The 43,860-nt window shown below is 52.0% G+C and carries 40 protein-coding genes (1 of these 40 only partly in view); 17 read left to right on the forward strand and 23 right to left on the reverse strand.

Translation table 11 applies throughout. The annotated features are described in order from the left end of the window. Positions 1-847, reverse strand: the 5' portion of a protein-coding gene (locus FDW96_RS17410; RefSeq protein ID WP_137366031.1) for a sensor histidine kinase. 839 nt of this gene lie to the left of the window's left edge; only the first 847 of its 1,686 coding nucleotides appear in the window; its start codon is at positions 845-847; the stop codon falls past the left edge of the window. 225 nt (positions 848-1,072) lie between these two features. On the opposite strand from FDW96_RS17410, the gene mlrA reads away from it, so the two are divergent. Together mlrA and FDW96_RS17420 are read left to right on the forward strand one after the other, a co-directional pair. Beyond that, positions 1,073-1,804 carry an HTH-type transcriptional regulator MlrA gene (gene mlrA, locus FDW96_RS17415; protein WP_042307362.1) on the forward strand — a complete coding sequence of 244 codons (732 nt, stop codon included), beginning with the start codon at positions 1,073-1,075 and terminating at the stop codon, positions 1,802-1,804. 51 nt (positions 1,805-1,855) lie between these two features. Then, positions 1,856-1,963 carry a protein YohO gene (locus FDW96_RS17420; RefSeq protein ID WP_003027354.1) on the forward strand — a complete coding sequence of 36 codons (108 nt, stop codon included), beginning with the start codon at positions 1,856-1,858 and terminating at the stop codon, positions 1,961-1,963. Here the strand turns inward: FDW96_RS17420 and FDW96_RS17425 are convergent. The 5 genes from FDW96_RS17425 to bglX all read right to left on the reverse strand — a co-directional run bounded on the left by FDW96_RS17425 (position 1,944) and on the right by bglX (position 8,219). Then, entirely contained in the window at positions 1,944-2,675 is a 732-nt protein-coding gene (locus FDW96_RS17425; protein WP_137366032.1) for an ABC transporter permease, read from the reverse strand. The genes FDW96_RS17420 and FDW96_RS17425 overlap by 20 nt on opposite strands. Further along, a complete protein-coding gene (locus tag FDW96_RS17430; RefSeq protein WP_137366033.1) occupies positions 2,659-3,606 on the reverse strand; it encodes an ABC transporter ATP-binding protein in 948 nt (315 codons plus the stop codon). The genes FDW96_RS17425 and FDW96_RS17430 overlap by 17 nt, the downstream gene beginning before the upstream one ends. Continuing rightward, a complete protein-coding gene (locus tag FDW96_RS17435) occupies positions 3,599-4,765 on the reverse strand; it encodes an ABC transporter permease (protein ID WP_042307355.1) in 1,167 nt (388 codons plus the stop codon). The genes FDW96_RS17430 and FDW96_RS17435 overlap by 8 nt, the downstream gene beginning before the upstream one ends. Before the next feature lie 15 nt (positions 4,766-4,780). Continuing rightward, positions 4,781-5,698: an ABC transporter substrate-binding protein gene (locus tag FDW96_RS17440; protein ID WP_079223473.1), complete on the reverse strand. Its 918-nt coding sequence runs from the start codon at positions 5,696-5,698 to the stop codon at positions 4,781-4,783. A 223-nt stretch (positions 5,699-5,921) separates the two neighbouring features. Next, positions 5,922-8,219, reverse strand: coding sequence for a beta-glucosidase BglX (gene bglX / locus FDW96_RS17445; protein ID WP_137366035.1), 2,298 nt, complete (start codon positions 8,217-8,219; stop codon positions 5,922-5,924). A gap of 232 nt (positions 8,220-8,451) precedes the next feature. Here bglX and dld point away from each other — a divergent pair, with 232 nt between their 5' ends. Next, on the forward strand, positions 8,452-10,161 hold the full coding sequence (gene dld, locus FDW96_RS17450; RefSeq protein ID WP_137366036.1) for a D-lactate dehydrogenase: 1,710 nt from the start codon (positions 8,452-8,454) through the stop codon (positions 10,159-10,161). 64 nt (positions 10,162-10,225) lie between these two features. On the opposite strand, the gene pbpG is transcribed toward dld, so the two are convergent. Next, on the reverse strand, positions 10,226-11,173 hold the full coding sequence (gene pbpG / locus FDW96_RS17455; RefSeq protein ID WP_038641951.1) for a D-alanyl-D-alanine endopeptidase: 948 nt from the start codon (positions 11,171-11,173) through the stop codon (positions 10,226-10,228). Positions 11,174-11,354: 181 nt separating this feature from the next. After that, a complete protein-coding gene (locus tag FDW96_RS17460) occupies positions 11,355-11,942 on the reverse strand; it encodes a Yip1 family protein (RefSeq protein ID WP_038641953.1) in 588 nt (195 codons plus the stop codon). 815 nt (positions 11,943-12,757) lie between these two features. Here FDW96_RS17460 and FDW96_RS17470 point away from each other — a divergent pair. Beyond that, positions 12,758-13,330 (forward strand): DedA family protein, encoded by a 573-nt coding sequence (locus tag FDW96_RS17470; RefSeq protein WP_042307347.1) that lies wholly within the window; start codon positions 12,758-12,760, stop codon positions 13,328-13,330. Between the two features lie 24 nt (positions 13,331-13,354). On the opposite strand, the gene mdtQ is transcribed toward FDW96_RS17470, so the two are convergent. Continuing rightward, positions 13,355-14,794 (reverse strand): multidrug resistance outer membrane protein MdtQ, encoded by a 1,440-nt coding sequence (gene mdtQ, locus FDW96_RS17475; RefSeq protein ID WP_042307344.1) that lies wholly within the window; start codon positions 14,792-14,794, stop codon positions 13,355-13,357. Positions 14,795-14,963: 169 nt separating this feature from the next. On the opposite strand from mdtQ, the gene FDW96_RS17480 reads away from it, so the two are divergent. Beyond that, positions 14,964-15,698 (forward strand): class I SAM-dependent methyltransferase, encoded by a 735-nt coding sequence (locus FDW96_RS17480; protein WP_137366037.1) that lies wholly within the window; start codon positions 14,964-14,966, stop codon positions 15,696-15,698. Positions 15,699-15,955: 257 nt separating this feature from the next. On the opposite strand, the gene dusC is transcribed toward FDW96_RS17480, so the two are convergent. From dusC to FDW96_RS17515, 6 genes are all read right to left on the reverse strand, one after another. Then, the gene (gene dusC, locus FDW96_RS17490) at positions 15,956-16,900 is read right to left on the reverse strand and encodes a tRNA dihydrouridine(16) synthase DusC (protein WP_061382059.1); all 945 of its coding nucleotides are present in this window, start codon (positions 16,898-16,900) and stop codon (positions 15,956-15,958) included. Positions 16,901-16,961: 61 nt separating this feature from the next. Further along, a complete protein-coding gene (locus tag FDW96_RS17495) occupies positions 16,962-18,155 on the reverse strand; it encodes a 3-hydroxybenzoate 6-monooxygenase (protein ID WP_061382060.1) in 1,194 nt (397 codons plus the stop codon). 14 nt (positions 18,156-18,169) lie between these two features. After that, positions 18,170-18,814: a maleylacetoacetate isomerase gene (gene maiA / locus FDW96_RS17500; RefSeq protein ID WP_137366047.1), complete on the reverse strand. Its 645-nt coding sequence runs from the start codon at positions 18,812-18,814 to the stop codon at positions 18,170-18,172. Between the two features lie 8 nt (positions 18,815-18,822). Continuing rightward, positions 18,823-19,524 (reverse strand): fumarylacetoacetate hydrolase family protein, encoded by a 702-nt coding sequence (locus FDW96_RS17505; protein ID WP_042307334.1) that lies wholly within the window; start codon positions 19,522-19,524, stop codon positions 18,823-18,825. A gap of 15 nt (positions 19,525-19,539) precedes the next feature. Continuing rightward, entirely contained in the window at positions 19,540-20,577 is a 1,038-nt protein-coding gene (gene gtdA / locus FDW96_RS17510; protein WP_079223456.1) for a gentisate 1,2-dioxygenase, read from the reverse strand. Between the two features lie 11 nt (positions 20,578-20,588). Continuing rightward, entirely contained in the window at positions 20,589-21,947 is a 1,359-nt protein-coding gene (locus tag FDW96_RS17515) for an aromatic acid/H+ symport family MFS transporter (RefSeq protein WP_079223452.1), read from the reverse strand. A 126-nt stretch (positions 21,948-22,073) separates the two neighbouring features. On the opposite strand from FDW96_RS17515, the gene FDW96_RS17520 reads away from it, so the two are divergent. From FDW96_RS17520 to preA, 8 genes are all read left to right on the forward strand, one after another. Further along, positions 22,074-22,982: a LysR substrate-binding domain-containing protein gene (locus tag FDW96_RS17520; RefSeq protein WP_061382064.1), complete on the forward strand. Its 909-nt coding sequence runs from the start codon at positions 22,074-22,076 to the stop codon at positions 22,980-22,982. A 122-nt stretch (positions 22,983-23,104) separates the two neighbouring features. Next, the gene (locus FDW96_RS17525) at positions 23,105-23,503 is read left to right on the forward strand and encodes a CidA/LrgA family protein (RefSeq protein ID WP_038641975.1); all 399 of its coding nucleotides are present in this window, start codon (positions 23,105-23,107) and stop codon (positions 23,501-23,503) included. Continuing rightward, the gene (locus FDW96_RS17530) at positions 23,500-24,195 is read left to right on the forward strand and encodes a CidB/LrgB family autolysis modulator (protein WP_137366038.1); all 696 of its coding nucleotides are present in this window, start codon (positions 23,500-23,502) and stop codon (positions 24,193-24,195) included. Before FDW96_RS17525 ends, FDW96_RS17530 begins: the two co-directional genes overlap by 4 nt. A gap of 148 nt (positions 24,196-24,343) precedes the next feature. After that, positions 24,344-25,228 (forward strand): cytidine deaminase, encoded by an 885-nt coding sequence (cdd, locus tag FDW96_RS17535; protein WP_042307327.1) that lies wholly within the window; start codon positions 24,344-24,346, stop codon positions 25,226-25,228. A 135-nt stretch (positions 25,229-25,363) separates the two neighbouring features. Next, positions 25,364-26,083 (forward strand): outer membrane permeability protein SanA, encoded by a 720-nt coding sequence (gene sanA / locus FDW96_RS17540; protein WP_038641981.1) that lies wholly within the window; start codon positions 25,364-25,366, stop codon positions 26,081-26,083. A gap of 2 nt (positions 26,084-26,085) precedes the next feature. Next, positions 26,086-26,325, forward strand: a complete 240-nt coding sequence (locus FDW96_RS17545) for a DUF2542 family protein (RefSeq protein WP_042307325.1) — start codon at positions 26,086-26,088, stop codon at positions 26,323-26,325. A 233-nt stretch (positions 26,326-26,558) separates the two neighbouring features. After that, a complete protein-coding gene (locus FDW96_RS17550; RefSeq protein WP_042307323.1) occupies positions 26,559-27,800 on the forward strand; it encodes an NAD(P)-dependent oxidoreductase in 1,242 nt (413 codons plus the stop codon). Continuing rightward, entirely contained in the window at positions 27,794-29,029 is a 1,236-nt protein-coding gene (gene preA, locus FDW96_RS17555) for an NAD-dependent dihydropyrimidine dehydrogenase subunit PreA (protein WP_137366039.1), read from the forward strand. Before FDW96_RS17550 ends, preA begins: the two co-directional genes overlap by 7 nt. A gap of 57 nt (positions 29,030-29,086) precedes the next feature. Here the strand turns inward: preA and mglC are convergent, their stop codons facing one another. The 6 genes from mglC to folE form a co-directional block, all read right to left on the reverse strand. Next, positions 29,087-30,097, reverse strand: coding sequence for a galactose/methyl galactoside ABC transporter permease MglC (gene mglC, locus FDW96_RS17560; RefSeq protein ID WP_003027393.1), 1,011 nt, complete (start codon positions 30,095-30,097; stop codon positions 29,087-29,089). 15 nt (positions 30,098-30,112) lie between these two features. Further along, positions 30,113-31,633, reverse strand: coding sequence for a galactose/methyl galactoside ABC transporter ATP-binding protein MglA (gene mglA, locus FDW96_RS17565; RefSeq protein WP_005129207.1), 1,521 nt, complete (start codon positions 31,631-31,633; stop codon positions 30,113-30,115). Positions 31,634-31,703: 70 nt separating this feature from the next. Then, on the reverse strand, positions 31,704-32,702 hold the full coding sequence (mglB, locus tag FDW96_RS17570; protein ID WP_042307319.1) for a galactose/glucose ABC transporter substrate-binding protein MglB: 999 nt from the start codon (positions 32,700-32,702) through the stop codon (positions 31,704-31,706). A 292-nt stretch (positions 32,703-32,994) separates the two neighbouring features. Next, positions 32,995-34,020: an HTH-type transcriptional regulator GalS gene (gene galS, locus FDW96_RS17575; RefSeq protein WP_038641992.1), complete on the reverse strand. Its 1,026-nt coding sequence runs from the start codon at positions 34,018-34,020 to the stop codon at positions 32,995-32,997. A 144-nt stretch (positions 34,021-34,164) separates the two neighbouring features. Further along, positions 34,165-35,322 carry a DUF418 domain-containing protein YeiB gene (gene yeiB, locus FDW96_RS17580; RefSeq protein ID WP_137366040.1) on the reverse strand — a complete coding sequence of 386 codons (1,158 nt, stop codon included), beginning with the start codon at positions 35,320-35,322 and terminating at the stop codon, positions 34,165-34,167. Positions 35,323-35,336: 14 nt separating this feature from the next. Beyond that, positions 35,337-36,005 carry a GTP cyclohydrolase I FolE gene (gene folE, locus FDW96_RS17585; protein WP_003027410.1) on the reverse strand — a complete coding sequence of 223 codons (669 nt, stop codon included), beginning with the start codon at positions 36,003-36,005 and terminating at the stop codon, positions 35,337-35,339. Between the two features lie 319 nt (positions 36,006-36,324). On the opposite strand from folE, the gene fghA reads away from it, so the two are divergent. Continuing rightward, the gene (fghA, locus tag FDW96_RS17590; RefSeq protein WP_137366041.1) at positions 36,325-37,161 is read left to right on the forward strand and encodes an S-formylglutathione hydrolase; all 837 of its coding nucleotides are present in this window, start codon (positions 36,325-36,327) and stop codon (positions 37,159-37,161) included. Here fghA and FDW96_RS17595 read toward each other — a convergent pair whose 3' ends face one another. Together FDW96_RS17595 and FDW96_RS17600 are read right to left on the reverse strand one after the other, a co-directional pair. Continuing rightward, on the reverse strand, positions 37,162-37,551 hold the full coding sequence (locus FDW96_RS17595) for a helix-turn-helix domain-containing protein (protein ID WP_061382069.1): 390 nt from the start codon (positions 37,549-37,551) through the stop codon (positions 37,162-37,164). It lies immediately after the preceding gene. Further along, a complete protein-coding gene (locus FDW96_RS17600) occupies positions 37,529-38,911 on the reverse strand; it encodes an L-serine ammonia-lyase (RefSeq protein ID WP_137366042.1) in 1,383 nt (460 codons plus the stop codon). Before FDW96_RS17600 ends, FDW96_RS17595 begins: the two co-directional genes overlap by 23 nt. A gap of 215 nt (positions 38,912-39,126) precedes the next feature. Between FDW96_RS17600 and serB the strand changes: the two genes are divergently transcribed. The 3 genes from serB (at position 39,127) to FDW96_RS17615 (ending at position 43,692) form a co-directional block, all read left to right on the forward strand. Further along, a complete protein-coding gene (gene serB, locus FDW96_RS17605; RefSeq protein ID WP_137366043.1) occupies positions 39,127-40,014 on the forward strand; it encodes a phosphoserine phosphatase SerB in 888 nt (295 codons plus the stop codon). Positions 40,015-40,044: 30 nt separating this feature from the next. Beyond that, complete coding sequence (locus tag FDW96_RS17610; protein WP_079223432.1) at positions 40,045-41,367, forward strand: MFS transporter; 1,323 nt, start codon at positions 40,045-40,047, stop codon at positions 41,365-41,367. Positions 41,368-41,706: 339 nt separating this feature from the next. Beyond that, positions 41,707-43,692 carry a ligand-gated channel protein gene (locus FDW96_RS17615; protein ID WP_137366044.1) on the forward strand — a complete coding sequence of 662 codons (1,986 nt, stop codon included), beginning with the start codon at positions 41,707-41,709 and terminating at the stop codon, positions 43,690-43,692. Positions 43,693-43,860: the final 168 nt, after the last annotated feature.

Genomic DNA, 43,860 nt, shown 5'->3' on the forward strand with positions numbered 1-43,860 from the left:
CTATTGCCCGTAGAGTGTACGACGACGAAATCGGTTTACCAGGCAGGTGGTGATCGTCACCAATGCCGGTAAATGCCAGCAGCTTCTCACGATCGGTAATCGCCACCGCGCCGATATCCAGCTCTTCGTACAGCACCTGAGCCACCTTCATGCTGTTAACCTCGTTGAACCCCTGACGCAAAATACCTTCCGTAGAGGCGGCAACTTTGAGCGCAGTAGCGGAAAAAGCGGAGGTGTATTTTTCAAACATCGCTCGTTTATCGAGCAAAATACGCATAAACAGGGCTGCGCCCACGGTATTGGTGACCATCATCGGCGCGGCAATATTGCTGACCAACCGAAACGCATCATCAAACGGACGAGCAATTAATAAGATAATCAGCATCTGTACCAGTTCAGCCACAAAGGTGATGGCACCCGCCGTCAGTGGGCTAAAGACTTTATCGGTACGACCACGACGGGTGAGCACGCTGTGCACCAGCCCGCCGAGTAAACCTTCCACAATGGTCGAAATCATGCAGCTTAGCGCCGTCATACCGCCCATTGAATAACGGTGCAAGCCACCGGTAAGACCGACTAAACCACCGACTACGGGACCGCCGAGCAGTCCGCCCATCACCGCGCCGATAGCACGCGTATTAGCAATAGAGTCATCAATGTGCAGCCCGAAATAGGTGCCCAAAATGCAGAAAATGGAAAAGGTGACATAGCAAAGCAGTTTGTGCGGGAGACGGATAGTGACCTGCATCAGCGGGATAAACAAACGCGTTTTGCTCATCAGCCACGCGATAACGAGAAACACGCACATCTGCTGAAGCAGCAGCAACACCAGATTAAACTCGTACATACGCGCCAACCACACATCACTTAAAAGCGCGTAACATACATGGGCTGCGCGTAACTTTCTTTGAAGTGTTGCAAAAAAACAGGAATTTGTGAGAACGATCACTCGAAAGCGCGAGCATGACGACAAACCCAACCATTCATTGATCAAAAAACAGACAAAACTACCTGGTTCGCAAAAGAGCGTCTAAAGTAAAACTGGGACCTCGCGAGCAAGAGTGAGACGACGATGGCGCTTTACACAATCGGTGAAGTGGCTTTGCTTTGTGATATCAACCCTGTCACTTTACGCGCGTGGCAGAGGCGTTACGGATTACTCAAACCGCAGCGGACAGACGGCGGTCATCGTCTGTTTAACGACGCGGATATCGACAGGATCCGTGAGATAAAACGCTGGATAAACAACGGCGTTCAGGTCAGTAAGGTGAAAATGTTGCTCAGCAATGAGAACATTGATGTGCATAACGGCTGGCGTGAACAGCAAGAGACGCTATTAAGCTATTTGCAAAGCAATAATTTGCATAGTCTGAGAATGTGGATCAAAGAGCGTGGCCAGGATTATCCTGCGCAAACGCTCAACACCCATTTGTTCACACCGTTACGCCGCCGTCTGCAGTGTCAGCAGCCGATCCTCCAGGCGTTACTCGGGATCCTCGACGGCGTCCTCATCAACTACATCGCAATTTGTCTGGCCTCAGCACGCAAGAAACAGGGTAAAGATGCGCTGGTTGTCGGCTGGAATATTCACGATACCACCCGCTTATGGCTGGAGGGTTGGGTTGCCAGTCAGCAGGGATGGCGCGTTGACGTTCTGGCCCATTCACTGAACCAACTACGACCGGAAATGTTCGAAGGGCGAACCTTACTTGTCTGGTGCGGCGAGAACCAAACACCCGCTCAGCAACAGCAGTTGAGTGAATGGCGCGCGTTAGGTCACGATATTTATCCACTCGGTATTTAATATTCTATTAACAAAAGTGTACAATCCTTAGATTCACATAAGGAGTGCACAATGAGCGCAGCTAAAATCGGTGTAATAACCCTCTTCCTGCTGATGGCTATCGGCGGTATCGGCGGCGTCATGCTGGCAGGCTACACATTCATTTTACGTGCCGGGTAAGGTAGCTCGCTAATCGCTCAAATCCGCGATCGACAATCACTGCCGCCAACGCGACCAGCAACGCCCCCTGAATCACATACGCGGTATTGAATCCGCTAAGTCCGATAATTATCGGCGTACCCAGCGTATTCGCCCCGACGGTTGAGGCTATCGTTGCGGTGCCGATATTAATGATCACCGACGTGCGGATCCCCGCCAGAATAATCGGTGCCGCCAGCGGCAACTCCACTTTACGCAGGCGCTGCCAGCGACTCATCCCCATCCCGCTGGCGATATCCATCACGCTGGCAGAGATGCCTCCCAGCCCCGCCAGGGTTGCCTGTAGGATCGGTAACACGCCATACAGGATCAGCGCGATAACCGCCGGCTCAAGACCAAATCCCATCACCGGTACGGCAATCGCCAGCACCGCGACCGGGGGAAAAGTCTGCCCCACGGCGGCGATAGTTTCCACCATCGGCCTGAACTCTGCCCCCCAGGGCCGGGTTACCGCAATTCCGGCCCCGGTGCCGATGAGTACGGCGATAAGACTCGATATTCCTACCAGCGCAAAATGACTCAGCGCCAGCGCCGTAAAACTTTCCTGCTGATACACGGGGCGCGGCAACTCAGGAAACAGCGAACTAAACAGGGCCTGACTGTGCGGTAACCCGACCAACAGGATCAGGAACAGGACAACCAGCCACAGCAGTGGATCAGCAAGACGTTTCACGGGGCGGCATCTCCGAAAGCAGATCGCGAAAGTGAAGCGTACCGCAGGACACGCCCTGCGGCGTCACAACCGGCAGGACATCGCACCCCCGCGCCACAAACATCGACAGCGCATCACGCAGCGTCATTTCAGCCACCAGCGGCTCACCGTCTGAATGTTCGCCGCGACGGATAAAATCACCCACCGTACGCAGCGACAGTAACCGCACGCCCAGTTCGCTGCGGCCAAAGAACGTTTGTACGAAATCGTTCGCTGGCGCAGTCAGCATCGATAGCGGCGTCCCTTGCTGCACGACCTTCCCCGCGTCCATCAGGACCAGATGTTCCGCCAACCTCAGCGCCTCGTCGATATCATGCGTCACTAATACGATGGTACGCCCCAGCAGACGATGAATACGGGTCATCTCCTGCTGCAACGCACCGCGGGTGACAGGATCCAGCGCGCCAAAAGGCTCATCCATCAATAGCACCTGTGGATCTGCCGCCAGGGCGCGCGCAACCCCAACCCGCTGCTGCTGCCCACCGGAAAGCTGATGTGGGTAACGGTGACGCAAACTCGCCTCCAGCCCCAACAGCGCCATAAGTTCATCTGTTCGATCATCAATACGCGAGCGCGACCACTTTTGTAATTGCAGCACGGTGGCGATGTTCTGCGCGACGGTCCAGTGCGGGAACAAACCGATAGACTGGATCGCGTACCCCATACGCCGCCTTAACTCCAGTACCGGCAGACTGCGGATCTCCTCCCCCGCAAAACGAATCTGCCCGCTGTCATGCTCGACCAGTCGGTTGATCATCTTCAGTGTGGTGGATTTTCCGGAACCCGACGTGCCAATCAGCACCGAAAAGCTCCCCTCCGCCAAATGCAGATTAAGGTCGTCGACGGCTTTTTGCTGACCGTAGGTTTTACTGACATGACTAAATTCAATCATTATTCGTTCCCTTCAGCAGCGCTAGCCCTAAATCAAACAGCGCATCAATCAACACTGCCAGCACAACTACCGGGATCACGCCCAGCAGCACTAAATCAACGGCGCTACTAAGCAATCCCTGAAAGACCAGCGCGCCAAAGCCCCCGGCGCCGATCAGCGCGGCAATCACCGCCATCCCTACCGTCTGGATCATCACCACCCGCAGACTGCGCAAGAAGACAGGCAGCGCCAGCGGCAACTGCACCGAGATAAACCGTTGACGCGCGCTCATCCCCATCGCCCGGGCGCTTTCCAGTACATCCACTGGAACCTGATTCAGTCCAGCCACGACGCCACGTACCAACGGTAAGAGCGCGTACAGTACCAACGCAATAAGCGCGGGTGTCAGGCCGGTTCCCGCAACGCCGAGTGAGCTTAACGAGGGAAAATGCTTAACCAGCCCAGCAAGTGGCGCAATCAACAGGCCAAACAAGGCCACCGAGGGGATGGTCTGGATAATGTTCAGTACGGCGAAAACCGGTCCCTGACGCGAGTCAGAAAAAGAGCACCAAACGCCCAGCGGCACACCAAGGAATAGCGCGGGTATGACGGTGCCGAACAGAATAGTCAGATGCTGCGCCAGTGCGTCGTTAAAGACATCCTGGCGGTTGGCATACTCTTTCAGCAGGGAAAGATCGTTAAACGTGCCGGACAGTAATAACACTATCGGCATAACAAAAAGTTGCGCATGCAGCACCCATCGCCACAACATCTGACGGGTGATGCGCCGAATGGCGTCACTGGCAGCCAGCAACATGAATCCGAGACCCAGCCAGAACCCGGAGCCAAGACTGGTTCTGGCCAGCGTACTGCCCGTCTGCGCCAGATACGTTGCCGTTGTACCTGCAGTTACCAGCGCCGCAATCACCAACAGCTGGCTGATAACAAGCGTCAATATATTGCCGGATTTGCCCGACACAAAGCACAGAAGAAACAGTAGCAAACATGCCACCGCCAGTCCCCACGCCATGTCGGGCCTGATATCCCAGAGTTGACGACCTTCGCCGGAAACCAGGCGATTGGGGGCATAACTAATGAAAGGAAGCGCAGCTGCTGCGAAGGTAAGAAGAACCAGCAGCAACAGCACCCGATTAACCGAGATATTGGACAAAACACCCACCCGCCGTAAATTCCGTTACTTAACCCATCCTTTTTGCTTCAGATAATCTGCTGCAACTTTTTTTGCATCCAGACCCTCTACGGCAATACTGGCGTTAAGCTGCTGGAGCGTTTTTTCATCCAGACTGGCAAAAACAGGCTGCAGCCATTCTTCCATTTTCGGATAGGCCTTGAGTACCGACTCACGTACCACTGGCGCAGGCGCATAAATCGGCTGAACGCCTTGCGGATCGCTTAACGTTTGCAGCCCCAGCGCGGCGACCGGACCATCGGTACCGTAGGCCATCGCGGCATTGACGCCGGAGGTTTGCTGCGCTGCAGCTTTAATCGTCACGGCGGTATCCCCCCCGGCCAGTGATAAAAGCTGATTCTGATTCAGTTTAAAATCATAGGCTTTTTCAAACGCGGGCAGCGCGTCCGCACGTTCGATAAACTCCGCAGAGGCGGCCAGTTTGAAGGTGCCCCCCTCTTTCAGGTAGCGCCCTAAATCTGCAAGCGAAACCAGTTTATTCTTTTCGGCGACATCCTGGCGGACCGCAATGGTCCAGGTATTGTTGGCGGGCGCAGGCGTTAACCAGACCAGTTTATTTTTCTCTGCGTCCAGCTTTTTCACTTTGTCGAAACCAGCCTGCGCATTTTTCCACGCCGGATCATTCTCATCTTTAAAGAAGAAGGCGCCATTGCCGGTATATTCCGGGTAGATATCCAGCTCGCCGGATGTAATCGCGCCACGCACCACTGGCGTAGTCCCCAGTTGCACTTTATTGACGGTTTTCACACCATGGCTTTCGAGCACTTGCAAAATAATGTTACCGAGCAGCGCCCCTTCGGTATCAATTTTTGACCCAACCGTAACGGGTGACGCGGCCTGTAAGGGCATACTTATCGCGGCTAACAATGCCAACGACCCTACCCCAAACTTTGAGATTATCATGCTGTGCTCCTCATCCTTTTGCGGCCCTTTTCAGAGACTTGAGGAAAAAGCATAGTCGAAAAATCAGGCCTTAACCTGGCAATTGGGTAGTAACACTGAGAGTAATTAGCAGTAAGGCGATAAAAAAATCCGGCAAACCCAAGGTGAATTTGCCGGATAGCGTTATTTCATAGACCAGATAAGCATTGCGCCATCAGGCATGATGCGTGGCTTTCTTCATCAACTACAGCAGTTCAAATTCACCCTGCTTCACTCTGGCGGAATCCACGCCGATAAAGACGTTAAATTTACCCGGTTCAGCATCGTATTTCATACGCTGGTTCCAGAATTTCAGCGCTTCGATATCAATCGGGAAGCTGACAGTCTGCGTTTCACCCGGTTTAAGATTCACTTTCTCAAAGCCTTTCAGCTGTTTTACCGGACGGCTCATTGAAGCGGTCACATCCTGCAAATACATCTGAATCACCGTCGCACCTTCGCGCTTGCCGGTGTTGGTCACCTGGACGCTGGCCGTCACTGTCCCGTCACGTTTCATCGTCGGTGCAGAGAGTTTCACATCCGAAACGGTAAAGGTGGTGTAGCTCAGGCCATAGCCAAAGGGATACAACGGACCGTTTGCTTCGTCAAAATAACGCGAGGTGTACTTATTCGGCTTATCGGCGTTATACGGACGACCGGTATTGAGATGGCTGTAATAGACCGGGATCTGTCCGACAGAGCGTGGGAAAGACATCGGCAGCTTGCCTGATGGGTTGTAATCGCCAAACAAAACATCGGCGATGGCGTTACCGCCTTCCGTCCCGGCAAACCAGGTTTCGAGGATCGCATCAGCTTGTTGATCTTCCTTAACCAGCGCCAGCGGACGTCCGTTCATCAGCACCAGCACCAGCGGTTTACCCGTTGCTTTCAGCGCGGCAATCAGGTCACGTTGGCTCTGCGGAATAGTAATGTCCGTACGGCTGGAGGCTTCATGTGCCATTCCCTGTGCCTCACCGACCACCGCAATCACCACATCAGACTGTTTCGCCGCATTAACGGCTTCATCAATCATCGCCTGCGGCGAGCGCGGGTCAACTTTCACCGCCTCTTCATACAGGTTCAGGAAGTCGACAATGCCTTTATCGTTGGTGATATTCGCCCCTTTGGCGTATACCACTTTACCCTGCTCGCCAATGGCATTTTTAATCCCTGTCAGCACCGTGACCGACTGATCGGCAACCCCGGCTGCGGACCAACTGCCCATCACATCACGCTTGCTGTCGGCCAGTGGCCCGACAACCGCCACGGTGGCGGATTTTTTCAGCGGCAGCGTGTCGAGGCGGTTTTTCAGCAGCACCAGGCTTTCACGCGCCACTTCACGCGCTTCTTTACGGTGCAGGCGGCTTTCGGCGTTGGTATCCACCGGATCAGATTCTTTGGCTCCCAGATGGCTGTACGGATCGTTAAACAGCCCCATATCATATTTCACGTTCAGCACGTGACGAGCAGCGTCGTCAAGCTCCGCCATTGTCACTTTGCCTGATTTAATCAGCCCCGGCAGGTATTTGCTGTAATACTCATCGCTCATACTCATGTTGATACCGGACTTGATAGCCACGCGTACCGCATCCTCAGGATCGGAGGCGGTGCCGTGCTTAATCAGTTCCTTAATCGCGCCGTGATCGGAAACGGTGATGCCTTTAAAGCCCCACTCATCGCGCAGCACGTCTTTCAACAGCCAGGCATCCGACGTCGCCGGCGTACCGTTAAGCGAATTAAGTCCTACCATCACCGCGCCGCTACCGGCATCCAGCCCGGCTTTGTACGGCGGCATGTAGTCATTAAACAGACGCTGCGGGCTCATATCGACGGTGTTGTACTCTTTCCCGCCCTCTACCGCGCCATAAGCGGCGAAGTGCTTGACGCTGGTCATTACCGAATAGCGATCGGCAGGGCTTTTCCCCTGCATCGCTTCCACCATGGTTTTACCCATCGTGGCGGTCAAATACGTGTCTTCGCCAAACCCTTCCGATGCCCGGCCCCAGCGCGGATCGCGGGAGACATCAACCATCGGCGCCCAGGTCATGTTCAGGCCATCATCGGCAGCTTCATACGCTGAAACGCGACCGACGGTTCTGACCGCATCGAGATTAAAGGAGGACGCCAGACCGAGGCTTATCGGGAACACGGTACGCTGGCCGTGCAATACGTCGTAGGCAAAAAAGAGAGGAATTTTCAGGCGGCTGAGTTCCATCACCTGATCCTGCATTTTGCGGATATCCTGGCGTGTTACGGTGTTAAAAATTGCCCCAACCTGCCCGTCTTTGATCATCTCGCGGATGGCTTCCTTCGGATTATCAGGCCCGACGCTGATTAAGCGTAATTGACCAATTTTCTCATCCACGGTCATCTGTTTGAGTAAATCGGTAACAAATGCATCCCGCGCTTCTGGCGTTAGCGGATGGTTACCAAACAGAGTGTCCGCCAGCGCGGGTTGCACCGCCAGACTCACCGCAACACCTACAGAACATAGCCATTTCATGTTGATTCTCTCTTTATTTTTTCCTGACGCATCAGCGAAAATATAACAAAAACCGCAATTTGCCGTAAGACTAAACGGGAGCGCTAAAGAAAGCTAAGGTTATTCTCCTAATTTTCAAAACCAGCGTGAATCAATGAAAGACAAGCCAGAGACAATATGAATGAGAAAGCGTATTGTCATACAAAGCGCTATGCTTGTTCCTGATATTGAGTCCCACCACAAGGAGTGGAGAATGTCTTCCATTACAACAGATAATAAAGCTTTCCTGAATGAACTGACCCGCCTGGTGGGTCATTCGCACCTGCTCACTGAACCCGCTAAAACCGCCCGCTATCGCAAGGGATTTCGCTCCGGCCAGGGCGATGCACTCGCCGTCGTTTTTCCGGGCTCGCTTTTAGAATTGTGGCGCGTCCTGAACGCCTGCGTCGCCGCAGACAAAATCATTCTGATGCAGGCCGCCAATACCGGCCTGACCGAAGGCTCTACGCCAAGCGGCAATGATTACGACCGTGAAATTGTTATTATCAGCACCCTGCGTCTTGATAAACTGCACGTCATCGGCAAAGGCGAACAGGTGCTGGCCTGGCCAGGAACAACGCTTTATTCGCTGGAAAAAGCGCTCAAACCTTTTGGTCGTGAACCGCATTCAGTGATCGGCTCCTCCTGTATCGGCGCTTCCGTGATTGGCGGCATTTGTAACAACTCCGGCGGCTCGCTGGTGCAACGAGGCCCGGCCTACACGGAGATGTCGCTGTTTGCGCGTATTGATGAACAGGGCAAATTACAGCTGGTTAACCATCTGGGCATCGAGCTTGGCCAAACCCCAGAACAGATCCTCAGCAAACTCGATGACGAGCGCATCAAAGATGACGATGTTCGCCACGACGGACGTCATGCGCACGATCACGACTACGTGACCCGCGTCAGAGATATTGAGGCGGATACGCCCGCACGCTATAACGCCGACCCGGACCGCTTGTTTGAATCGTCCGGTTGTGCCGGAAAGCTCGCAGTTTTCGCCGTGCGTCTGGACACTTTCGAAGCCGAAAAAAATCAGCAGGTCTTTTATATCGGCACCAACCAGCCTGAGGTGCTGACGGAGATCCGCCGTCATATTCTGGCGAAGTTTGAACATCTGCCGGTTGCCGGTGAATATATGCATCGCGACATTTACGACATCGCTGAGCAGTACGGCAAAGATACGTTCCTGATGATCGACAAACTCGGCACCGACAAAATGCCGTTTTTCTTCACCCTGAAAGGCCGCACCGATGCGATGCTGGAAAAAGTGAAATTTTTCCGTCCGCACTTCACCGACCGGGCGATGCAGAAGTTTGGCCATTTATTCCCCAGCCACTTACCAGCGCGTATGAAAAGCTGGCGCGACAAATACGAGCATCACCTGCTGTTAAAAATGGCCGGTGGCGGCGTGGCTGAAGCGCAAAACTGGCTAAATGAGTTTTTCAAAACGGCAGAGGGCGACTTCTTTGCCTGTACGCCGGAAGAAGGCAGTAAGGCGTTCCTGCACCGCTTTGCGGCGGCTGGCGCGGCTATTCGTTACCAGGCCGTTCATGCGGATGAAGTAGAAGATATTCTGGCGCTGGATATCGCGCTGCGTCGTAACGACACCGAATGGTATGAACATCTGCCGCAAGAAATCGACAGTCAGTTGGTGCATAAGCTCTATTACGGGCACTTTATGTGCTATGTATTCCATCAGGATTACATCGTTAAAAAAGGCGTGGATGCTCATGCGCTAAAAGAGCAGATGCTGAAGTTACTGCGCGAGCGTGGGGCACAGTATCCGGCGGAGCATAACGTCGGGCATCTGTACCAGGCGCCAGAAACCTTGACCCGCTTTTACCGCGAGAATGACCCAACCAACAGTATGAACCCGGGTATTGGGAAAACGAGTAAGCAGAAGTTCTGGAAAGAGTCGTAGGCCCGATAAGCGTAAGCGCCATCGGGCACGTTGCCGGGGGCGCTTCGCTTGCCCGGCCTACGGTTTAATCGTTCTGCGCGGTTTGTTCACCCGTAGCTGAACCTGCCGCCGCCATCTGCGCCGCTTTTTGCTTTTTGTAGCTCAGCGCTGCCGCCGGAACCGGCATCACCTTGCCGGTTTCAATCCAGGTGCGTAAACGGCTGGCATCGGCAAAGTGGGTATATTTCCCAAAAGCATCCATCACCACCAGCGCCACCGGTTTGTTATTAATCACCGTGCGCATCACCAGACAGTGGCCCGCCGCATTGGTAAACCCGGTTTTAGTTAACTGAATATTCCAGTTATCGCGATACACCAGATGGTTGGTATTACGGAACGGCAATGTATACGCCGGATTGGCAAACGTCGCCATATCTTCACGCGTAGTACTTAGCTGACCAATCAGCGGATACTGTTTGCTGGCAATCAGTAACTTCGTTAAATCACGCGCGGTTGAGACGTTATGAATCGATAACCCGGTCGGCTCCACAAAACGGGTATGGGTCATGCCCAGCGCTTTCGCTTTCGCATTCATCGCCTTGATAAACGCGTTATAGCCGCCAGGGTAATGATGTGCCAGACTGGCTGCCGCACGGTTTTCAGATGACATCAGCGCCAGTAACAGCATGTCTTTACGGCTGATTACACTGTTCAGCCGTACGCGAGAGTAAATTCCTTTCATCTCAGGCGTCTGACTGATATCAACTTTCAGTTTTTCATCCAGCGGCAGTCGCGCATCAAGCACCACCATCGCCGTCATTAATTTGGTAATCGACGCAATCGGACGCACCAGATCCGGGTGGTTCGAATAGATAACCTTGTTGGTATTCAGATCAACAATCATCGCGCTACCGGACGCTATCTCAGGTTGAGAAGCCGCTACGGTAGGTGCCGTTTTCGCCACGGCTTGGGGTGCAAAAGGAACGGCCAGCACCAGGGCAAGGCTTAATAATGAAACTCGGAATTTCAGCATGATGAGATTTCTGATAAGGGTTCACGCACGTCACAACGCACACCGCCCGAGATTAAGTATTTTCTCAGGCTAGCTCAGGCATCATAGCGATCCGGCAGGTTTGCCGCTACAGGAGAATCGTCTCGAAATGCTGCGTTGCTGACTTTTACGTCAACAACGCAGCGCAGAGGAGTTTTACAGATCAGAATAAGCGATAGCCGTAACCCCACAGGATTACCGTAATCGCCAGCAGAACTTCAAGTACCAGCACACCAATAGCCAGCGTGGAACTGGAAAAACTTAACCCTTCCTCGCGAGTGATATTCAGGAATGTCGGAATACCGAGATAGAGTAAATAACCTGTGTAAAACAGCGCGATAGTTCCCACCAACGCACACAGCCAGACCAGCGGATAAAGTGCGACCAGACCGCTTAAAAACAGCGGAGTCGCGACATATCCGGCAAAGACCATACAGTGCGCCAACGACGGACGCTGCGGGTAATTACGCGCCATCCACCAGATAACCCGGCCCATGACAGCCACGCCCGCCAGCATCACGCCGTAAAACAGAATGGCCAGCGCCAGTCCGGTCAATAGGGATAACTGCAGTATGTTGCCATCGCCAAAATTCCAGCCGATTTGTGTGGTACCGATAAACGCGCAAACCACCGGGATTGCCGCCATCAGCAGTACATGATGGGTATAGTGATGCGAAACGCTTTCGTTTTCGCTGTTGATAACGTGCATTTCACGATCGGGATGGGAAAACAGCCCCCAGACATGGTTCATACCGCCCCCTTCTTGTCAGCTCCGGACCTCAACACTACAAGTATAATTCAGCTTTTGATTATTTTATGTACACAGAGAAAATACCGGATCGCTACGGCGTATTGTTACGTTCACCCAATGTTTATCACTTCTCTGAAACGATACTGCCTGTGAACGTGTTAAGGGTACTATCGCCGTACCCTTAACAATCCCGGCTCCCGGCGGGAAAATTGTTGCTGCGCAATACCCTCCGCTTATTCCTTCAGGCTACCGGGCCGGGCGCGAGGTAGCGTCCTTGCAAAGCACGCCCTGAGCCAGCATCCATGCTGGCTCTCCCGGCCTTACGGAAACACGTCGGCAATTTTCAGCCGGACCAGCCCACACCTGACCATTTGCGTTTTTTGTTTAAACAGCAAAACAGATTTAACTGGAATTCAGAGCGTTGAAGCGATGACTCCGGTCCGGCTGAAAATCGATGAAGCGTTGACGGCTGACCGGGTCTGCCCGCAGGGATGCGGGCAGAGGGGACGGCCTGCATGGACGCAGGCTCGGCCCCGACCCGACAGGCAGGCGGAATAAGACGAATAGCTCGCGCAGCGACGATTTTCCCGCCGCGAGCCTGGGATGCAAGGGAGGCGGCGGTGAGCCTCCCTTGCACGTTCACGAGTAACGGCGTTTCAGAGAAATGACACCGCGGAGGTGAACGGAACCCTGAGCCAGAATCACATATCCTTCATAATACTTAACTGACAAGCATTAGAACGCTACGGCGCGGCTTTTCCGGCATCAAATATTCATAGGGTGTATGCTATAAGCGGTGGAGGTCATACAATCGTATGGATATAAATCATTATGTTGCGCAATACGGCTATGCCGCATTAGTGATTGGCAGTCTGGCTGAAGGGGAAACCATTACCCTGTTAGGCGGCGTCGCGGCCCATCAGGGAGTACTTAAATTTCCGCTGGTGGTGCTCTCCGTCGCGCTGGGCGGGATGATTGGCGATCAGTTGCTCTATTTACTCGGACGTCGTTTTGGCGGCAAAATTCTGCGGCGTTTTTCGCGTCATCAGGCAAAAATTGATTACGCGCAGAAGATGATCCAACGGCGTCCTTATCTGTTTGTGGTCGGCACGCGTTTTATGTACGGTTTTCGCGTTATTGGCCCTTTGCTGATTGGTGCCAGTCACCTGCCACCGAAGATCTTTTTACCGCTCAATATTCTCGGGGCGCTGGTGTGGGCGCTGATATTTACCACCCTGGGTTATGTGGGGGGAGAAGTCATCGCGCCGTGGCTGCACAATCTCGACCAGCACATTAAGCACTGGATATGGCTGGTTCTGGTGATTGTACTGGTGGTAGGCGCACGCTGGTGGTTGAAAAAACGCAGCGGCAAGAAGACGGCCCGGTAGAGCGGTATCTACCGGGCAGGTGTATTACGACGCGTGGTAGCCGCCGCCCAGCGCGCTGGTCAACTGAATGGAAGCATCCAGCCACTGGCCTTGCAGTACCAGACCGTTGCACTGCTCACGTAACGCCGGGATCTTTGCTTCGCTAACCCGCGAACCCGCAATAATACCGGCGTTAAATCGCGCCTGCGCAAGTCCCACCACACGCTGTGCATCATGTTCAATCTGCTGCTGATGCTGATTCTTCTGCGCCAGTGTTTCCACCTGCGAAGCTGCTCGCGCCACGTCATTCACCGCATCTACCACGGCTTTGTTGTAATTCGCCACCGTCAGGTTGCTTTGCGCTTTGGTGATATCGAGATTGGCATTCAATCTGCCGCTGTCGAAAATAGGCAGCGTGAGTCCGGCTGTGACCCCCATCTGCTGCGCGGAATGGCGGAACAGATCGCTCAGATGTAACGCATCCTGTTGTAAAAATGCCATCAAATTCACGTCAGGATAAAACGCAGCTTTCGCCGCATCAATGCTGCTCAGGGATGATTCAATATACCAGTGCGCGGCCTGTAAATCCGGTCGACGGGCCAGCAGCGAATAGCCTAACTGGGACGGGAGCTGGCTTTCTACGGTAGGTAACTTACTGGTATGCAGTTTCAGAACGGTAGACTGTGAATTAGTCAGGGCGCTCAGCCGCGCCTCAATCACTTTCATTTTGCCGTTAACATCGTTCAGTTGCTGATCCGTTTTACTGGAATCGATATCGGTCTCAACGCCTTCCACCGATGAGGTAATGCCGTTTTGATACAGTTGACGATCGACGTTAATAACGTTCTGTTGCTCATTTTTAATCTGCGTCAGCACGCTTTTCAGCGCCGCCTGCGTCTGCCATTCCCAGTACAGACGTGAAACGCCGCTCGCCAGCAGCTGGCGGGTTTGTTCACGCTCTGCTTCTCGCGCTTTAACGGCCCCAATACGCGCCGTCACTTCGGCCCGATTTTTCCCCCACAGATCCAGATTCCAACCGGCGGTTAAACCAAAGGTCCCGTTGGTGTACCACGGGCCTGTCGTTCCGGCGGCAGGATCGGTAATGGCAAACGGTCCCATCAACCCTTCAGCTGACATTCGCTGACGCTCAACGTCCGCAGAGAAATCGATCTCCGGGCCATCCTGCGCCTCAACGGCCTTCGCCTGCGCCTCCGCCAGTTGAATGCGCTGTTCCGCTACCTGCATATCAGGAGAGTTTCGCAACGTGCTGTCAATCAGCGCATTAAGCTGAGGATCGTGGTATGCCTTCCACCATTGGCTGTCCGGCCAGCCATTTTTTAATGCCGCAGGTAATGCGGAATCGACGTTCACAGCAGGGGTCTGCTGTGACAGAGACTGACGGTCATCATGCATAGGCGCACAGCCTGCCATCAGAATAAAAAGAGGCAACAATGCCGTCGCGGCAAAAACAGAATTACGATTCATGGAGATATACAGGTAAGAAAAGATGCGCAGAGAGTACGACTTGTCGCTGTTACTTTTTTAGTTACGCGTGGCAATACATCTTTGGCAATAAAAATATATAATCAGAAAAATATACACCACACAAATAATATAGATTAAATAATTTTAATAATTTATAGATGGAAACCTTATGTCACAGAATATTTATGACGACCCGGAATTCTTTGCCGGATATGCCACACTGGATCGTTCAGTAAAAGGGCTTGATGGCGCACCGGAATGGCCAGCAATACAAGCTATGCTCCCCGCTCTGCAGGGTAAAAACATTCTCGATTTGGGCTGCGGATATGGCTGGTTTTGCCGCTACGCGCGCGATAATCATGCCGCCAGCGTCGTGGGGCTGGATATCTCACAAAAGATGTTAACCCAGGCGCACAATATGACTCACGGCAATGGCATCGTCTATCGCCGTGAAGATCTCGAAACGCTTACTCTCTCACCGGCTTCTTTCGACCTGGCTTATAGCTCCCTTGCCCTGCATTATCTACACGATATTGAACGATTATTCGTAACGATTTACCAGGCATTAACACCGGGAGGTATGTTAGTTTTCTCTGCCGAGCACCCGATTTATACCGCACCGCTTAATCAGGGCTGGATAAAAGACAAAGCCGGGCAGCTGTCCTGGCCGGTTAATCATTATCAACAAGAAGGCGAGCGTATCAGTAACTGGTTTGCTGAAGGCGTTAAAAAACAGCACCGTAAGCTGGCGACCTGGATTAACGCGCTCATTGCCGCCGGATTCGAAATAGTGTGTGTTGATGAATGGGGCCCTTCTGCTCAACAGATTGCTGAAAACCCGGCGTTGGATGAAGAAAAAGAGCGGCCAATGGTGTTTTTACTGAGCGCACGTAAACCAGCATAACAGCACCGCCAGGCAGAATAGTTGATACTTTCCTATACTCATTCTGAACTTACCAAAAAAAGGAAAGTTAATGAAAATTCTGCTGTGGATTATTCTAATTATTTTTCTGATTGGGCTGTTGGTGGTAACGGGCGTGTTTAAGATGATTTTCTGATGTCGTTATTTCGCCCTGGCCTGATAGCAGAAATGTCAGGCTATCATTCTCTCTGATGCCGGATGGCGGCGTAAACGCCTTATCCGGCCTACCGGAACTGATGTCAGGCGGTAATCTCGATGGCCTGAATTGCCCGAGCGATATCCGGTGAATTGTTTAACGCGCGAATCTCCTGAAACAGTGCTGTTGCCTCTGAATATTCTTTACGCAAATACCCTAACCACTGCTTAATACGCGCCACATGATACAACCCTGTGTCACCCTGCTTTTCGAGACGGGTATATTTTTGCAACAACCTCACCACATCAGGCCACGGCATTCGCGGCTCGTTGTACTTCACCACGCGGCTCAGGTTCGGGATATTTAACGCGCCACGGCCGATCATCACCGCATCGCATCCGCTGATGGCCATACAATCCTGGGCGCTCTGCCAGTCCCAGATTTCGCCATTCGCGATAACCGGAATGGTAAGTCGCTGGCGAATTTCACCAATCGCCTGCCAGTTAATATGCTCGGCCTTATAGCCCTGCTCTTTGGTACGACCATGCACCGCCAGTTCGCTGGCGCCAGCCTGCTGGACGGCATCGGCAATTTCAAACTGCCGATCGCTGTTGTCCCAGCCCAGGCGCACTTTCACCGTCACTGGGAGATGGTCCGGAACCGCCTCGCGCATGGCTTTTGCGCCGCGGTAGATAAGTTCTGGATCTTTCAATAACGTCGCGCCACCGCCGCTGCCGTTGACCAGCTTCGACGGGCAACCGCAGTTCAGATCGACACCGTACGATCCCAGTTCTACCGCGCGGGCCGCGTTCTCCGCCAGCCACTGCGGGTACTGGCCCAACAGCTGTATGCGCACCTGCGTACCGGATGGCGTGCGGCTGTTGTTATGCAGTTCCGGGCAGAGCCGGTGAAATACTTTTGCCGGCAGGAGCTGATCCACCACGCGCACAAACTCCGTGATGCACAGATCGTAATCATTCACTTCAGTCAGCAGTTCGCGCACCAGGGAATCGAGCACGCCTTCCATCGGCGCCAGTAAAACACGCATATCGTCACCCGCAAAAAAAGAGGCGCTATGGTAGCGCCTCCGTTCGGGAGATTAAAGAGGCTCAGCGCGGCAACAGACAGTTATCTTCTTTCCAGCCGTACAGCCACTCCATACCGCGATAAAACTCCGCCTGTGATTTGCCTTGCCACAGCAGATTACGCACCTGGCGCTCGACGCCCGCAGCGTGATAAACGCGGCCCATTTCGCGCGTCGACCAGACAATCCGCGCCGTACGCGGAATGCGTACCGACTCATACAGGGCAAAGGCATCAGCCGCATCGCCGTCACACTGCTGTAACGCCTTACCGAGCGTGACAGCATCTTCCAGCGCCATACAGGCTCCCTGCGCCATATATTGCGCCACCGGGTGCGCGGCATCGCCCACCAGCGTAATGCGGTCGGTGCCCCATTTCTCTACCGGCTCGCGGTCAGCAGTGGCCCAGCGCCGCCATGATGTCGGTTTATCCAGCATCTGCCGTGGACGTGGATGAATACCGGCAAAATAGGAAAGTACCTCCTCTTTACTGCCATCCTTCACGCCCCACTCTTCCTGCTGACGACTATGAAAGGTCACCACCAGATTGTATTGTTTGCCGCCGCGCAGCGGATAGTGCACCAGGTGACAGTGCGGTCCGGCCCACAACACCGGCGCGTTAATGCGCAAATCTTCCGGCATATCATCGCAATCAATCACCGCGCGATAGACCACGTGCCCGGTCACGCGTGGCGCATCGCCAATCAGAGACTGACGGACAACCGACTTCACCCCGTCACAGCCGACCAAAATATCCGCCGTCCAGCTGTTGCCATGCTCGTCAAATACCGTCACGTCATCCTCGGTCTGGCGAATATCAACCACGTTAGTTGAAGTGCGATACTCAACGTTGGGATGAACCAGCGCCGCTTCCCACACAGAAGCATGAATATCCACCCGATGGATAACCGCATAAGGACCGCCAAAGTGATCGCGGAACGCCTGTCCGGTTTCAATACGCACGACTTCCTGCGCATTTACCGCATCCATCATGGTGATATGATCGGTAAAAACGGCGCGCTGGCGGGCAACCTCTCCCACACCAAGGCTGTCGAGCGCAGAGAACGCGTTTGGTCCGAGCTGAATGCCCGCGCCAATTTCACCAATCTCATGCGCTTTCTCCAGCAACATCACTTTGATTCCCTGACGGGCCAGCGATAACGCGGTCGCCGCGCCGCCAATCCCACCACCCACGATAATTGCGCGTGTCACTTTAGCCATTGTCGTTCTCCTTATCAGGCTGGAATTTTGTCTTGTTGGTTCTCGGGCGCGGCGGCGATAAACGCCGGAAGCTGGGTACAGGCATCATAGACCGCCTTGCACCGTGGATATGCGCTCAAATCGCAGCCCATACGTAGCGCGTTCGCCCATTGCGGGATCAGGCAGCAATCCGCCAACGTCGGCGCATCACCCACACAGAACGCCCCCGAATGACTCTGGCGCAGCATCTGTTCCACTGCGCTTAACCCTTGCTGGATCCAGTGCGCATACCAGCGTTTTTTATCCTCTTCACTGATCTTTAACTCGTCGCTCAGGTAGCGCAGTACCCGCATGTTATTCACTGGATGGATATCACAGGCGATGGCATAGACAATTTCCAGCACCCGACTGCGCATCGGGAAGTCAGCAGGCAGCAGCGGCGACTGCGGAAAGTGGCCATCCAGCCAGTCGGTTATCGCCAGCGATTGTCCAAGCGATTCTCCGTCATCGGTCACCAGCGTCGGCACCAGCCCCAGCGGATTCATCCGCCGATAGGCCAGTTCGTTCTGCTGACCGATGCGAATGTTGACGCCTACCGTCCGGTAATCGAGCCCCTTCAGCGCCAGCGCGATACGCACGCGATATGACGCGGAGCTATTAAAGAAACTGTACAGCTTCATCATCCACCTCAGACAATCTTCACGGCGATGGGGGTTAAACCGTCTACGTTGCCGGTGATCACATCACCTTTCACTACCGCCCCCACGCCTTCCGGCGTACCGGTGTAGATCAGATCGCCCGGCTGAAGTTCGAAAAATCCGGACAGATAGCTAATTGTTTCATTCACAGACCAGATGAGGTGGCGAATATCGCTCCGCTGATGATCGTCGCCGTTAACCTGCAGCCAGATAGGCGCATTGTTAACATCTACGCTTTCACTGGCTTTATGCAGCGGCGCGATGGGCGCAGAGAGATCAAACGCTTTGCCGATTTCCCACGGACGCCCCATCTGGCGCATCTCCATCTGCCTGTCGCGACGGGTCATATCCAGACCGGTGGCATAGCCCCAGATATATTCGTGCGCTTTTTCCAGCGGTATATCGCTGCCCTTTTTACCAATCGCCACCACCAGCTCTATCTCATAGTGATAATTATCGGTCTGCGACGGGTACGGCAGTTCAAGGGTTTGACCAGCCGCCACCGGAACCACCGCGTCGGCAGGTTTACAGAAGAAGAACGGCGGTTCGCGATCCGGGTCGAAGCCCATTTCACGCGCGTGTGCGGCATAGTTTCGGCCCACGCAGTAAACGCGGCGCACGGGAAATTGTTCATCACTACCAACCACCGGAACGGTAACCGGCGCTTGTGGTTCGAATACGTATTGCGTCATTTTCTCTCTCCCAAATTAATAGCGTGCTTCACGGAACAACCCCAGCGCTTCCTGAACCGGTCTGTCCGAAAAACTGAATAAGACGGCATCTTCGCTGGCCTGGAACGACACACCGTGCCAGGTCGGCACCACGAAGATATCTTTTGGCGAAAAATTGAAGGTTTCGTTGCCGATGGTGACCTGTCCGCTTCCTTCCACCACATGGTAGATAGTGCTGTCAGTGGTACGCGCCATCCGTGAAGAAAAGCCCTTCGGCAACAATTGCAGAAAGGTCCCCATTGACGGCATGGGATAACCGCCAGTTACCGGGTTCACGTAGCGCATCTTGTAACCATCCCACTCATCGGCCTCGCCCAGGCGGGTCAGGTCATGCAGTGCTTCACGGCTACGATCGTAGCGATAGTTGAAAATGGGCGATGAATTACCCTTTTGATGACGCAGCGGCAGCATATTGGCCGCATAGCGCGGTAAATAATCCCCTTCCTTGCGCGTGACCGGCTGCTGATCTTCTGGGTAGTCTTCCGCAAAGCCGCAGCCCAACAGATTCACCAGCGGCAGATCCAGACCGTCCAGCCACACTACCGGTTCGCTGCCTGGGTTGCCGTGATCGTGCCAGCGCCATTGCGGCGTCAGAATAAAATCGCCTTCATGCATTTGGGTGCGCTCGCCATCGACGGCGGTAAATGCCCCTTTCCCTTCGACAATAAAGCGCAACGCAGACTGATTATGACGGTGGCTCGGCGCAACCTCGCCCGGCATAATCAGCTGTAACCCGGCATACAGCGTTGGCGTGATTGATGACTGTCCGCGCAGCGTTGGGTTTTCCAGCACCAGCACGCGGCGAATCGCCTCTTTCGCGCCAATCAGATCGCCGCTTTCCAGCAGCAGCGGGCGGATCTCCTGATAGTTCCAGTACGCAGGCGCGCAATGCGCGTTCGGCGTTGACGGCACCAGACGATGCAGCGACTCCCACAGCGGGGTCAGATTCTGCCCGGAAATATGCTGGTAAAACTGCTGGCGGCTGTTCTTAACATCCTGATTCAGTTCAGACATAGGGATTCTCCTTATTCGTTCACGATGCCTGCGCGTGGCAAGGCGTCAGGGACAGAGGCCGACTGGCGAACAACAACCGTCAGCAGCGTAAGCATCACCGCGCTGATGGCCGCCGGAACGGCAATAATGAAAAACAGGTTATCGAATGAGAAATTCATCGCCATCATCACGCCGCCGGAAAGCGAACCGACAATCGCGCCGCAGCGGCCAATGGCATTAGACCAACTGACGCCCGTCGCCCGGCTTTGCGTCGGATAAAGGGTAGCGGTTAAAGCATTGAGACCCACCTGAGAACCGCTAATCCCGATGCCGGTGCCAAAAATCGCCAACGCCATCAGCCACAGACCGTTTTCGCTCAGGCCAATCATGACGATACACACCGCCCCCAGTGCATAGCTCACCGCCAGCACGCGGAAAGGATTGTATTTATCCATCAGTACGCCCAGCGCCAGCGCGCCTAACGTACCGCCAATCTGGAAGGCCGCGGTTACCCAGGAGGCATGTTGCAGGTCGATTCCGCGATGGTTAAGCAGCGTTGGCATCCAACTGGAGAGCAAATAAATAATCAGCAGGCTCATAAAGAACACCACCCATAACATCAGGGTAATGGGCAACTGTCGCCCGACGAACAGCTGGCGGATACTGCCTTTGGCAATCGCTGAACTCTCGTTGAGATAAAAATGGGTATCGTCATAACGCTCCCGGGTAATAGCGCTGACAGTTCTGGCAATCACGTTTTGCGGTAGCTGGCGACGAACCTGCCAGCGCGGGGATTCCGGTAACGCAAACAGCAGGGCGACAAACAGCATGAGCGGCAAAACGCCTCCCAGCACCAGAATGCCGTGCCAACCAATAACCGGCACCAGTTGAGCGCTGACGATGCCGCCCATAGCCGATCCGAGCGTAAAGCCGCAGAACATCATGGTGACCAAGGCGCCACGTCGACGGGCTGGCAGGTATTCCGACGTCATGGTGATGGTATTAGGCATCGCGCCGCCCAGACCTAACCCGGTAAGGAAACGCAAAATAACCAGCGTTTGCAGATCGGGCGAAAAAGCAGAGATCAGACTCAGCGCGCCAAACAGCGCCACGCAAAGCTCAATCACCCGTTTACGGCCAAAGCGATCGGACAACGGGCCGCAGAGCAACGCGCCAGCAGTTAGCCCCAGCAGTCCTGCGCCAAAAAGCGGCGCCAGATCTCCGGCAGTCAATTGCCAGTGGGTGCGTATATCGGGTGCGATAAAACCAATAGCCGCGGTATCAAAACCGTCGAGCATGACAACCAGGAAACAGCAAATAATCACGCGCCACTGCGTCTTACCGACGGGGGCAGAATCGATCAGTGCTTGTAGATCACGTTGTTGAGTCATAGTGAATGCCTCAGTGCAGGTAGAGTAGATGTCTGTTTTGTTTTAGGTATGTTGCGACTTTGTATGTTTGGAGATGAAATGTACAATGGCTTTTCATGCAGAGGCATAACCTGGAGGTTATAGCAAATGGCTAACTGGGCACAGAAACTAAAGTTGCAACACCTGCAAACGCTGGTCGCGCTAGGGGAACAGGGAAATTTGACTCACGTCGCCCGGATGATGAATATCACCCAGCCTGCATTGTCCAAATGGTTATCACAGCTCGAAGATGAGATTGGCATCACGCTCTTTGAACGTCACAGCAAAGGCTTGCGTCCTTCCGAAGGCGGCAAGCTGTTACTGCAGCATGCTCAGCGCCTGATCAATGATATGGAGCGTTCGCAGTATGAAATTGCCCGTTTCAAGCAAGGCGGTCTGGTGGGAAGCCTGAAGATTGGCTGCTCGCCGGTGGCGACCGACTGCGTTTCACAAGCAATACTGGGTTTGCTTACGGAGCTACCCACTTTGCATCTCAATATTGAAGAGAAAGTGATGACCCCGTTACTGCACGATCTTCTGGCGGGTTCAGTGGATGTCGTCGTCGGTCGCGTTGGCGGCCGGGCGCTCCAGTTGCCGCTCAATTACCAGGTGCTGTATACCGAGCCGGTCTGTTTTGTCGCCCGCCCCGACCATCCGCTGGCAAAATATCCCCTGCTCACCTGGAACGATCTGGCTAACTGGCGCTGGATTGTCTGGCCGACAGGCACCCCCATTCGGATTAGCATTGACAACGCGCTGGTCGATAATGGCGTAATGCTGCCAGAAAACACCATTGAATCAGCGTCGATAAACGTCAGTACCAACCTGCTGCAAAGTAGCGACATGGTTTCTATTCTTTCTCTGCGTCTGGCACAGCGTTATGCCGCTCAGGGACAGCTGGCTATCCTGAATCTGCCGAAGATTGAACAAAAAGGCAGCGTAGGCGTATTCTGGCGCAACAATGAAACGCCCACCACCGCCCTGAATCGCTTTTTGTATTACCTGGCGCAGGTTTAGCGCAGTCATTTGCGCAATGTTCCAGATGTCTATTTCCTCTATGCTTAGAATTCATGATGTGATCGGTAGCACGTTTTGAAGTTTAATTGTATGATGAATCAGTCTCGTCAAGGGTTTCAATTATGAGCAAATCACTGAACATTATCTGGCAATATTTGCGCGCATTCGTCCTAATCTATGCCTGCCTCTATGCAGGTATTTTTATCGCTTCGCTGCTGCCGATCACGATTCCGGGCAGCATCATCGGCATGCTGATTCTGTTTGTCTTACTGGCATTGCAGGTATTACCGGCAAAATGGGTTAATCCCGGCTGTTATGTCCTGATTCGCTATATGGCCCTGTTATTTGTCCCGATTGGCGTGGGGATCATGCAGTACTTTGATTTGCTCCGCGCACAATTTGGCCCGGTGGTGGTGTCATGCACCATCAGTACGCTGGTTGTTTTCCTCGTGGTGAGCTGGAGCTCACACCTTGTACACGGTGAACGCAAAATTGTTGGCCAAAAAGGTTCGAAAGAATGATGACGTATATCTGGTGGTCGTTACCCCTTACTCTCGCAGTATTCTTTGGCGCACGTAAGCTGGCAGCACGCTTTAAAATGCCGCTGCTGAATCCGCTGCTGGTCGCGATGGTGGTGATTATTCCCATTCTGATGCTGACCGGAATTCCCTACGATCACTATTTCAAAGGCAGCAAGGTGCTGAACGATTTACTGCAACCTGCCGTGGTCGCGCTGGCCTATCCGTTATACGAACAGCTGCACCAAATTCGCGCGCGCTGGAAATCAATAATCGCTATCTGCTTTGCCGGGAGCGTCGTGGCGATGGTTACCGGCACAACAATCGCCCTGTTGATGGGCGCATCACCGGAAATTGCTGCGTCAATCATGCCGAAATCGGTCACCACACCTATCGCTATGGCGGTGGGAGGCAGTATTGGTGGCATTCCGGCCATCAGCGCGGTGTGCGTCATTTTCGTCGGCATTCTCGGGGCGGTATTTGGTCATACTTTACTGAATGCGATGCGCATTCGCACGAAGGCCGCGCGAGGACTGGCAATGGGTACCGCTTCGCACGCCCTGGGAACCGCGCGTTGCGCAGAACTGGATTATCAGGAAGGCGCGTTTAGCTCTCTGGCGCTGGTCATTTGCGGCATTATCACCTCGTTGGTCGCCCCGTTCCTGTTCCCGGTTATTCTGGCAGTGGTCGGCTAACCTTCACTTTTTGGTTATTTATTTGCGATGCGTTGCACATTTTTCATTTAAGTTTCATAAGTTGCACACACAATGAGATTTGGATCACATATAAAGCCGTAACAGGCCCGTAAACTACGATTCCATTACATTGTTATGAGGCATCGCCATGCATCCACGTTTTCAAACTGCTTTTGCCCAACTCGCGGATAACTTGCAATCAGCCCTGGCCCCTGTTCTGGCGGATACGCATTTCCCCGCCATGCTGACTGCTGAGCAGGTCTCTTTGCTGAAACGCGAATCGGGACTGGACGAAGACGCGCTGGCATTCGCTCTGCTGCCGCTGGCTGCGGCCTGCGCACGTACTCCGCTTTCCAACTTCAACGTGGGTGCGATCTCTCGCGGCATTAGCGGCACCTGGTACTTCGGTGGCAACATGGAGTTCCTGGGCGCAACAATGCAGCAAACCGTTCATGCCGAGCAAAGTGCCATCAGCCACGCCTGGCTGCGCGGTGAAAAAGGCCTCGCCGCCATCACCGTTAACTACACCCCTTGCGGCCACTGCCGCCAGTTTATGAATGAACTGAACAGCGGGTTGGATTTACGCATTCATCTGCCGGGGCGCGAACCACACGCACTGCGCGACTACCTCCCGGACGCGTTCGGGCCAAAAGATCTCGACATCAAAACGTTACTGATGGACGACCAGGATCACGGCTTTGCGCTGCAGGGCGACGCGCTGACCCAGGCGGCAATTACCGCCGCCAACAGATGCCATATGCCGTACAGCAAATCGCCAAGCGGCGTGGCGCTCGAGTGTAAAGACGGGCGAATTTTCAGTGGCAGCTATGCAGAAAACGCCGCCTTTAACCCCACCCTCCCACCGCTGCAAGGCGCGTTAAACCTGTTGAGTCTGAACGGTTACGACTATCCGGACATTCAGCGCGCAGTGCTGGCTGAAAAAGCCGATGCGCCGTTGATCCAGTGGGATGCGACCTCCGCTACCCTGAACGCGCTGGGCTGCAACAATATTGAGCGCGTGCTGCTCAGTTAAATCATAAAGCCCGGTGGCGCTGCGCTAACCGGGTTACAGTGACTAAAATCCCCTCAATCAGACTGCTGTTTCTTGCGCTACGTCTTCCGGTACAGTAGCCTGATTGAAATTCCACCCAAATAACGAGTTTTCTGCATGTTAAAGCGCGTGTTTTACAGCCTGTTAGTCCTGTCAGGCCTGCTGCTGTTGACTGTGCTTGGACTCGACAGATGGATGAGCTGGAAGACTGCCCCCTATATCTACGACGAATTACAGGATTTACCCTACCGCCAGGTCGGTGTGGTCCTGGGTACGGCAAAATACTATCGAACCGGCGTTATCAACCAGTATTACCGCTACCGTATTCAGGGCGCATTGAACGCCTATAACAGCGGCAAGGTTAACTATCTGCTGCTGAGCGGCGACAACGCGCAGCAAAGCTATAACGAGCCCATGACGATGCGTAAGGATCTGATTGCCGCAGGCGTCGATCCGGCTGACATTGTGCTTGATTACGCCGGGTTCCGTACGCTCGACTCCATCGTGCGTACCCGTAAGGTATTCGATACCAACGATTTCATCATTATTACTCAGCGATTCCACTGTGAACGCGCCTTGTTTATTGCGCTGCATATGGGCATTCAGGCCCAGTGCTATGCGGTACCTTCACCAAAAGATATGCTTACCGTGCGGGTACGCGAATTTGGTGCGCGTTTTGGCGCACTCGCCGATCTCTATATTTTTAAACGTGAACCCCGTTTTTTAGGCCCACTGGTGCCCATCCCTACCATGCATCAGGTACCGGACGATGCGCAGGGGTATCCGGCGGTTACGCCTGAACAATTACTCGAATTACAAAAGAAACAAGGAAAATAAGCATGGATGTACAAACCCTCTTCGTCGTGTTGGCCTTTCTGCTCATTCCTGTGTTTTGTTTCCGTGAGGCCTGGAAAGGTTGGCGCACCGGGGCCGTAGATAAAATTAAGAAGAATACGCGCGAACCGGTATACGCTTATCGCAATCAAGAGCCCCTGCAATTTTGGTCCTATGTGTTGGTTTATGCCGGATGCGGATGTTTATCCTTCGGTATGGTTATTTACTTAATTTTTTATCGATAAAGATATTATCTTTATATTAGCGTTTGAGAATAGCTAATATTATGATAACGGTTACCATTTCAAATTAAGGGATTAATGCTGCCCGTCAGCATTTCCCGCCAACACTCTTCTATTTGTGAATCCTTTCACAGAATACTCTTCCTGCAGTGCTTAGCCTTAAGAATAGCCTTTCGATTTTTATATTTTGTTATTAACGGTTTGCCTTAATTTACTCACGCATTAAGGAAGAAAATATGCCACAACAAAATTATCTGGATGAGCTCACGCCTGCTTTTACTCCATTATTAGCCATTAAAGAGGCTTCCCGCTGTTTATTATGTCACGACGCCCCCTGTAGCCAGGATTGTCCGGCGCAAACTGACCCCGGAAAATTTATTCGCTCCATTTATTTTCGTAATTTTAAGGGTGCAGCCGAAACTATTCGTGAAAATAATGCCCTTGGGGCAGTATGCGCCCGGGTATGCCCAACCGAAAAGTTGTGCCAACGCGGGTGTACACGCTCAGGCATTGATAAGCCGATTGATATTGCACGTCTGCAACGCTTTATTACCGACTTTGAGCAGCAGACCGCAATGAAAATTTACCAACCCGCCACAAAAACACAGGGCAAGATCGCCATCATTGGCGCAGGCCCTGCAGGATTACAAGCCAGCGTAACGCTGAGCAATCTGGGCTATGACGTCACTATCTATGAAAAGCAGGCCCAACCTGGCGGCTGGTTACGCTATGGCATTCCAGAGTTTCGTCTGCCACATGCTGTTTTAGATAACGAAATTGCTCGTATCGTTGAGATGGGCGTAACCATCAAATGCAATTGTGAAGTCGGCCATGCCCTTTCCGTTGAGCAACTCAAAACAGAATACCGCGCCGTACTGGTTACCGTAGGGATGTCTTACGGCTCCATGTTACCCCTGTTTGACCAGGCAGAAAACGTCGAAATAGCCGTCGACTTCCTGCAGCGGGCCAGGCACTCCAAAGGCGATATTACCGTCGCGCAAAGCGCATTGATCATCGGCGGCGGCGATGTCGCGATGGATGTCGCCAGCACGTTGAAACTACTGGGCTGTCCGTCAGTTACCTGTGTCGCCCGTGAAGAACTGGCCGATTTCCCAGCCAGCGATAAAGAGTTCAGCAGCACACAAGCGTTAGGGGTATCGATTATTGACGGTTTCACGCCTGTGGCGGTTAGCGGAAAGCGGGTTACTTTTAAACACGTTCGCCTGCCGGGAGAACTGACGCTTGAAGCCGAACATATTATTCTCGCCGTTGGTCAACATGCTCAACTTGAAAATTTCACCGCGTTAAAACCACAGCGCAATCTTATCGATACGGATAATTATCAAACCGCCGATCCCGCTTTGTTTGCCGCGGGCGATATTGTAAAAGGCGATAAAACGGTGGTTTACGCCGTGAAAACCGGAAAAGAAGCCGCTCAGGCCATTCATCACTACTTAGAGGGAGCTTGCTCATGTTAACGAAAGATCTTTCTATTACTTTTTGCGGCGTCAAATTCCCCAACCCGTTCTGCCTCTCTTCTTCTCCGGTGGGCAACTGCTATGACATGTGCGCCAAAGCCTATGATACCGGCTGGGGCGGGATTGTTTTTAAAACCATCGGTTTCTTTATTGCGAATGAAGTCTCCCCACGTTTTGACCATCTGACCAAAGAAGATACCGGCTTTGTTGGCTTCAAAAATATGGAGCAAATTGCCGAGCATCCGCTGGAGGAGAATCTGGCCGCGATCCGCCGACTGAAGCAGGACTACCCTGACAAGGTCCTGATTGCATCGATCATGGGCGAAAATGAACAGCAGTGGCAGGAGCTGGCCCGTCTGGTTGAAGAAGCGGGTGCAGATATGATCGAGTGTAACTTCTCTTGCCCGCAAATGACCTCACATGCCATGGGGAGCGATGTTGGGCAAAGCCCTGAGCTGGTCGAAAAATATTGTCGGGCAGTTAAACGCGGCTCTTCCCTGCCGATGCTGGCTAAAATGACACCGAATATCGGTGATATGTGTGAGGTCGCGCTGGCGGCAAAACGCGGTGGCGCCGACGGTATCGCGACCATCAATACGGTTAAATCCATCACCAATATCGATCTGAACCGGAAAATTGGGATGCCCGTCGTCAACGGTAAATCCAGTATTTCCGGCTACTCCGGCAAGGCCGTTAAACCTATCGCCTTGCGATTTATTCAGCAACTACGCATGCACCCTGAACTGCGCGATTTCCCTATTAGCGGCATCGGGGGTATAGAAACCTGGGAAGATGCCGCCGAGTTTTTACTGTTAGGCGCGGCCACGCTGCAGGTGACTACCGGGATAATGCAGTATGGTTATCGGATAGTGGAGGACATGACCAGCGGGCTGTCACATTACCTCGCCGATCAAGGATTTGACTCACTGGAGGAGATGGTGGGCCTTGCCAATGCCAATATCATCCCCGCTGAAGATCTTGACCGTAGCTACATCGTCTACCCAAACATCCATCTCGATAAATGCGTGGGCTGTGGTCGCTGCTACATTTCCTGTTATGACGGCGGGCATCAGGCGATGGAATGGAATGAGCAAACCCGAACCCCACACTGCGACACGGAAAAATGTGTGGGATGCTTGCTGTGCGGCCACGTTTGCCCGGTCGCCTGTATCGACCTGGGTGAAGTAAAATTTAAACCCGGAGAGAAAGAGCACGCGTTAACATTATAACGCTGACAAAAAAGGCCGGTGCAGATTGCGCTGCACCGGCCTTTTAGCGTTTTATCGTTACTTCTTACGCGCGTACTTCAGTGAGTCCAGCGCCACCGCGAAGATGATGATGCCGCCCTTAATAATATACTGCCAGTATGGGTTAACGCCGATGTAAGTCAGACCGTAGTTGATGACGGTAAAGATAATCACACCGGTCACCACGCCGAAGACGGTCCCTACCCCACCGCTAAACGACACGCCGCCAACCACACACGCCGCAATCGCATCCAGCTCATACATAAAACCGAGGTTATTGGTCGCCGAGCCGATACGTCCCGCTTCCAGCAAACCACCGAAGGCATAGAACACACCAGACAACGCATAGATAATCAGCAGGTTCAGCGCGACGTTCACGCCAGACACTTTCGCCGCCTCTGGGTTACCGCCGATAGCAAAAATGTTTTTACCGAAGCGGGTCTTGTTCCACAGCACCCACACAAAGGCCACGGCAATCAGCGCATAGAAAGTGATATAAGAGAGTCGGAAGCTGCCCAGCGCGATAAAGCCCTGCGCAAAGGTTGAGAATCCGCTGTCAAAGCCAGAAATTGGCGATGCGCCGACAAAATCGTAGTACAGGGAGTTGATCCCGTAGACGATGATCATCGTACCCAACGTGGTAATAAACGGCGTCACGTTCAGATACGCGATGATGATACCGTTCACCAGACCGATAATCGCACCGATGACGCAGACAATCAGCACCACCACGATGATCGGCATCGTCGCCATTTCCGGGAATACCTTGTTGGCGTTCTCCATCGACTGCAGTAAGGTTGCCGCCACCACTGCCGCCAGACCGACCTGACGCCCTGCCGACAGGTCTGTCCCTTGCGTCACAATCAGTCCCGCAACACCCAATGCGATAATAATACGCACCGAGGACTGAGTCAGAATATTACTCAGGTTGAGTAAACTTAAGAAAGTGGGATCCTGGAAAATAATAATTGCCAGCAAAACCAAAAGAACAACGTAAATTCCGCCTTCTTTCAGGTAAGTAAGAAAACTTTTCTTATTTAACGCACTCATGAGGAGCCCCTAATCTTAAAGGTGCAAAGACGCAAGACGGAGGATTTCGTTTTGCGTTGTCGTTTTAGTGTCAACAATTCCGGCAACGAGACCATTGCTCATTACCAGAATACGATCGGTAATACCCAGCAGCTCCGGCATTTCAGAGGAAATAATAATAATCCCCTTATCTTTTTTCGCGAGTTCGGCAATCAACTGATAAATTTCAAATTTTGCGCCGACATCGATTCCACGGGTAGGTTCATCCAGCATCAGGATTTCTGGCTGTGTTAATAGCCAGCGGCCAATAACCACCTTTTGCTGATTCCCCCCGGAAAGTGAACCGATTTGCGTACGATGGCCCGGCGTTTTCACCCTCATGGAGTCAATCACCCATTGGGTATCGCTCTTCATGCGGGAATTATCCAGCAGGCCGACTTTATTTTTATAGTTTTGGATATTGGAGATTAACGAGTTAAAACCAATGTCCAGATACGCATAAATACCGGTTGAGCGGCGCTCTTCCGTGACCAGTGCAAAGCCATGGTTGATGGCTTCATTGGCGCTGTGGTTATTAATTTTTTTGCCGTGTAACGTAATCGTACCCGATGATTTCTCACGAATACCAAAAAGCGTTTCAACGATATCAGTGCGTTTTGCGCCTACCAGACCGGCAATCCCGAGGATTTCCCCTTTGTGCAAATCAAACGAGACATCACGAATCGACGGTTGACGCAGCGAGGTCAGGTTACGCACTTGCAGAATCACTTCACCAGGTTTGTTTTCTTTATCAGGAAAACGTTGGTTCAGCGAACGTCCAACCATCATGGCGATGATCTTGTCCATATCCAGCCCTTCCAGCGGCTGGGTTGCGATCCACTGCCCGTCGCGCAGCACGGTAATTTCATCACACAGTTGGAAGATTTCTTCCATTTTGTGAGAAATATAAACGATACCGCATCCACGCTCTTTCAGCTTACGAATAATGGTGAACAGATGATTAACTTCTTTCTCGGTTAACGATGAAGTCGGCTCATCCATAATGACAATTTTGGCATCATAGGAGAAGGCTTTGGCAATTTCGATCATCTGCATTTGTGAAACGGATAATGTACCGACGCGCGCCCGCGGATCGATATCAATATCCAGCTCATCAAATATCGCTTTGGTATCACGGTACATTTTTTCCTGATCGACAAACATACCTTTAGTGGGATAGCGCCCCAGCCACATGTTGTCCATCACGGAACGTTGTAATACCAGGTTTAATTCCTGGTGGACCATCGAAATACCATTTTCAAGCGCTTCTTTCGCCGAATGAAAATCGATTTCTTTACCCTGAAATAAAATACTACCGGAATCTTTTTGATAGATGCCGAAAAGACATTTCAATAATGTGGATTTCCCCGCGCCGTTCTCGCCCATTAAGGCGTGAATCGAATGTGGACGGACTTTTAAATTAACATTATCAAGAGCCTTAACGCCGGGAAAAGACTTGTTGATGCCGGTCATTTCCAACAAGTATTCGCCTGACGACTGAGTATGTGTGCTGACCATAAATATACCTTGTTGGCCTTGCAAAGCGCGTTATTAAGGGCGCAATGAAATTGCGCCCACAGACGGAGATTTATTTATTAGTGAACTCAGCCAGATTATCTTTATCGACACCGACGTACGGAACGCGAACAATTTTGTTGTCAATTTTCCAGTTAGTGCCGTCTGCTGCGCCTTTGCCATCAGCCAGGTTTTTCGCCAAATCGAAAGTCGCTTTCGCCTGGTTGTTGGCATCGTTCAGCACGGTACCGGCCATGGCACCGGATTTCACCAGGGCCAGCGCTTCAGGCAGCGCATCCACGCCAAATACCGGTACGCTGGTTTTGTTGTGCGCTTTCAGTGCTTCAACTCCGCCCATCGCCATCGCATCGTTGTTGGCGATAACCACTTCAATTTTGTTAGCGTTCGGACCGGACATCCACGCATCCATCTTATCTTTCGCCTGAGCGGTATCCCACATCGCGGTATCCAACTGCAGTTGCTCAGTTTTAATGCCCTTGTCGTTCAGCTCTTTGATCACGTAAGTGGTACGTGCTTCAGCATCCGGGTGTCCCGGTTCGCCTTTCAGCAGAACAAACTGAATTTTACCGTCTTTATTCAGATCCCAGTTCGGGTTAGCAGCCCAGTGTTTTGCAATCAAATCACCCTGAATAATGCCAGACTCTTTAGAGTCAGTACCGACGTAATACGCTTTGTCATAGCTGTCCAGCGCTTTACGAGAAGGTTCCTTGTTGAAGAACACGATCGGCACGTTCTGACCGCGTGCTTTTTCAATTACCGTGCCTGCAGCTGCCGGGTCAACCAGGTTAATCGCCAGTGCTTTAACGCCTTTTGCCAGCAATACGTCGATCTGGTCGTTTTGTTTGGACTGGTCGTTCTGCGAGTCATTCATCAGCAATTGTACGTCAGGCGCCGCTTTGGCATCTTTTTCAATAGCCTTACGTACCACAGACATAAAGTTATCGTCGTACTTATAAATCGTCACACCAATGCGGGTATCAGCAGCGTGCGCAGCCGCGCCGAATAACATGCTTGCCATTACAGCAGACAGGGTCAACACCTTCTTATTCATGGTATCTCCGGTTTTATTATGCAGGGTAGTACTTGAGATAAATGCTCGGCAGGCAGAACGTTACTGAAGTGTTACTGAACGCCGAAGCTCACTTTTAAAAATAATTCTTCCGTGCCTGGCAACGCTCCAAAAACTGGCTTTAATTTTTGTTTAAGGCACCAATACCTCGATGAAAGTGATTATTCACCGTTACATAGTAGTTACAGCGCAACAAACAGTGTCATCATAGCTATCGCATTGTTAATATACTGTGAATTTACTCACATATTGAAAACGGTTACATGGCTCAACTTTATGAGTTAGTGATCGGTGCCGCATTCTGCCGCAATGCCACAGAATGACGACGCACCAGCGTCGGCATAAAGCAATGCGACGCCGCAGGATCTAACGTGCCCGCCGCGCCTTGCAGCGCAAGCTCCGTCGCCATTTTTGCCATTGAGGCGATGGGATAGCGCACGGTTGTCAGTTGTGGATCGGTGTAACGCGCAATGGGAATATCATCAAAGCCAATGATAGAAAGATGTAATGGGATGGCGATGCCATTGTCTTTTAACGCAGTCAGTGCGCCAGCTGCCATGTTGTCGTTGTAGGCGAAGACCGCCGTCAGTTGCAAATTGCGCCCCAGCAGCTCCACCATGGCAGACTCTCCGCCCTGCATATCTGGCGAACCGGTACCGATCCAGCTTTCCGCCGCATCAATCCCTTGTTCTTTCAGGGCCGATAACCACCCTTCTTTGCGCATCGCATCATCTTCAATACGATGGCTTGATGCCAGGTAACCAATGCGTTGATGACCATTATTCAGCAGCATGCGGGTCGCCATTTTGGCGCCGCTGATATTATCCAGGCAGACGCAACGGTGGGCGTAACCCGGAACAAGGCGATTGATCAGCACCATGCCAGGGATCTGATCCATAAACTCTGCCAGTTCCCGATCGCTGAGCGCTTTAGAGTGAACAATCAGAGCGTTACAGCGTTGGCGAATCAAAACCTCAATAGCATGACGTTCTTTTTCAGCCTCATGATAGCTATTGCCAATCAGGACATATTTCTGATGCTGCTGGGCAACCATATCGACAGCTTTAACCAGCGCGCCAAAAAACGCATCTGACACATCCATCACCACCACACCAATGGTGTCACTTACCTGTGTCGCCAGCGCCTGCGCATTGGCGTTAGGTCGATAGCCTAACTGAGTGACTGCTTTCATCACCGCTTCACGCGTGTCGGGACTCACCAGCGCACTGTTGTTCAGTACGCGGGAAACGGTCGCTACAGATACGCCAGACTGTCGTGCCACATCACGGATGGTTACCATATTCACTGCCCTGTTTTAGATTGCGGTTAGCCACAGACACCCCAGGCTGGGTATTTTGTCAGCACAATGAAACGGACTGCGTGAGTGATGTCACAGGAATGAAAGCGCTTACATCCATTTTGTTAATGAATGTGATCCAGATCGTTATCTGGATGTACGTGGTAATGATGTCCCTGAAGCACGCAGGGTTAATTGACGCCATAGCCACTCTACCGGGCCCTGCCGGTAAAAACGCAGCCAAATGACGGAGAACAGAAGATTAACGGCCCAGACAGGAATGACGAAACAGAGCAGCTCCAGCCGATCAAATTTCATAAACAAGCCGAATTGATAAAACAGCGTGGTGCAAATTAAGGTTTGCAACAGATAGTTGGTTAATGCCATACGCCCCACGCAGGCGATGGCAATCACCCACTTTAACCGGCTCAGCTGCGGCCAGAAGCCAAACATCAGCGCGGCATAGCCGATAGTCTGCAACGGCGCACCCAGCTCGCGCGGGGCTTGTAACAGGAAAGCACACCAGCGGTAGGCCCAGTCCAGATGCCACTGAATGATAATAGCAGGCAGGTTAATCGCCATCCCAACAATGACCAACAGTACGCCGGTACGTCGATAATGCTGCAAACTGTACTGTCCTTTCAGCCAACCGCTGCGCATTAATGCTGCGCCAAGCAGCATCATCCCAGCCAGTTGCCAGCCGTACTGTGCGCCCAGTGCCAACAAGCTATTGGACATCATATCTACACGATTGCTGACCGCTTCCAGACCGCCATTCACTTTCCAGTATTTTTCATACAGCAAAGCTGAGGTATCCGGCGTCCAGGCCCGACTGGTTTCCCCCCCGGAGATAACGCCCAGCAGCAGCAGCACGCCAATCCCCACCAGATAAAGCAGGACGCCGGTGTTAAACAGGCTTTTTACCGAAGGGGCATCGCGAATCAACCGCCAGCAAATCAGACCAATTAAGCCATACGCCAACAGGATATCGCCGTCCCAGAAGAGTAACCCGTGAATAAACCCCAACAGCACCAGCAGCGTTAGCCGCGACTGGATCCAGCGTTTGCCGCGGGGGAGCAGCATTTGCAGCCCTGCCCCAAACAGCAATGCAAACAGCGTAAGAAACTTGACCTGGGCGAAGAGATCAAGCACCGCCCAGCTCCAGGCATCGGTTAAGGTGATATTGCCATACCAGGCGGGATTGAGGTATGCCGCCTTTGGCAGACCAAAGGCGTTAATATTGAGAAGCAGGATGCCAAGAATGGCGACGCCACGAATAAAATCCAGCGTGACATTACGCTCCATGGCCCCTGCCCTAATCAGTTGTGATGACGTACTGCGCGCAGGAATTCCTGACGCGTGTTCTGGCTGGACTTAAACAATCCGCCCAGAGAAGTGGTGGTGGTCGCACTGGTCGCATCACGAATGCCGCGCGCTTTTACGCAGTAATGCACCGCATCAATCGACACCGCAACATTATTCGTCCCGAGCAGCGTTTGCAGCGCGGTGAGAATTTGCTGGGTCAGACGCTCCTGCACCTGAGGACGCTGCGCAAAGAACTGCACAATGCGGTTGATCTTCGACAGGCCAATGACTGAATCTTTCGGGATATACGCCACCGTCGCTTTACCATCGATAGTGACAAAGTGGTGCTCGCAGGTGCTGGTCAGCGTGATATCGCGGACCGTAACCATCTCGTCCACCTTCATTTTGTTTTCAATGACGGTGATTTTCGGGAAGTTGGCGTAATCGAGACCGGAGAAAATCTCATCGACATACATTTTCGCAATGCGATGCGGAGTTTCCATCAAACTGTCATCGCTCAAATCGAGATTGAGCAATTGCATAATCTCGGTCATATGGCCTGAGATAAGACGTTTGCGCGTTTCGTTATCCATCTCCTGCACGGGCGGGCGTAGTGGTGTTTCGAGACCACGCGCGACCAGCGCTTCATGAACCAAAGCCGCTTCTTTACTGAGTGATGACATTTCTTTTTCTCCTGCAGGTGTGGCGCCTCTGCCCTGCATGGGGCAAAGTTTTTAGGCTGTGTCAGCCAGAACATTGTGCGTGAGGCGGCGCACATAATCCAGTATTCACCGCGATAATTATTGAAATTGGCACAGCCTTTCAGCGTACCAAATTCACGTAGCGTTCAGCCCGACGATCTGGAGTGTTAATGTAAAGTTATATAGATGATGGAGTATGTTTGCCCAATGCGGAAGTGAAAGTTACTCACAGTGCAATGAATAATCTGTATTATGGTGAATTCGCAAACATATTCAGGTTCAACACAACAAGGAGCCACGCATGGAAATGCTTGAAGAGCACCGCTGTTTTGAAGGCTGGCAGCAACGCTGGCGTCACAACTCCGCCACGTTAAATTGCGCTATGACCTTCAGCATCTTTCTTCCCCCATCTCGTGAGAATACCCCGCCTCCGGTGCTGTACTGGTTGTCGGGCCTGACCTGCAATGACGAAAACTTTACCACCAAAGCGGGCGCGCAACGTGTCGCGGCTGAGCTGGGTATTGTGCTGGTGATGCCAGATACCAGTCCGCGCGGCGATCACGTTGCCAACGATGATGGCTACGATTTGGGTCAGGGTGCTGGATTTTACCTCAATGCCACCCAGCAGCCGTGGGCAACTCATTTTCGCATGTATGACTATCTGCGTGATGAGCTTCCGGCCCTGATTCAGTCGCAGTTTAACGTCAGCGATCGTTGCGCCATCAGCGGACACTCCATGGGTGGCCACGGGGCGTTGATTATGGCGCTGAAAAATCCGGGGAAATACACCAGCATCTCCGCTTTTGCCCCCATCGTTAATCCTTGCCGCGTTCCGTGGGGCGAGAAGGCTTTTAGCGCTTATCTGGGTGAAGATAAATCGCAGTGGACCGAGTGGGATAGCTGCGCGTTAATGTTGGCCAGCAGACCCGAAGATGCGATTCCGACGCTTATCGATCAAGGAGACAGCGATCAGTTTCTTGCCGATCAGCTACAGCCCGCGGTACTGGCCGAAACGGCACGTCAGACCGCATGGCCAATGACGTTACGCATCCAGCCGGGTTACGATCACAGCTATTACTTTATTGCGTCGTTTATTGAGGATCACCTGCGCTTCCATGCTCAGTATTTGCTGAAGTGATCACCAATACAGAGTGTTTTCTATTGCCGCGCTGTAGCTTATCTCTTCTGACTGCGGCGCGGACGCTTTGCGATTTAAATCGGCTGCCTGTTGGCGTACCTGTAATCGCGACGTACTCTCACTTCCCTCATGTCCTTCACTAAAATTCCGTACTTCAGACTCGAATAAGATTGCATCCAGATGATGCAGTTTATTCAGCGCCCGCAGCAGGGAGATAAGCGTATCGAGATTCAATCCCCCACCTTTCTCAATACGTTTAATGGTGGCAATCCCCACCTGAGCGCTGTCGGCAAACTGCTGCTGGGTCAGCGCCAGAGTAATCCGCGTTTCCCGAATACGCGCGCATAATGACAAGATGATTTCATCATTATTCATGGTGTGATATTTCATGCCACCCTCCCCTTTTTCTGGGCTGAATTTTTCCCAGGCAGCCATGATACGTTTCACGGTATTTCGCGCTCATGTCTTTACCCGTTTCATACATGGCTGCAATCACCTCATCGAGCGAAACGCATGGCTCACTGATGCGGCTTATCGCCATCGTTGCGGCGTTAATCGCTTTTACTGACGAAATCGCGTTGCGTTCGACACAAGGAATTTGTACCTGCCCGCCGACCGGATCGCAGGTCAGACCTAAATGGTGTTCCATGGCGATTTCTGCAGCGCTCAGCACCTGACCGACTGAGGCCCCCATCAGTTCTGCTAATCCGGCTGCCGCCATCGAACTTGCCACGCCGATCTCCCCCTGACACCCGACCTCAGAACCTAAAATAGATGCATTTTGTTTGAACAGTAACGCGATGGCGCCAGCGGTTAGAAAAAAGCGGGTAAGCGACGCATTATCCAGTTCACAGACAAACTTATCATACCAACTAAGGACCGCCGGGATGATACCGCTCGCGCCATTGGTCGGCGCGGTCACCACCCGCCCACCGGCGGCATTCTCCTCACTGACGGCAATCGCAAAGGCATTGACCCAGTTGAGGTTGGTGAGAAAGTCGTTAGCAGAGGGTCTCATTGCCAGTGATTTATGCAGCGCGCAGGCTCTGCGCGGTACCTGATACGGCCCCGGCAACAGCCCCTCAGTATGTAGACCGCGATGGACGGCCTGCTGCATAATCGCCCAAACGTGCGAAAAATAGTCATGCAACGCCGCCTGGGAATGCACCTGTAACTCATTTTTCATCATTAATGCCGCAACGGATAAACCATTGCGCTGACACAGATCCTGCAGCTGCGCCGCATGCTGAAAAGCAAAAGGAGATACGTTTTCTTGCGCCGCTGTCTCGGGCGTCGACGCGCCGGGTTTACGAACCTGTCCGGCGCCGGTTGAAAACCATGTTTCTTCATACAACGTAAAATAATCATCCCGGGCGCGAAACGTCATCGCATAGGGATGACCGGCATGCGGTTGCTGATTAGCCAGAATCGTCACCGTCACGGCAACTGAAGGAGAGAGCAGCAAAATACCGTTTTGTTCAGCACGTTTAATGGCCTCCATTTGCTGACGTAAATCAACATCATCCGGCTGGTTACCCAACAAGCCCAGGTAAAGCGCTATATCAACGTTATGGCACTTGCGACTTAACGAGAGCGCACCATATAGCTCAACCTCAATTTTTCGCGTCAGCGGCAAAATCTCCTGCTGCTTTAATTGAGAAATAAAGTTAAACGCAGCACGCATTGGCCCTACCGTTCTTGAACTCGAAGGTCCAATAGCGACTTTAAAAATATCAACACAACTTTCCATTTTAGCCTCATCCTGTTGGTCACAATAGAATATGCCGCCAGTAGAAACAGACCGTGAGTGATATATCAAAAACGATACTTTTCAGATTTTGTATATTTGCTGGTATAAAAAACAATACTATTTTATCTTTTTTTTAACATTCACATCTGTGATAAAGCAGGATTCACTCGTCGCGACCATCTCTTACAATAACTGCAGCTTACAGGAGTGATTTTATGGCAATTATTTATTTTATTAGCGCAAAAGAACCTGAAAAACTTCAGGTATGGTTACATGAAACGTTTATAAATCGCGACACAAAACAAAATCAGTGCACACTGGAACAATTACATATAACACACATCAATAAATCATATTTTAAATTATCAATACCAGATGAATCATTCACAAATGAAATACATAAAAAACTGCGGATCACGTCATACACTCAGCGGTTTGATTTTTTCATTAAACCACAAATCATTCCAGCAAAAGGAATTATTGCATTCGACATGGACTCGACATTTATCGAAGAAGAAGGTGTCGATGAAATTTCGCATGTGCTGGGCATCTCAGCACAGATAGCAGAACTGACTAAGCAGGCGATGGAAGGAAAGCTGGATTTCAATAGCAGCTTTACCCGGCGCATCGGGATGTTAAAAGGAACCCATATCGATGTGATTAATGCCGTATGCGATCAAATGACCGCTTCTCCCGGCATTACCACTATTTTGCCAACTCTCAAACAGAAAGGATTTAAAACGGCGATTATTTCTGGTGGTTTAGACATTTTTACTCGCAGATTACAGGAAAAATATCAACTGGATTATGTTTTTTCTAATACCGTTGAAATCAGGGACGGTAAACTGACAGATAATATCGCTGCGCCCATCATGAATGCAGATAATAAACAGAAAACATTGGAGCGACTCGCCGAAACGTTGCAGATACCGCAGCATAATATTATCGCCTGCGGTGATGGCGCTAACGATATTCCCATGCTGACATATGCAGGCACGGGTATTGCCTGGAAAGCTAAACCGGCGGTCAGAGAGTTAATAACAAATCAAATTAATTTTCACGGATTCGAGTCGCTTTTGTTCTTCATCGAAGATGGATTATAACCCACGAGCACTGCCTGAAGGGAAACTCATATGAGCTTGAAATCGTTTATATTCAGCCAGGCTGATAAGCCGGTTGTAAAAGAAAAACAAGAGATTGACCATACTTACAAAAAATTCAGGATAGAGATCATTACCTCGGTTTTTATCTCTTACGCTGTCTTTTATTTAACGCGTAAAAACTTCTCAGCGGCCATGCCGGCAATGTTGTCTGATACCGCTCTGACCGCAGAAGATTTTGCCATCATGTCTTCACTGTTTTACATCCTGTATGGGTCAATGAAGTTTGTTGGCGGCATGCTGGTTGATAAAATCAATCCGAAAGCCATGACCGGCCCGGTGCTCATTGGCGTTGGGATCGTCAATATTCTGTTTGGTTTTTCCGACAGCGTTGCCGCGTTTTATGTATTGTACAGCCTCAACGCCATTCTCCAGGGCACCAGTTTTCCGCCAATGGCAAAGATCATGGCATCCTGGTTTTCCAAAAATGAACGCGGGCGTTGGTGGGCGGTCGTCGAAGCTGCGCATAATATCGGCGGCAGTCTCGCCCCACTGTTGACCAGTTTTGCGATTGTCTGGAGCGGCAGTTGGAAAATGGGTTTTTATGTACCGGGCGCGATCTCCCTGCTGATGGGGATCATTGCGCTCTTTACGATTAAAGACCGTCCCGGGACCTTAGGTTTGCCTAACGTTGGCGAATGGCGCAAGGATCCGACAGAACTTGCCCAGGTTAAGGCCAGTCCGGTCAACCTCTCCTTTTGGCAGATTTTCGTTAAATATATCCTGATTAACCCACTGGTGTGGATTATTATCATTGGCGATATGTCTGTTTATATTGCCCGCACCATTCTCAACGACTGGCCGCAAATTTACTATTCGCAGGTACATGGCTGGAGCCTGATTAAGGCCAACTCCATTATCTCGTGGTTTGAAGCAGGCGGACTTGCCGGAGGACTACTGGCGGGTTACTTATCGGACTTTATGTTTAAAAGTAATCGCTGGATGACAGGACTAATATTCGCCTTAATGCTGTGCGTGTGTATTATCTTAATCCCAGTGGTACAGGATACTTCATATACCATTACGGCCATACTTTTCACCATCATGGGGTTCGCCCTGTACGGCCCGCATATGCTTTTTGCCGTCGGTTGTCTGGATGTTACTCATAAAGACGCAGCGGGATCGATAACCGGCTTCCGGGGATTATTTAGCTATGTCGGCGCGGCATTAGCGGGCGTACCGGTGATATTAGTGAAGAACAACTGGGAGTGGTCTGGTGTTTATCTGTATGCCGTGATCGCCATCCTGTTAACCACCCTGTCACTGGCCTTACTCGCCAAATTCCATCGGCTATAAGCCAGCCATAACAGGACAGCGGGGTTATAGCCGCTGTCCTTAAGTCAAAAACGTAAGCCATTCTTAAGCATCAAAAACATTTCCGCTCTTCATTCTTCTCGCTTTCTTCACTTTTTCTCCATTTTTCTTTTTAACTTATCTTATTGATTTAAAACAATTCCCATCCAACCAACATCAAACACAAATGATTTCTATTATCATTTGTGTTTACAAAAATTCTCACTTTTGTACAATTCCACCGCTTCTTTACTGAAAAGAGTCCTTAAAAGACAAATACATACAATTGTCATGGCCTTTCACATGACGCGCAGTTTGATTCATTTAAATGGAATGATACAAATGACTATACCTCACGTTAAGGCTGTAGCTGCCGCAGTATGCGTCGCCAGTCTCCCATCACTCGGCCATGCCGCTGAACAGGACACCGTCGTCGTCACCGCTACCGGCTTCGAGCAGAAAATTCAGGACGCCCCCGCGTCGATATCTGTTATTACCAAGCAGCAGATTGAAGATAAAGCCTATCGCGATGTCACCGATGCGCTAAAAGATGTCCCTGGCGTCGTTGTCACCGGTGGCGGTAGCAGCAGCGATATCAGTATTCGCGGTATGGCTTCGCAATACACGCTGTTCCTGGTCAATGGTAAACGCATCAGCACACGCGGCACACGACCTAACAGCGATAACTCAGGTATTGAACAAGGCTGGTTGCCGCCGCTGGAATCCATTGAACGCATCGAAGTCATCCGTGGCCCAATGTCATCGCTTTACGGCTCCGATGCGATGGGTGGCGTTATCAACGTCATCACCAAAAAAGTGTCGAATACCAAAGCCTGGACCGGATCCTTACACGGCGATGCCACTTTCCAGGAAGACAGAGATTCCGGTGATATTTACCAGACCAATGCCTATGCGTCCGGGCCGCTGATTGACGGGTTACTCGGCGCGAAGGTGACCGGATTATTCTCTCATCGTGCCGAAGATGAAATCCTCAATGGCTACAATGAACAGCGTATGCGTAACGGGGGTTTAACCCTGAACTTCACGCCGGATGATAAAAACGACATCGACTTCGATTACGCACGTGAACTGCAGGATCGTGACAGTACGCCGGGCAAATCCAAGGCACAAGAAAACTGCCGCAACGGAAGCTGTAAGCCCAACAGTAAAAGCGAAAGCAAGTATGTGCACACCACATATTCACTCACCCATAGCGGCTATTACGACGACTTCAACTCCACCAGCTATGTCCAGCAGGAAGAGACCGACAACCCTGGTCGCCAGATGAAGTCCTACAACACCATCTTTAACAATCAGAACCAGATTTTCCTCGGGGCGCACACCCTGACAGTGGGTGGACAGTACCGTTATGAGAAACTGCGCGATAATGGCAACCAGTTGCAAGCTGCTGATGGACTGAACAAACTGACCCGCTGGAGCTGGGCGCTGTTTGCTGAAGACGAATGGGCTATTACCGATACCTTCGCGCTGACCGGCGGTCTGCGTATGGATAAAGATGAAAACTACGGTGACAACTGGACACCGCGCGGTTACGGTGTCTGGCATCTGAGCGATCAGTGGACGTTAAAAGGTGGCGTATCTGCGGGCTATCGCGCTCCGGATCTGCGTCAGTCTTCTGCCAGTTGGGGACAGGTCACCGGCGGCGGTCGTCTGAACGGGATCATTGTTGGCAACCCGGATCTGAAGCCCGAGAAAAGCCTGAGCGAAGAGATCGGTTTACTGTGGGATAACGGCAACGATCTCAACGCGGGCGTGACCCTGTTCAATACCGACTTCAAAAACAAAATTACCGAAGTACGCCGCTGTAACAGCAGTTCTGACCCGGCCTGCACCATCGGTGGCATCCATTATGATTTCGTCAGCGATCGCGTGAACGTCGATAAAGCCAATATGCGCGGCGTAGAATCCACCTTCGGCTGGAAAATCACCGCCGACGTCAACTGGACGGCGAACTACACCTACACGGAATCTGAACAGAAGAGCGGACAGTTCTCCGGCCAGCCATTAAACAAAATGCCAAAGCATATGTTTAACACCACCCTGGACTGGCAGGCCACGCAGGATCTTGGTTTCTGGAGCCGTCTGAATCTGCGCGGGAAAACGTCTGAGTACCTGAGCCGTACCTCTATGGCACAGGGAACGCCATCCTATACGCAGGTCGATGTCGGTTTACGTTACTATGCTACCAGGGACCTGTTGATGACCGCTGGCGTATACAACGTGCTGGATAAGCAAATCGATTATGATACCTACGACACCGTTCTCGATGGTCGTCGTTACACGGTTGGCATGACTTACAGCTTCTAAGTCTGGCGCAATAAAAAAACCCCGGCAAGGTGAATGCCTAATGCCTGTTAGTTAAGCATGTATGGAGAACATTTTATTCCGCTACGGGGTTCCGTTCACCTCAGCGGTATCACTTCTCTGAATCACAGATACCCGTGAACGTGCAAGGGAGGCTCACCGCCGCCTCCC

The sequence above is a fragment of the Citrobacter sp. TBCS-15 genome (genome assembly GCF_005280815.1).
GTDB lineage: Bacteria > Pseudomonadota > Gammaproteobacteria > Enterobacterales > Enterobacteriaceae > Citrobacter > Citrobacter werkmanii.

Bases quoted from the DNA above. Each gene is read 5' to 3' on its own strand.
- mlrA (WP_042307362.1), top strand. From the start codon at position 1,073: ATGGCGCTTTACACAATCGGTGAAGTGGCTTTGCTTTGTGATATCAAC.
- FDW96_RS17420 (WP_003027354.1), top strand. From the start codon at position 1,856: ATGAGCGCAGCTAAAATCGGTGTAATAACCCTCTTCCTGCTGATGGCT.
- FDW96_RS17430 (WP_137366033.1), bottom strand. From the start codon at position 3,606: ATGATTGAATTTAGTCATGTCAGTAAAACCTACGGTCAGCAAAAAGCC.
- FDW96_RS17440 (WP_079223473.1), bottom strand. From the start codon at position 5,698: ATGATAATCTCAAAGTTTGGGGTAGGGTCGTTGGCATTGTTAGCCGCG.
- bglX (WP_137366035.1), bottom strand. From the start codon at position 8,219: ATGAAATGGCTATGTTCTGTAGGTGTTGCGGTGAGTCTGGCGGTGCAA.
- dld (WP_137366036.1), top strand. From the start codon at position 8,452: ATGTCTTCCATTACAACAGATAATAAAGCTTTCCTGAATGAACTGACC.
- pbpG (WP_038641951.1), bottom strand. From the start codon at position 11,173: ATGCTGAAATTCCGAGTTTCATTATTAAGCCTTGCCCTGGTGCTGGCC.
- FDW96_RS17460 (WP_038641953.1), bottom strand. From the start codon at position 11,942: ATGAACCATGTCTGGGGGCTGTTTTCCCATCCCGATCGTGAAATGCAC.
- FDW96_RS17470 (WP_042307347.1), top strand. From the start codon at position 12,758: ATGGATATAAATCATTATGTTGCGCAATACGGCTATGCCGCATTAGTG.
- mdtQ (WP_042307344.1), bottom strand. From the start codon at position 14,794: ATGAATCGTAATTCTGTTTTTGCCGCGACGGCATTGTTGCCTCTTTTT.
- FDW96_RS17480 (WP_137366037.1), top strand. From the start codon at position 14,964: ATGTCACAGAATATTTATGACGACCCGGAATTCTTTGCCGGATATGCC.
- dusC (WP_061382059.1), bottom strand. From the start codon at position 16,900: ATGCGTGTTTTACTGGCGCCGATGGAAGGCGTGCTCGATTCCCTGGTG.
- FDW96_RS17495 (WP_061382060.1), bottom strand. From the start codon at position 18,155: ATGGCTAAAGTGACACGCGCAATTATCGTGGGTGGTGGGATTGGCGGC.
- maiA (WP_137366047.1), bottom strand. From the start codon at position 18,814: ATGAAGCTGTACAGTTTCTTTAATAGCTCCGCGTCATATCGCGTGCGT.
- FDW96_RS17505 (WP_042307334.1), bottom strand. From the start codon at position 19,524: ATGACGCAATACGTATTCGAACCACAAGCGCCGGTTACCGTTCCGGTG.
- gtdA (WP_079223456.1), bottom strand. From the start codon at position 20,577: ATGTCTGAACTGAATCAGGATGTTAAGAACAGCCGCCAGCAGTTTTAC.
- FDW96_RS17515 (WP_079223452.1), bottom strand. From the start codon at position 21,947: ATGACTCAACAACGTGATCTACAAGCACTGATCGATTCTGCCCCCGTC.
- FDW96_RS17520 (WP_061382064.1), top strand. From the start codon at position 22,074: ATGGCTAACTGGGCACAGAAACTAAAGTTGCAACACCTGCAAACGCTG.
- FDW96_RS17525 (WP_038641975.1), top strand. From the start codon at position 23,105: ATGAGCAAATCACTGAACATTATCTGGCAATATTTGCGCGCATTCGTC.
- FDW96_RS17530 (WP_137366038.1), top strand. From the start codon at position 23,500: ATGATGACGTATATCTGGTGGTCGTTACCCCTTACTCTCGCAGTATTC.
- cdd (WP_042307327.1), top strand. From the start codon at position 24,344: ATGCATCCACGTTTTCAAACTGCTTTTGCCCAACTCGCGGATAACTTG.
- sanA (WP_038641981.1), top strand. From the start codon at position 25,364: ATGTTAAAGCGCGTGTTTTACAGCCTGTTAGTCCTGTCAGGCCTGCTG.
- FDW96_RS17545 (WP_042307325.1), top strand. From the start codon at position 26,086: ATGGATGTACAAACCCTCTTCGTCGTGTTGGCCTTTCTGCTCATTCCT.
- FDW96_RS17550 (WP_042307323.1), top strand. From the start codon at position 26,559: ATGCCACAACAAAATTATCTGGATGAGCTCACGCCTGCTTTTACTCCA.
- preA (WP_137366039.1), top strand. From the start codon at position 27,794: ATGTTAACGAAAGATCTTTCTATTACTTTTTGCGGCGTCAAATTCCCC.
- mglC (WP_003027393.1), bottom strand. From the start codon at position 30,097: ATGAGTGCGTTAAATAAGAAAAGTTTTCTTACTTACCTGAAAGAAGGC.
- mglA (WP_005129207.1), bottom strand. From the start codon at position 31,633: ATGGTCAGCACACATACTCAGTCGTCAGGCGAATACTTGTTGGAAATG.
- mglB (WP_042307319.1), bottom strand. From the start codon at position 32,702: ATGAATAAGAAGGTGTTGACCCTGTCTGCTGTAATGGCAAGCATGTTA.
- galS (WP_038641992.1), bottom strand. From the start codon at position 34,020: ATGGTAACCATCCGTGATGTGGCACGACAGTCTGGCGTATCTGTAGCG.
- yeiB (WP_137366040.1), bottom strand. From the start codon at position 35,322: ATGGAGCGTAATGTCACGCTGGATTTTATTCGTGGCGTCGCCATTCTT.
- folE (WP_003027410.1), bottom strand. From the start codon at position 36,005: ATGTCATCACTCAGTAAAGAAGCGGCTTTGGTTCATGAAGCGCTGGTC.
- fghA (WP_137366041.1), top strand. From the start codon at position 36,325: ATGGAAATGCTTGAAGAGCACCGCTGTTTTGAAGGCTGGCAGCAACGC.
- FDW96_RS17595 (WP_061382069.1), bottom strand. From the start codon at position 37,551: ATGAAATATCACACCATGAATAATGATGAAATCATCTTGTCATTATGC.
- FDW96_RS17600 (WP_137366042.1), bottom strand. From the start codon at position 38,911: ATGGAAAGTTGTGTTGATATTTTTAAAGTCGCTATTGGACCTTCGAGT.
- serB (WP_137366043.1), top strand. From the start codon at position 39,127: ATGGCAATTATTTATTTTATTAGCGCAAAAGAACCTGAAAAACTTCAG.
- FDW96_RS17610 (WP_079223432.1), top strand. From the start codon at position 40,045: ATGAGCTTGAAATCGTTTATATTCAGCCAGGCTGATAAGCCGGTTGTA.
- FDW96_RS17615 (WP_137366044.1), top strand. From the start codon at position 41,707: ATGACTATACCTCACGTTAAGGCTGTAGCTGCCGCAGTATGCGTCGCC.